This window comes from Candidatus Pantoea formicae (genome assembly GCF_011752625.1).
Lineage (GTDB): Bacteria > Pseudomonadota > Gammaproteobacteria > Enterobacterales > Enterobacteriaceae > Pantoea > Pantoea formicae.
The window spans coordinates 1-55,235 of the sequence record NZ_VWXD01000009.1 but is presented as its reverse complement, the minus strand read 5'-3'; the positions used below and the strand labels follow the sequence as shown (position 1 = coordinate 55,235).

The following is a 55,235-nucleotide window of genomic DNA, read 5'->3' as shown; positions in this document are numbered from 1 at the left end:
CTCCGTCAAATTTTATGCTGACAGGTTGAAAGAAATCTGAAATTTTTATGAGGTAAATATCATGCAGGATACAGAAAGGGAGAAGGCAACTCACAGAACAATCATTCATCTGTTTTTCATTAGCATTACAAATTCATCTTAAATCTTACTTTATATTGGGTGTTTCATGTTTTGATATAATCACTATATCACCTATTATGTACAACGTCTGGTGAGAAAAACCATTCCCTGATTGAGACACTTATTATCTTCGCCGGCGTGGATGCCGGCTTTTTTTTGGAAATAATATGAAGATACTGATTATAGGTGCCGATGACGTGGTCACCAATCTTTCGGCTACGCCTTTTCTCAGAAAACTGGCCTGTAACGATCTCATTAAAATCGATATGCTGATCAGAACAGAACAGCAACCCTTATTTATTACAAATCCTGATATCAGAAAAATATTCAGAGTCAACGCTATGTCCTGTCACTCACGATGGGGCCGGTTATTTTTCCGGATGATATTGTTGAAAACACTCATGGCCATGCGTCATGAACAGTTCGACTGTATTATCTCCCTCAATTCTGTCAGTACCCGTCAGTCCAGAATGTGGAAAATACTTAGTGGCGCAAAGTGGACCGGTTATTTCCGCGATGATGGCTTTATTGACTACTATCATAAACTGACTGGAACTGATACTTTTCCGGAGTCTGATAGAGTGCAAACCCGGGAAGCCTCTTTGAAGCTGTACCCTGATCTCCAGTCTGCCATGTTGATGGCCAGACGCTACTGCATCTCTCTGACGGCTGAAAATATCGGTATAGTCATTAACTCTGCATCTCGTGTCGGCTGGACCGCAGTGCAATGGGCAAAGCTCATGCGTGAACTCGCCGTGCGTGGACGCGTTTTCCTTATATCAGCCGGAGATAAATCTGTATCTGGCCACCAGGACAGGGTAATCATGGCCGAAGCTGAGTCGTTATGCAGCGACGTGGTCGTGACGATGGTGACCACGACAAAAACAGCTGATTTTATTGCCATGATATCTCTGTGCAGCAGGTTAGTCAGTGCAGATCGGGACGCGGCCTGGATGGCCGCATCGCTGCGAGTGCCGGTGATTTATCCCGGAACATATCCGGTGAGTGATATTCCGCCCGAATGTCAGCGAGTCATTAACGCTGAAGCAGATGGAATTTTCAGTACAAGTGTCAGCAGCAATGGATTTTACAGCTGATTCAAATCCGCCTTATACAGGTGGGTTCTGCCCGCCTGTCTATCCAGTACCCAACCCGGACTGACTCTGTAAGAAGCTTGAGCGTAAGGGGCTTTGCACGACTTTCCTGTCCATGCTGATACCTTATAAGATTGATGCAAAGGCTTGTCTCGCCGTCTGCCGGAAAATACAACGCGTGCTGGTAGCCGGAGGAATCTACGTTAAAGCGGGTGAAAAATTCGTCCATCAACATTTCTGCATAAACTTCATTTATTCCGGTCCACAGCAGGTGCATATCTCTTTTTCTGAAGACAGATTGCCCCATAACTTTTCCGGCGTAGTAGGTCAGCATTTTGAGGATTTCTTGCTCGGCAGTCGTATTACGAGTGTTCATATACTGCCTCTTCCACTGCGTTGATGAGCCCGCTTTTCAGCCTGCTAATAAAAATCTTTTTTTTATGACTTATCAATCTTGTGCCCTCATAATCAGCACCATCGCTTTGCGCATGGTGCAAGCCTGCGTCGGGTAAAATGACGGTCTTAATCCGCGCCGCGCCGGCAACAAGCACCAACATATTATCTTCCGTAAGAATCACGTGTTGGCGTCTTATCGCGGCAGTCAGCATTTTTACGCCGTCTGAGTATGTTGGTGTGAACAGATTATATTTCACATGCTTCTCCAGCAAGAGTATCAGTTCAGGGGTAAAGCGGTAATCAGCATTACAGTTGTAAAACGTCAATCGGAGGTCCGGAATTTTCACCCGAAATTCCGTCAGCAAAGGGAGCAGATTTACCAGCGTTTCGTCATCATAGCCTGAAATATTCAACATTAAATTTATGGCGCCACAACGTGTGTTATCACGGAGCTTAGTCATGCATTATCTTTCCACACAACGTATTCATTTTTAATATCTCCTTCTGGAATTTTTTCCATGATTCAGAGACAGTTTTATAACTGTTAAATTCACGGCGTTTGTTTTTTCTTTACAAAATTTACGCTATTTATTCATTCAATATTCACTTGCCTGGGGTTCATAATTACTTAATTTTTGCCACTGCACCCATCCCCGGCTGACACACTGGATGATTTTCAATTGAATTACGGATATCTTTCAACTGCCATACGGAAACGTTAACTGAGAATCATTCTCACCGGAATATAATAGGGTTCTTTTCCACTATATTCTCTGGATCCGGAAAGTGTGCAATAAACCGCTATTGAATAATTCATTGATTATGACTTCCGTCTGTATCGGCCTCTTTTCCCCTGTCAGGGCAGAGCTGCAGGTCAGTGATGCTACTGTAGTTTCTCAGACCACCCAGCAGACAACGCAAGATTCGTCATTGCAAATTTCAGCACGCAAAAACTCTGTAAAGGAAAATACACTCACGGTGACCGCCCGCGAGCAGACACTTCAGGCACCCGGCGTGTCCATTATTGAAAGTGATGCACTGAAAAAGCATCCCGTACAAAGAGACGTGTCAGAGATGATTCGCACCATGCCCGGCGTTAATCTGACCGGCAACTCTGCCAGCGGCCAGCGCGGTAACAACCGTCAGATCGATATCCGGGGTATGGGGCCGGAAAACACACTGATTCTAATAGACGGAATGCCGGTCAGCAGCCGCAACTCGGTGCGCTACGGATGGCGGGGCGAGCGGGATACCCGTGGCGACAGCAACTGGGTGCCGCCTGAAATGATTGAGCGTATCGAGGTTATACGTGGACCTGCCGCTGCACTCTACGGCAATGGAGCCATGGGAGGGGTGGTAAATATCATCACCAAACCAGCGACACGCGAGTGGCACGGTAACTTTAACACCTATTTCAATGCACCGGAGCACAAGTCAGAAGGTTCAACAAAGCGCTACAGCGCCAGCCTCAGTGGAGAAATCGCCGATAACCTGACGGCGCGGCTTTACGGGAACTGGGGTAAGACACAGGCTGACGCGCAGGATATTAACAGCGGTCATGAAGCAGCCAGAACCGGCAAGTATGCCGGGCAGTATCCTGCGGGGCGTGAAGGGGTTATTAATAAAAATATTGGTGCTGCCCTGCGCTGGGAATTTATGCCCCGGCAAGCCTTTGAGCTTGAAGCCGGATTTAGCCGGCAGGGCAATCTTTACGCAGGCGATACCCAGAACACCAACTCCAGTACGCTTACTAAATCCTACTACGGTAAAGAAACAAACGTTATTTATCGTCAGAGTCTGAGCCTGAAATATACCGGTTCCTGGGATAATGGCGTAACTACCAGCAACTATATTCAGTTTGAAAAGACCCGTAACCGCCGGCTTAATGAAGGATTATCGGGTGGCGTTGAAGGCATGTTCAGTACGTCTGACACAGGGTTTTCAACTATTTATCTGAATGACACTAATCTGCATTCAGACGTCAGCATACCGTTTGAGGCAGGAGTACCGCAGACACTTACGTTGGGTGCTGAAATGAACCACCAGTCCATGAAAGATCCAACCTCAAATACCCAGTCGACGAGTTCCGGCGGCAGCGTTTCCGGGGTTTCCAGCTCGGGACGTAGCGCCTACAGCTCAGCCGATATTTACAGTCTTTATACAGAGGATAATATTGAGCTTACAGACTCGACCAAACTGACCCCGGGACTGCGTTTTAACTATCAGACCATCACCGGCAGTAACTTCAGTCCGGCCCTCAATCTCTCCCAGGATCTGGGCGACGACTTCACCCTGAAAATGGGCATCGCCCGCGCCTGGAAAGCGCCAAATCTCTACCAGACTAACCCGAACTATCTGCTCTACAGCAGCGGAAATGGTTGTTACGCTAGCTCAGGAAGCTGCTATCTGCAGGGAAACAGCGATCTGAAAGCAGAGACCAGCGTCAACAAGGAAATCGGTATTGAATACAAGCATGAAGGTGTACAGGCCGGGCTGACATGGTATCGCAACGACTACCATAATAAAATTGAGGCGGGCTACTCTGCCGCATACTCTAATGGCACATCCGATGTTTACAAGTGGGAGAACGTGCCTAAGGCTGTTGTCCAGGGAGTGGAGGGAACCTTCAACTTCCCGGTCAGTGAGACAGTTAATGTCAAAAACAATCTGACTTATATTATTGAGAATAAAAATAAGACCACAGGTGATTACCTGACCGTAATCCCTAAGTTTACCCTGAATTCTACGGCAGACTGGCAGGCGACTGAAAAGTTAGCCGTGCAGGGGACGATGACCTGGTACGGAAAGCAGAAGCCCAAAAAGTATAATTACAAAGGAGAAGCCACCTCCGGCAGCGAAACGTGGCAGGTATCCCCTTATGCCCTGTTTGGCGCCAGCGCCGTGTACAGTATTAATAAATATGTCGACCTGACAGCCGGGATTGACAATCTTCTCGATAAACGCCACTTCAGAGAAGGCAATTCAACCACGACCGGCAGCTCAGGCACTTACGCTTACGGCGCAGGTGCCCGGACGTATAATGAATCAGGACGCACCTACTATATGGAGCTCGGACTGCATTTCTGATGGACGGCTTCAGGGACCTGACGGGTCCCTGAACCTGTCAGGATGGCTGACGACACGTGTTGTGCTTATCCCATATAGCCAGTACACGGCGACTGATCATCATAGCAGCCTGCTGATACATCTCTTCTGTGTAAACTTCTTTCGCCGCATCCACCGCCAGCGCCCCACTGGTATAATTGATATATGACTTGTGGGGCCTGATGCTGACGCTCACGGTTGAGCAGCCAGGTGCGGTAATGCTGACGCGGGCATCCATAACCATTTCATATTCCGCCGTACTGCCGTTAATGAATACTGACGCAGTATCCGATCCTACCCGGGAAGAAATCAGATCCACCCTGACCGTTTCCGGCGTGGCATCACTGCCATTACGCATCACTTCTATGCCGTCCAGCCTGAGTTCACGCCTGACCGCTCGAGCGTAGGGCCCGTAAGGATCTGTTGTTGTCAGACTGACTGATATTGTCTTTCCCCCGCGGATGTGTCCATGCCGGTGAAAGCCGCAACCGCACAGGAGCAGTACCGCCCCCGGCATCACTAAACGGACAAAAAGAACGGCGCTGTGCCTGCTCAGCATTCTCAGGTTTTCTGTGAAAACAGCCAGCGCCACCCGCAGGCTGGCCGGATTTTCCATGGCCGACTTCAGGCACTGGTACGCGAGGCACAACTTCATACGCTGGCTCCTTGCTCACCTGCCGGGCTGATAAGCGGAACGATCGCATTCATAACGTTTTCCGGGCTGATATCATTGACGTGTTCACGGCTGCCCCGCAGAGCCTGATGAGGCACATGCCATGGATGCCAGTGTGCCGGATCGCTGTTGCCATATAATGCCACGACCGGTAATCCGAGCGCGGCTGCAACATGTACAGCCCCCCCGTCGCTGCTCACCACTGCTGAACACAGGGAGAGCGCAGCTTTGAGTTCTTCCAGCGTGCGGGTAGGCACGGCCTCAAGTCCGTAACGTGCCGCCAGTCCGGTGATGTATTCCGCCTTAATGTCGTCGCCCGGGTGCATGGGGTTCGAGCTGTCGCCGGGTGACCAGAATAGAAACATGCGGCATCTGTAGCGCTCAGCGATAAGGCGGGCAAGCGTGATAAAGTTACTCGCAGACCACTGTTGGGCCGGTTTTCGTGCGCTTATCTGCAGGGCAATGATACGCTCGCCCGGCGCAACGTCACAGGTCATCCTGAACTTCGTTACCAGCTCAGGGGCCGGGTAGACGCTGCTCTTCCCGGGGTTAAACCGGCGCAGCGGCGGTACGTCCGTTACGGCTGCAGCCAGCCTGAAAAGCCTTTCAGCAACGTGCAGGGTGCCTTCAGCCCGGGACACAAGCCTGTCAATCAGCGGATGGGCTTCATCCCCGAATGCGATAACGCGCTTTGCGCCTATGCCGGCAGCCCACTTGACCGAATGCGGATCCCAGGACGATTTAGCGATAATCACCGCGTCATATTTTTCCTTTCTCAGCCTGAATATGGTTTTTAATCGTACGGCAGCAGCCACGATAACGCTGATCAGGTTTTTACAGTGTTTGGATTTGCTGTACTCATGCACTTTACGGATATGCGGATTATGGCTGAACACCGGCGAGGCATAGCTGTTTGTCAGCACATCTGTGGTCGCTCCGTGGATAGTGGACAGGTGTACTATGAGGGGCGTGGCAAGTATGCTGTCGCCGATGTTATCTCTGCAGATGACCAGTATCTTCACCTTAAATTACCTCTCTGAAATGATTAACGGATGGTCAGATTCCGCGTAATCATTTACGTTCAGCGAGGCATCCCGGCTTTTCACTGAATTTCATATTCAGTGCAAAAGGCTTACAGTTCGTACATTGTCAGTGGCCCATAGATACTTTTCACTCAAAGCATAACCAAATATGTTCAATCTGCTGGAATCATGACCTCAGACATCTGCACTGAAGCGCTGGGCAATCGCGGTAAGGCAAAATACGGTTAATACAGGTGAGATAGAAAAGTTACACTCCTGCCAAAACAGTATTTGTACACGTCATTTTTCTTTCGGCACTGCGCTGATAAAGGGACTGACAATACGCAGAAATAAGGTCACCGGAACACTGTAAGTCCGGCAATAGTCTTCTGCCATTATCCAGAATTCTTTTTCGCTTGGGTTAAGCCGGCTGAGCGGATAGTGGCCACCGCCGACGCGGGTGTAGAGTCCCAGCTTTCCCGGACAATTATGATATTCAAGGAATTGCCTTACGTCGTTTTCGGTGACCTTATGGCCCGTGAGAGAAGGGGGCCTGGCGGTGACCCGGAAGGCAGGTAAACGTTCTTCATCATTTACGCCACTGAAGTGGATCTGTTCTCCGCGAGCGACATGACTGCTTCATGCCGCTTGTGCTTTCATAAGCAGGCAGAATGCTGACTCTGCCTGCTGTCTGTATTTCGCAGATAATGACCGTCAGCCTGGACCGCCTCCGCCAGGTCCACCTCCACCCGGACCGCCCCCTCCGGGCCCCTGCGCGGGCCCCTGCGCGGGCCCGCCGCCCGGGCCCCACCACGGCCATACGCAGCCTGAAAGTGATGCTGTGCAGCTTAACGCCAGTAACAGCAGAACTATTTTTCTCATTTACCTCTCCTCAGAAGGTCTCAGCGTATCAGACCGGAGGTCTGCTGAGTGTGTGATGTGATAAGTGGCCATCAGGGCAACGAAAGTGGTTGCCCTGATGGCGGACTGAAAGATCCCTGTGTCAGGGAATGTTATATACAATGGAAACCTGCGTTTTTGTGTCGGTTTTGTCCGGCGCGGTGGAAGGCGGCTTTGAATTATGCGTGTAGTTATATGTCACTTTCAGGGCGAACCTTTTATTCAGATCAATTCTTATGCCGGTTTCGGAATTAAGCGTGGAATCTCTCGAAGCAAGCACAGAAACGCCTTGGATGAAATAAGCGGCGTCAGTGAGCTTGTAAGAATAGCTCAGCGCAGTATAGGCAAGCGCATTGGTCGTTCCGCTTCCGTCAGTGAACTCATCATGCCTGACGCCAGGGCCGACCTCAGCGCGCAGAGTATGAAGCGGCCCGCTGAATATCTGCCTGCCGTATCCGGCTACCGTGGTGTAGCGGCCACGGTAGCCGTTGAATCTGTCGCCTGACCACCCGCTCTGTCCGAAAAGGAAATTTTTGCCGTCCAGGTTATGCCGTAGGCGCAGGCCCGCTTGATATTTCTCAGAGGAACGGGTGTCATCAGAGCTGTAGTTGTAAGCTTCTCCCCAGAGGCTGTAAGCGTTCGCCTTATCAAACCAGGTCAGCGTTGAATCAGCCGAAATAGTAGATGTCCGGGAATTACCTCCCTGATGGGCGTAGCTGCCCTGAACGTTACCTGCAAAATCACTTTTAGCCGTGGAAGGATCATCAGGAACGGTAAAAATGTCGACGCTGGCCATGGCCCCGGCCGAAAAAAAGCTCAGGGAAAACAATGGAAGGCCGCGCAATAAGGTCAGTACTTTCAATTCATCAGCTCACATGTAAAAAATAAAGCTTATACGGACTGAAAATCTTTTCCTGCGGTAACCTGCTAAGGCATCGTAAAATTATTGAAGTTTTTCATAAATATGGGTGAACCTGATCACGTCATGGCGTGACCAGGACCCGCAGCCCCCTGACTTAACAGAAGAGTGATATTCTCTTTACGCCCTCAGTCAGCCTTACAACCCTGTCACCGGGAGACCAGCCTGCCATTAACTACGCTGTACGCGCGCTGGTTATCAGACCCCAGCAGGCTGCTTACAGGAGAGACCGTCCTCAGGCTACCGTAGTCCGCTCGCACCGGGACATAATTAGCGGCGTTGCGTGGGTCTCCCTTTCCGCGATAACGTGCCACATATGGGTAATGAAATATCGGCCGCGTCATGGTGAAGGCCGCAGGGGCTTCTGCATAAGGCAGCCCCTGCTTCTGTTCCCCGTGAAAATGCGCGGATGCGTCCTGAGTGCCTGCCTTGTCCGGAGGGGTTCCCGCAGGCGGTCCAGAAGGTTGCTGCTCCATGGATGCTGTTTTACCTGCGATCAGACTGTCCGGCGCCACGCCTTTCTCCGTCCAGTCCATTAGCGCCGAAAGCAGGTCGACCTGGTCCGGCCCCTCACCGTTACCGCAGTGCGCCACACCCGGCAGCAGGAAAAGACGCATAAATGAATCCGTCTTCTTTATCCCTAACTTTTCCTGGACTCCCCGGAAATAGTCAACGGTGCCGGCGGGGGTGATCGAATCATCCGCCAGTCCATGCCAGAGGATCAGTCGGCCGCCTGTGGCTCTGAAAGGTTCCAGATTGGTATTTGTGGCGTTATAAAGCGGCGCCAGCTCCGCAACCCTTCTGAAGTTTTCGCGATTGAAAGCAAAGTCGGAGATCTGATTCAGCGACTGCTTTCCACCGGGCAGTAAAATGTACTGCAGAGCAGGCAGCGCCATCATTTCCGACATTGAACGTTCCCCTGCTTTAGCAGGAACCGGCCATCGCAACTCGGAGCCGGCTGGCAGCCCCGCCGGAACAAACTGATTTCCCATGTCATCATGTGCGCCGCGGTAAAGGTTATCAGCAACCTTAAGCTCTTCTGAAGTCATGCAGGCGCTTTTATCCTGCTCACCAGGCGCGCACTGGCTTATCCAGGTCCGTGAAAAATGGCAGGCGAAAGGATTTTCCAGCAAGCCGTCACTGACGCCGGAAACCGAAGGGCAGTGTGTTATTACTGCTTCATGGAGCAGCGCAAGGCGACTCTGAAGCAGGACAGGCGTACCGTCTGCACGCAGATTCGCCGTGACGTTCCAGCCGTGGAAAAATGAGTTCTGCGTTGAAAACCACGCAGCGGGTGCGCCCGCGCTTATTCCGTTAAAATCTTCAGGGTAGCGCTGGGCCTCCATCAGCGCCTCACGCCCTCCGTCTGAGCACCCCATGAAATAGGCATATTGTTGCGGTTGTCCGTAGAAAGTCCGGATAACCGCTTTTGTAAATTGTGCCGTAACATGCTGCGCGCGGTAGGCAAAATCAATACGTTTCTGGGGGTCAAGCGCCCAGGCGGCGTCCATCATACTGCCCGAGTGGCCCATGTCGGTTGAGGATACGGCAAATTCACCGTTCATCGCCGGTATGCAGCCTTTTGCATCGGACAACCCGAGGTTAATCTGGCCACACAGGCCTCCGCAGCCCACCTGAAGCAGGCGCTGCGTCCACTTATCTTCAGGTAAAGCGACCTGAACCCCGACTGACGGTGAAAGTGTTGCGCTGACCAGACAGAAAGTGCCCTGTGAGGTTTTCAGCTCCCGCGCCGAGTTGATGCTGACTCCTGCATCTACGCCCTCATTAATACGGGTTGCTCCTAAAGTGCTGCAGGACATTACCGGCCTCACGGGCGTTAAGGACTGCAGGGCCGCTTCGGCCTGCGTCAGGCCGGCGAAAAAAATTAAAAACACCGCCAGCACGTTACGCACATACGGAAAGGTAAGTCTGTCATTCATTTGCGGCTCCATAAGATTTGAGTCAGCACGGGCATCTGGCGGCATGCCGACCTGTGTGAGTCATCGGTGTAAATATGTATAGGCAGTCAGATATTCATAAGTTGATATGGCACAGGCATTTATCACTGAGACTTCTTCCAGGAATTTCAGAGAGGAGTTCAAAGATTTGTGCAGGTAAAGAGCCCCTGCATTGATTTTCTGACGTCAGGAAGTCATTAACAGTTAATTAGCTACGTGTGAAGATTATCAGGTCACAGGTGTCCTCTCCGGAGAGGATGTCACTCATCATTGCTGTCTCGCTTATCTCTGTAGTTTTCCCATTCCGTATGCCCCCACATCGAAAGCATGATGCAGTCCAGCGCGGTAAGGCAGGGTGAGGAGTAATGACCGAATGGGATTGAAATTAGAGAGGTTAATGAAATGCTTCCGGCGACTCTCACGCCCCACTTGATGATTTTATGCATTGCATCACCTCAACTAAATATTTTTATAAGCATGCTTCAGCCGTACTGGGCTTGCAACGACTCAGTAGGTAAATGTTGTTTTTTTTAATGCTTCATAACAAAACATTGACAGTAACGTCATGGGGAATATTGCAACATTTTTTTGAAATTCATCACCTGCCCATGAATTTTTTTAGATAATGAATAAGCAACCAAGTTATTTGAATGCTAAGTCAATATTCTTTTAAATATTTTAAGAAATAGCTTAATCATTTCCTTATGCAGTATTTATCCTAAAGGTTAAATGTTTTTTTACTCCAACTCAGTTAATAACATTCGCTTTAATCAGGTGACCAAAACCCATGGATGCCTGTGAACCTGGTCGGGTTTTACCGTAATAACTGAGGCTCCGACCGTTATGATGATTCCCAGTGACGCGGCGCCAGCTTACAACCCCCCCGTTGACCATTTCTGTCTTTCCTTATTGAAAATGTCACCATGATTTCCCGATTTAAAATGTCACCTTTTGCTGATTTCTGAGGTAGAGAAAAGGGCAGTGGCTTATTTTTTCAGGCTGGATTTGAAGAGTGATGGTTCAGCCAGAACCGGATTGATGGCCCTGAGCTGAGCCTGAATCTGCGCCCGCCTTCTAGGCATACTCTGGCTGCGCTTTCATTTTCCTGCAGCTTTAAGCTCTTCCTGTTTTTCCTGCGCCAGCCTCAGCACCGCACCCAGCCTTTTGTTATCAACGATGCGTCCCTGACTGATGCAGTCAAGCTTATCGAACATCTGATATTTCAGCGTTTTGTTTCCATGGCGGAATGCAAGCGTGCTGTTCGGAAAATCAAATGCGAAGATTTTTTCTCCGGCTATACGTGAGTTTTCCTCAGTAGGCTCAACCAGATAAAGAATTTTATCATACTAAAAAGTCAGGGCTTTTGAGAGCGTCCGCAGTGTCTGCCAGGCGAAAATGTCGTCCAGCTCCAGGTGGCTCTCTGAGACCGTACGATGAAGGTTTTTCGGGTATTTTGGCGGTCTGGCAAAGCGGCGGTTGAAGTCGTTGATGAACGTTTCGATCCAGGCGTTGGTGCCATCAATGCCGGTGATATTCTCCAGGCGCATCTCCTTAACCAGCCGATCCTGCAGTGTCAGATTGGCGCGCTCAACGCGACCCTTGGCCTGAGAGCTGTTGGCACAGATAAGATCGATGTTCAAGTCATGCAGTGCGCGTCCGAACTGCGTTATGCCGGTACGTCGTGTTTCGGCCTGACTGACGCGAAACACCGCATGTTTGTCACTGTAAAACGCCACCGGCTTGCCGTGTTTTTCAATGTAGTCGCGGGTAGCCACCATGTAATCAAAGGCTGACTCACTCTGACAGAAGCTCAAGTGCATCAGACGGCCGGTCGCATCATCAATATAAACCAGAAGGCAGCATTTTTGCGCGCGGCCTTCGAGCCAGTCATGGTGAGAGCCGTCGTTCTGGATAAGCTCGCCCAGGCAATCCCACCGCAGGCGCGGCTGATAAATGCGGGGCTGACGACGAGCGTGTGGGATCCAAAGTCGGCGTAGTTATCGCGGATGAAGCCCAGAGCAAATTCAGCAAGGCCGGGCACAAGCTGGCGATTACCACGCAATCCACGGCGGCGGTTCGCCAGTACCAGCGGCCCGGACTCGCGATAACGCGCAAGCAGACGCCGGCAGTGGCGGTCCGTGAGGCCAAGTCGTTGTGATGCAAGCGAAGTGGTGAGCCTGCCATCAATGACATCCTGCAGGATCTTGAGGCGGTTAACTTCATTCATCGTAAAGCACTCCGAACCGTAAGCCGTCATCAGTTGCGTCCTCAGCCGGGAAACCCTGGAAAAAGGACGGATAGCCCAAAACTCCCTGACAACAACGGTCAGCCTTTTGCCATACCTGAAGTAAAGCTCGACAGCACGGATACGATCCTCATATGAGTGCATGAATTATCTCCTGAAGGTCCAGGAAATCGTCCGCACCCCGTACGACATTAGAGTTTTGGAGTAACAAATTAAAGTGCGCACAATGCTAATTATGTTAAATGTAGTGTTGGGTAATGAAAATGTCATTAAAGCTGTATTGATAACTCTCTTCCTCAATGCTTAAAACATTCAAACTCCCCTCCATGGCACCGGTACGCCGATAAATGTATGCGTGCAACAACGGCTCAGCGGATTGACCTATTGCACGAATTCCTGCTCATCAATAAACAGGCCCGGATAAAAGCTGAAATCACCACAGCATACGATATCCCGCTGCTGATGTTCATGCTGAGCAACCATCCATAAAATAGGATCCGATCGAAATAGAAAGTAATTCTGATATTAAGTCTTTCATAGTACGTCTAAAATTTAAGTTGACCATATTCAGAATATTATGTACTAATTCATGGTCTTGTTAATTGCATTGATTTCTTCATTAATCCATTTTTTGTTTTTAAACATTACTTCTTTAAAATTATCCATGCTGTAAAATTCTGATGGGTTCATGTTGTTGCCCACTCCTTGAACAATATCTGGTGTATCGTTTCCTTCCCATTTATTCCAGAAATCATTCAAATCTAATAGTGCATAAATATAGTCATCATTCAGATTTTCCAAAAGGATTATAAATGCAACTAGTCTCCACTTTCTTGCCGACAGATGTATGTCTATATTTTCCCACTCTGCAAGTCGCTCAAGATGTTTTATGGTTTCATCAGAGATCTCATCACAATAGGCAAGTTCGGCTACAGAAATAAAAACGTCATTTTCTTCCTCAACTTCGTTGATTTTATTGCATGCATAATCGCTAATGTCTGTAGGGTCAATTGAGACGCCTGGAAGGCCTTTTACGCCTATGAAAAGTGTTCCCCAATCAAGCCATTGGAGTTTTTTCAATAAATTCAATTTGCTATTGTTCATGGTTTGGTTGGAACTCCATTAACTTTACCGCCTGACACAAACATACGATGGCTAACTCCACCTAGTTACTCACGAAGGTCCAATTTTATTCAATTGCTCAACTGACAAGTTTTAACTTCATAAGAATGTTTTTTGTTATTCACATTATCAGTTAAAATTAAATCATATCTATCATTTAAGAAAATAACGCCCACATTGTTTTTAACATTTGTACAAATTGACTTTGAATTAAAATCAACTATAGAAGCTACACTTTTAATGATATTTTTACCATTGTTTATTAAAGGAGTGCTAAATAAAAATGTCGTTAAAGCCGCAAATGCAGCGCAAAGTAGGAAGAAAGTGTTTTTTTTATTGCTATTGCTTTTCATGAATAACATTATAAAAATGATAATTAAGGTAATAAAGCTGATCAAGAAAAGAAGTGGGGATGCCACTATGAATGCGGACACTATACGCGTAAAAGGGAAGTGTTTAGGGTCTACAGAAAACACTTCATTAATCAGTATGTTGCTCTGGTAGTTTAAGTAGTACAATATGAAGAAAGCAAGAGTGGCCGATATTGTACCTTTCTCCCAACTGTTCATTCGTTTGTTGATTTCATTAATAATTGGTGCAAGTGCAGCATATAAACATAATATGCCAGAGATAAGCAGTGCCCATGAAAAGGAAGGAAATAAAATCATGACACTTAGAGATGTGCACCCAGATATTATACCTATTATTCCACAGATTTATGATGTTTTATATTTTAGTATTCCATCTGAGTGAAATGCAGTACCGAGGTATAAGCTGAAAGCGCCAAATAAAACTAATTCCAAAAATCCAATTGTCTTTTCTTCACTTATGTTCACATATTGCCATGTGACGGTAAAATCTAGATAATTAGATAATCCGTACAAAGTAAGTGCTAATGAGATAATTGTTAAAATTAAAAAGACAAAGTAATAAGTAGCTTTATACATAAAAATCCTTTTTTAATAAAAATACTGTTTATAAATATTATAATTCTTTAGTTTTTCGAAGGGTATAACTTATCCTAGTACAATAAGGTAGCATAAGTCGGTAGTAAAACCTTACAAAAACTGACAAACCTACTGAGCGTCAACAATGATTGATATGTTTACATGCCGACAAAGGGAAATTGAATAGTCAACATCACCTGACCTTCCCCCCAGTTAGATACAATGATCAGTTATTAATGTTGTAAACGGACGGATACCCTAATTCACATTTGTAGATTAAATAAGGTATTAAAAGCGAATCAACTATAACTTCAGATACTTGAACGATCCAACCAGAGAGAAACTAACATTTTTCCTGAAATCCTAACCTCATATAATTATACTTATATAAGGCCAGACAGGAGCTCGGAAACCCTGTATCATGCGGATCCAGGTCGGATCCTGACCTTTCGGGCCATTTATACGCAACGGCGAGAAACTAAGGCTGTCCTGCCAATAGCGGGAGCGAACGCAGGCGGCTAAAACTCCGGCAGCGCTACGTAAAATCTGACGGGCATCTCCCCTGCTCTTTCCTCAGAATTTACGTAGCGTTGTTTTCTGATAAGCGGACGAATACTGAGTAAACATGAACGATATATCCGGTTTTAGCGGTCTGGCCCTAAGCGGCGGCGCCGGTGACGATCTCACTGCGAAGCTGGCGGCGTTCGTCCGGCATCGCGAGGCTTTTTCACCCAACACGTGGCGCCAGTTGCTCAGTGTGATGCGGATCTGCTGGCGCTGGACTCAGGAAAACCGGCGATCGTTCCTGCCTATGTCACCGGAGGACATGCAGGACTACCTGTTTTATCTCGAGTCTCTTGGCCGGTCAACTTCGACCATATCGGTACACGCGGCGCTGATGTCAATGTTACACCGTAACGCCGGGCTGGTCCCGCCGACCGTTTCTCCCGACGTTGTGCGTGCAAAAAAGAAAATAAACCGTACGGCCGTCATCTCCGGCGAGCGTACCGGCCAGGCGGTACCGTTCTGCCGGCCGGATCTGAACCGTCTCGATGCAGCCTGGAAGAGCTCTCCCCGGCTCCAGCACCTGCGGGATCTGGCTTTCGTGCACGTGGCGTACAGCACATTGCTGCGTATGAGCGAGTTATCGCGACTTCGCGTACGTGACATCTCGCGCGCGGCTGATGGGCGCATTATCCTTGACGTGGGCTGGACCAAAACTATCCTTCAGTCGGGCGGCATCGTGAAGGCGCTCAGCGCGCGCTCTTCTGAGCGGCTGATGGACTGGATTAATGCGGCGGGTCTGGCTGGCGAACCCGACGCGGTTCTGTTTTGCCCCATACACCGGTCTAACAAAATTACGTCAGTCACTGAAGTGCCCATGAGTGCGCCCTGCTTGGAAGATATCTGGCGCCGCGCCAGACGCTTGGCAGGCGAGATGCACCGAGTAAAAACTAACAAAGGACGCTACTCCAGCTGGAGTGGTCACAGCGCACGCGTCGGTGCCGCGCAGGATATGGCGAGAAAGGGCATTTCGATCGCGCAAATTATGCAGGAGGGCACCTGGACGCAGACTCAGACGTTGATGCGTTATATCCGTATGGTGGAAGCACATAAAGGCGCAATGGTCGGACTAATGGAAATGGATAACTGGCCTGATTAGAAGGCATCCATCCTAATAATCAGTCTTGCAGTACCACACCACAACGCCCTGAATGTGCGGATATTCAGATTAGCGCGGCCAGAGGTCGTAACCGGGATACCGTCTCCGGAAGTTGCTGCCGTAGCAGGCAATCAAGATATTCATCCGGGGTGAAAGGCGGAGACAAGAGGCTGGCGCGCTGCCGACGGGCTGCGTCTATCACAACAGTGATGTCCAGTTCGGTGAGGTCCGTGATAAAGCTGTCAGGGTGAATGGCTCGCAGATTCCATACCGACAGCACCTCCTCAGGAAAATCCCTGAGGTTAAACGTCACAATCCCTTCCGCCTGAGCCACAATTGCAGCTGCGACAACATGTCTGTCGTCCTCATCAGGCAATCCCCTGATGGATTCAATCAGAGACTGATATCCGGTTACCAGCGCATCGGGCACGTGACGGTCCATTAAGGCACGGACACGCTCCAGCTGGGCCCGGTTAAGTTCGGTACGATTGAGCAATACGTTTCGGATCCACTCTTCATGGATATCTTCACTCCATCTAGCGCGAAACTGCCCTCCGGCAGCAAGGTACATCAGGAAGCTGCGCAGCGGTGCGGGGTAGAGAACGCAGGCATCAAATACTACGGTATAACCTGAGCTCATTCGTAACCCAGCCCAAGTTCCTGATCGAGGGCACCCAACTCATCAAGCGCTTCATGCCTTTGATTTACCAGTTTGTTGCGGTATGCAAGCGCATCCACGTAGCGGATTTTACGGCGGTTTCCCGTACGGTGGTAAGGCAGTTCCCCATTGTCCAGAAGACGGATCAATGTAGGACGCGAAATGTTCAGGAGATCGGCTACTTCCTGCGTTGTCATTTCTGCCCCTACCGGAACAAGACGCACGGCGTTTCCTTCACCCAGCTCAGTGAGCACATCAACCAGCATGCGCAGCGCGCTGACCGGAATGCTGACATTATGGATCTGGCCACGTTTGTCAGTGAGTGAAACCTGCTGAGACTCTGCACGTGTTTCAAGTACGGCGGAGAGTTCCCGGCTACACAGGCGCGCAAGTTCCGCTTCCTGCAGAGAAGGAAGCTTATTCTGAAGTTGTGTCATATGAACACCTCCTGTATCTATTATTCGAAATTTTCGCAAATGATGGCGTCTTATGCAACAGCATTATGAAGTGATGGTGTGGCTTTACGCTCGGGGCTATAAAGCCAGGCAGCGCAGAGACAGTGGGATTTGTTTTCCCTTTTAAGCAGTTCTCACCCTACCAGTTACAGTCAGCTATTGGTCGTAAAGATGTCTTCCCTGATGTCTGCAGGACAAAAGATCTCATCTCAGCGGATTATTGTATGAAGTCTACAGCCACGTCAGCCGATAATCGCTGATATCGCAACTGCCCTGGTGTAAGACGGGTTCATTATTCCAGAAGTCGTTCGCAGTTTGATTTCTGCAGGTTTATCTACAACGCTAAGCATGGTTGCCATACCTAAAATGAAACTCTTTATCCTGGAAATAATGGACACCAGTAACGGCGGTGACTGATAAAGGGTTTCTCTCACAATACGTATTGAGGTTAGTCAGTATCGACAGTCTAAAGCGGAGTTCAAAAGAATGAGCCTTGTGATCAAACCTACGCTTTCTGCCGTTTGGTCCACTGACGCCCGTGGCATCTGTATTGCCAGTCAGGAAAGCCCTGAGGGCCTGCTCCCCGCACTGAAAGGCGTTACGCTGAGTGCCTGGCTTGAGTTCGCACAAGCTGATGATGATGAAACGATTGCCCAGCAACTTACTGCAGCGCTGGAAATGTTAACCCCTTTCCATATAGAAGTGCCTGTAAACTGCCTTGACGGGACAACCCGTCGGGTGCTCCTGTCTGGTCTGCCGGAATGCCACACCAGCAGTTCTCTCAACCATTTCAATGGATTTATCCTTGATATAACCGGTCAGCGTAAAGCACTCGAGGATGCTCTGCGTACGGCGACCGAGTACCGGCTTTTAATTGAAAACAGCACCGACTTAATCGCGCATTGTGACAAGGACGGCAGATACGTTTCGATTTCGCCCTCTTACAGCGAAATGATTGGTTGGTCAGTGGATGAGATAGTCGGCAAGCGCGTGGTGGATTTCCTCCATCCTGACGATCGCGTACCCGCCGGAAATGCACTGGTGCACATCTTTGACGGTGGTGTACTGCCGGACGTCGTAGAGGTACGTAAACGACACCGGGACGGCCACTACATTACGCTTGGTACTAAAGCCTGTGGTGTCAGTGATCCCTCTACGGGCGACAATATCGGCGCCGTGCTGGTGTCACGCGACATCACGCGTGATATGGAGAAGATCAGGAAACTTGAGAAACTGGCTACCCGGGATACGTTAACCGGATTGCCTAACCGGGCCTGGATTTACGATAAAGTCAGAAGGATGCTTTCTCAGGAAGAAGATCCTTCTTTCACCACAGTGCTTTTTATCGATCTTAACGGGTTCAAGCCGGTTAACGATACCCTGGGGCACGCAGCGGGTGACTTATTGCTGCAGCAGGTGAGTGAGCGATTAAAACATAGTATGCGCCCGGGGGACTCAGTGGCGCGCCTCGGGGGAGATGAATTTGTCGTAGCCGCGAAATGCCGCAATCGCAAGGCGGCTTCAGCGGTTGCGCAGCGTCTTATTGACTGCCTTCAGAAGCCATTCGTTATCAACAAAATGGAGGTGAAAATCGGGGCATCCATAGGAATCAGTCTTGCGGGAGTCGGTTCTGCATCCGTTGATCAGTTATTTGATAGCGCTGACAGGGCGATGTATAAGGCGAAAGCGAAACGTTCGAGTTCTTATCAGTTCTTTGATGACTGGACCGCATTCAATTTTGAATAATTCAGCAGGGGTTGCGTGAAGCATATATCTTCAGGATTTGCGTTATGGCACGTGTGTTATGGTTCAGTCCGGTGCAAACCGGCTTGAATTAATAAATAGCAATCCCTGCTGATAACGTCATGGGCTTTTGATTCCTAAAAGCTGTCAGGAGGTCCGCCTGGTAGCATAGTTCGCTTAAACAAGGAAAATCATTAACGCCTCCTCACCCTGATATGAGAGCCGGACCCTATCACGAAAAAACCGGCACGTGGCCGGTTTACGGGGGAGACTTAATGGCTACCACTCATAGTGGTTGGAATCTTCCCAGTCCTTTAACTCTTTTTCAGCCTGATCCTTGCCGTAACCGTAACGTTCCTGGATGCGGCCGACCAGCTGGTCGCGCTTTCCTTCCGCGACGTCCATATCGTCATCGGTGAGTTTGCCCCACTGTTCTTTAACTTTGCCTTTGAACTGCTTCCAGTTACCGCTGATGCGATCTTCGTTCATATCGGTCTCCTTCGTTAATTCCCGGGTTGCCGCCTGGCAATCCCTGTGCAGAACTTAATGCTAATCAGTATGGTTCATGCAGGGCATTTTTCCTGTCATACATCACACTCTCGGAATTTTCCTGAGATAAGACCAGCATAGACGTGCACTGTCTGAAAACGGTAACGCTCCCACTGATAGCTGCTTTTTAAGGACGGCCCCCGCTCCCTAACCGCACTCTACACTGCCCTGAGAATGAGTTATGTAACGCACACAGTTTATTCAGATAATGATCCCCTTAAGTGCTGTATGGGAATCTATAGACGGACCAAGGCCCGTGCGTTGCATCGTTACCCTTATTGTTATCTGCCAGATGCTCAATCTGGGGAGCAGGCACGTAGATCCATCCATCAGTAATGACAAGCGCGTCGGGTGTTATCAGCCTCTCATCCTGTATCAGCGTCTTTAGTGTGCCGTCAGGCTGCAGTAAGTCGACAGAGCGTTTCTCCACATTGGAGAGGTAAATGTTTCCGGCAGCGTCGATGGCAGATCCCCCTATCGACGGTATATCCGCAACTTTCTCTATATGTCCTTCCAGCTCCTCATCGCTTAAACGGTTATCTTTTAATGATGCCGTGGGGAAGCGGTAGAGTGGCCCCGTAGGCGTCGCATAGTAGAACCACTGGCCGTCAGGGCTGACCTCAATAACGTCACTGTGGACAGTGGGTCGTTTTCCGGCTTTATCCTCAAGAATTCGTCCGTTATAGCCTTTCTGAGCGAGTCCTTCTGGTTTACGCAGCAAGGCACTTCCGGACAGTCTTCTTATGGTTTCACCGGTATTCAGGTCATGGATGATGACGCCGCCGAGCCCGGAATCGGTGACATACACTAAGTTATCCTGTATACGCAGGTCGTTAGGTGCGCCACCCTGCGGTAACGCTTTCTCATCAAACCGTATAACTTTTACCGCTTTGCCTGTTGCGACGTCGAATGCGACGAGTTTTGCCGCACCCTTTGACGGACTTTTACCCTGAGGAGCCCCCTGATCGACAACCCACAGTAAGCCGTCGCCGAAGTTGTGACAGGCGTTTACTTTGACAAGGCTGTCCAGTCCTTCTTCACCCGGTTTCCATTCATTCCAGTGATTCCCCGGGAAAGGCGTCGGGCCAGATGGTGTCACGCGCGTAAGCGCCGGCGACTTCTCATGTCCTCTGAAGCGCGGGAAATTGAGGAACAAATCGCCCCCGGGTGTGACTGCGATACCATTGGCAAGCCAGGGAGAAGTTGCCGCAACCTGCAGTCGCGGGCTAACCATGGACTCAACCACGGCAAAGGCTGTGCGCGACAGGCATAGTGTAGCGATCCCGCCTGCAATAAATTCACGTCTCTGCATCGTCTGGTCCCCGGTAAGTGGTATCAGGCTTCTGGTATCCAGCGCTGCTGAGTGGCTTCTGAATCGTACCGTATGCCTGAAGGCAGAGTGATGAGCTCAATGAGGACACCAAAGGGTGTTATGCCAAACCACGTCTGATTGCCTTTTCCCTCCTCCTGAGCGAAACAGTCGGAAGGGCCTTCAAGCATCTCTGCGCCATGTGCCCGCATTCTTTCTGCGGTCTGATAAATGTCATCCACATATACGGAGAAGTGGTTGATCCCCGGCAAGCCCGGATGAGCGGAACGATCTTTTGCGGTAGGCTCTGTCTGAAATAACTCAACATTGCACCCATTATTCAGCCGCAGCATGGATAGCCCGGTCAGCCTGAGTTCTGCAGGGAATCCATTGAGAGGAGACATTTTTTTACCAGGAACAAATTTATCTTCTTCAGCGGGCGGAACGATACGATAGAGCACAGATGCATCCAGTGCGCCGATGAAAAAATGCTCTGCCTGCTTTAAATCAGAAACGGTAATGCCAATGTGTTCAATTCCGCGAATCATCTGTTGCATCCATTTTAAAGTGATTTATGAGGGCCAGCCGGGCTGTATCTTTAACGCTGGCACTCTGCGCTCAGAAAAAACCGGTTAAGGTTTAAGCGTGGTCGGTCAGCGCCTGCGCCGCACAGATGAGAGCCAGGTGGCTTAATCCCTGCGGCATGTTGCCGCGCCACTCGTCGCTGCGGACATCAAACATTTCATTAAAAGTTTCAACATTGCCGCGCTGGCACAGCTTATCCAGAATTTCTTCCATTGCGGTTTCGGCTTGCCGGATATCACCCATGGCCGCCAGCGCCTCGACCAGCCAAAAAGAGCAGGCAATAAACGTACTTTCTTCCTGCTCAACGCCGCTGTAACGGTATAGCATCGCACTGCCATGGCCTAAATCCTGCCGGATGGCACGATAAGTGGCACGCATGCGTTCCGGGTTAACCGTGTTGCCATAGTGGTGTACCAGCGCCAGAGCAGCATCGAGCTTACCATCAGCGTGGGGGTAGAAGAGGTATGCCTTCTTTTCCTCTGACCAGCAATGCTCCTCAATCCATTCACTGATGCGATCCCGCTCCCGCTCCCAGCGCTGAACCCATGTGGGTTCAATGTGTTTAGCTTTTGCCAGTGAAACTGCGCTGTCGAGCGCCAGCCAGCAGGCCATTTTGGAGTGGGTATAATGCTGTTCTTCTGGCAACTCCCAGATCCCGCTGTCTTTCTGACGCCACTGATCGGCACAGTAGTTCGCCAGTTCTCCCAGCATGCGCGAAGTTTCAAGATCCAGAATGTGGCCAGCACGGATGAAGAGTTCTGCCGTGGCCAGCATGTCGCCGTACATGCTCAGCTGAACCTGGTCGCGAGCGTTATTACCGATACGCACGGGAAGAGAGTTCTGATAACCGCGTAAGGGGGGGTAACTTTCTGCAGGCACTATGCCGCCTTCCAGGGTGTAACAGGCGCGAAGCTGGGTGCCGTGGCGTATGATGGTTTTTGATAACCATGAAAAAGCGGCTTTACAGTCTTCAAGCGCGCCGAGGAAAACGAACGATTTTATAATCAGGCAGGCGTCGCGCACCCATGCGTAGCGATAGTCATAATTCTTCTCCCCACCAATGCCCTCAGGCAGTGAGGTGGTCGCTGCCGCGGCAAGTGCACCGGTTGGCGAATACCAGAGGAATTTGAGAGACAGCGCCGAACGTCTCACGTGATCTGAATAGCGGCCTGCGTAACTCAGGCTGTGCGTCCAGTCGCGCCACGCCGTATGGCTGGTTTCAATACGGGCATCGATGGATTCTAAATCAGGCACAGCCAGCGGCTCACGCTCCGTCACCAGAAGGGCGACCAGAGAGTGGCTTTCAGGTCGGGTACGAAGCGTTGCGCGTATTATCCCATCGCCGCGCTCAGTGATCAGCCAGTCTTCAGACGTGCGCAGCATCGCCATCAGGTCGGCAAGATGATAAACGTCTCCCTGTTCGGTGTTATCCCACCACGGTGAGCGTGTTTCGGCTGCGGTGCCAAAGCGTAACGTCAGGCACAACTCAACTTCGCCCTTAATCCCTTCAATACGCCTTGCCAGTTCGCTCCAGGGAAGACGGCCGGCCAGCGTACTGTTAATCGACTCAGTTATGAGTACGCTGCCATCCTGCGTAATAAACCGTGTTTCCAGGACGTTGCTGTCAGGGCGGTATGCCCGTTCCGTACGATAATCCCCGATGGGTTCAATCTGAAAAAAACCGCCGATTTCGGGGTCCAGCAGGCGGTCAAATAAGGGTGGCGAATCAAGGTTTGGCGCACACCACCAGTCAATAGCCCCATCCGGGGCAATAAGTGCCACGGAACGACCTTCACCAATGGCCGCATAGTCCCCAAGACGGGCAAACCCCTCCTCGCGCATCGGCGATCGTAATATCTGATTATTCATTGCTTTTCCCTGCATGTTGAGACAACAACGTGGCCGCATGCGGCCACGTTCTTCAAAAATCCTGCTGACACTTAGACCGTGCCGGTGCCGCCGTCGGAGCACCAGACCTGACCGGAGGTAAAGCTGTTGGTGGTTTCTGCGAAGGTGACATAGAGAGGCGCAATTTCTGCCGGCTGACCAGGACGGCCCAGCGGGGCGGTGGCACCAAACTGCTCAACTTTTTCCTGTGGCTGGCCGCCGCAGACCTGCAAAGGCGTCCAGTAAGGTCCTGGTGCGACAGCGTTAACGCGGATTTGCTGTTCACCTAGTTGTTTCGCGAGGGCTTTGGTGAAAGCCGCTATCGAAGCCTTTGTCTGAGCGTAGTCCAGTAAAATGGCGCTCGGTTCGTAGGCCTGTACTGATGTGGTATTAATGATTGATGAACCTGCCGGCAGGTATTCCAGAGCCGCTTTGGTTATCCAGAACATTGCATAAACATTGGTCTTAAATGTGGCGTCAAAATCTTCCGTAGAGAGCGTACGAATGGATTCGTTAAACTGCTGGCGCCCGGCATTATTAACCAGAATATCCAGACCATCTAATTTGCTGGCAGCTTCGTTAACAAGTTTCTGACAAAACTCTTCCGAACGAATATCACCGGGAATGGCAATAGCTTTCCGCCCTTCCGCTTTGATTAATTTCACGACTTCTGCGGCATCCTGCTCTTCGTCTGGTAGATAATTAATAGCAACATCGGCGCCTTCACGCGCATAAGCGATAGCAACGGCACGACCAATTCCGGAATCGCCGCCTGTAATCAGCGCCTTACGTCCAGTAAGGCGTCCTGTCCCCCGGTAACTGGTTTCACCGTGGTCGGGGCGTGGTTCCATTTTACCCGCCAGGCCAGGAACAGGCTGATGCTGTTTTTTAAACGGCGGCTTCGGATATTCCTGTGTGATGAGCGTTTTATTAGTAAATGAGTTCATCTGTATCTCCTTTTTGGTGAGTTAATTAAGCCTGGCAAAAATGTGATATTTGTCACGCAGGGCATGGAAAATAATTTTCATATTTAAGCGGAGCGATTAAATAGGTGGGTAAATATCAATCAATATTAGTGAGGTATTAAAAGCATTTAAGAGAAAAAAAAGATTCGGTATTAACCCGGGGTTTTACTTACCAAACCGATGCGCGGTTTTATAAAAAAAAGCATGCCGCTGAGCGTGGTAAGTGCACCGAAGATACTGTGAGTAAGATCCCATTTTGCAATATCTGACTATACTCATAGCTTTCTTTACACAGCGTTCCGCTGTGTTTCTGGCAACCATGGATGCTCAAATGCAAAACCCTTCTCAACCTCCATCGGATGATGGTGGCTCTCTCAACTTTACTGTGCAGCAGCGTCTGTTCTTCGTGGTGCTGGTAGCCACTATGGGCGCGCTGGCGTTTGGTTATGATACCGGTATCATTTCCGGAGCTCTACCCTATATGACGTTGCCCACCTCCCAGGGCGGCCTCAATCTCACTCCTTTTACAGAGGGACTGGTAACTTCAGCACTTACCTTCGGCTCAGCTATCGGGGCATTTGTCAGCGGTTATGTCTCAGATCGCTTTGGTCGACGGATCACGCTTCGCAGCCTCGCTGTGCTGTTTGTTGCCGGTGCATTAGGAACAACCATTGCACCTAATCTGGAAATCATGGTGGTGATGCGATTTGTTCTGGGATTTGCGGTCGGTGGAGGTTCTTCCACGGTCCCGGTATTCATCGCCGAAATCGCCGGGCCAAAACGGCGTGCGCCACTTGTCAGCCGAAATGAACTGATGATCGTTTCCGGACAGTTACTGGCCTACATTGTCAGTGCGGCCATGAGCCTGTTGCTGAAAGATCCGGGCATGTGGCGCTATATGCTTTCGTTGGCGATGCTCCCGGGTGTCCTGCTGTTTATTGGTACCTTCTTTGTACCGGCCTCGCCACACTGGATGGTGGCCGAAGGGCGCTTTAACGAGGCGCTGCGTATCATGCGGAAATTGCGTGAGAACCCGCGTGAAATCAAAAAAGAAATGGCGGAAATGCGCCAGAACGCGCTTGAAGCCCGCCAGGGACCGCCTGCGCGAGAGCTGTTAAAAGAAAAGTGGATAGTGCGTTTACTGCTGCTGGGCTGCGGTATGGGGATCGTGGCCCAGTTCACGGGCGTGAATGCCTTCATGTATTACACGCCAATCATTCTTAAGAGTACGGGGCTTGGCACCAGCGCATCGATTGCAGCAACGATAGGAAACGGTGTGGTATCCGTGATGGCGACGTTCGCAGGCATCAAAGCCATCAGCCACTTCGGCCGCCGTCCGATGCTGATGACAGGCCTGTCAGTCGTGATTGGAATGCAACTGGCGCTAGGGGCTGTTCTGGTGCTGATGCCGCATAGCCTTGTTCAAAGCCTGCTGGCGCTGGGCTGTATCCTGGTCTTCCTTTTCTTTATGCAGATGTGCATTTCACCGGTGTACTGGCTACTCATGTCTGAACTTTTCCCGATGAAAGTTCGTGGCGTGCTGACGGGTTCTGCGGTGGCGTTTCAGTGGATATGCAACGCTACTGTAGCGCTGGCGTTTCCGCCATTACTTTCGCTGGTGGGTAATAATGCGTTCTTCATCTTTGCTGCAATCAATGTGGCATCGCTGGTGTTTGTCGCGGTTATGTTGCCTGAGACGCGTGGAAAGACGCTGGAAGAGATCGAAACACACATGCGTGAACATTTTGGTGAGAACACAGCTCAAGCTGCGACAACGACCTGACGGTTAAGGTCGGCGTTGCATTCACTGTTCATTCCCGTGCGGCTAAGCCGCACGGTGCAGTAATATTCCGCAATAGCCGGGTTTATGATTTGGTTAGCTCTTCGTCGCTATAACCATTGAGGAGAAAATAATGCATTTGAAAGCAGGTGGTGAAACGGACCTGAGTTATCTTTCCCGCATCGCTCTGATAGCCTAAAACGGTTTCCTGATGTTCGCTCTCACCCTGCCCTCACCAACCGCAACAGTTCTGGCTGTGATGCGCGGCGCATTGGGTATCCAGCCGCTTCGCATGCTTTTCCGCAGGGTTAACCTATCATCATAAATACAGGATACCTGCCTGTAAAAGTTACCAATCTCCGAATGGCTTCATTTTGCAATCGTTTTTGCAAACCGGGCACTCGTAAGGCCCGGTTTTTTTATGCCATATTGCAAAGGTATTATTCAGAAGATAAGCGAGGGTGATCGCAATAGCTTATCCGAAGGATAATAAGTTGCATCTTCTTTCCCGCCTGACTGCAGGTAACCGTTATCCGCCATCCATCGCACCATGTCGGTAATGTCCGCAAACAGGGCTTCCCTGTTCTGATCCCCGATTATAAACCTGTCGAAATCAGAGATAACGTCGTCAGTGCGATGGCTGAAGTTCAGACCGAGAGCCGGGGCATGCAGCGAAGAACCCGCTGATTTCAGGTAAGCATTAACAGTTATCTGGGGATGGCAGTCAGCCTGCTGCGGGAATCTCAGCAGACAGTGCTGGCGCACCATCCTGAACACATCGTCATAGCTGAGCAGTTGGTTTTTCATAAGCCCTCCGGCTGCTGGTTAACTGCGAAAGGTGGCGGCCAACGCCCCTTCGCATGGAATAACATGCGGCCAATTGTTTTACTGCTGACCTTTTCACGCCTTGCCTGAAACATTTCAGTTGGGAAAATATAGCATTAGATTCAGTCTGTTGCCTTGCGGTATAATGTATTTCAGCCCTGCGGACGAGAATTAAGGAATTTTATGAATGTAAGTAGGGGAAGAATTCAGCAAACCGGATACGAGTGGAAGATTAACCGTGGCTAAAAATATTCCTCTATTCTCTTAGGCCATTTTGAATGGCCTAAGAGAATAGAGGAATACAGAATTGTTAATTTTAGCGCGGCTATTCGTTCAGTTCTGGGTAAGCGTTGAGATACCAGATCATGCGTTTTCAGGTGTATGGCCAACGACAATTTCGAGCGTTCTTCGCAGTAAGTCGGCCTGCTGAGCGTCGTGCGTTGATTCCAGCGCGCCAACAAGGCTGAGAATAATTGCCTTATTGCTGACCTTGCCTTCAGTGGCCATCAGGCTGCGGATGACGAGTCCCAGCACGGCTGGCCTCTTCATTCTGATCGACTCTCACGTTGAGTATATAATCGGCCAGTTCACGGTCAGAAATAGGGTAAAAATTTTCTTCAGGCATCTGCATGTCGTATTTCCATATGTCTGAGTCAGAGTGATTATAATCCATACAGCAAAATGCTGTAATTAGTGCTTCCGTTTAGTGGGCGAAGTCCGTAATTCGGAAAAATGTGAAAACGCGTTATCCGTACTTTCATTTCGAACTTTTGGAAGAGCACCACCCTCTTCCCGGCTTTGTCTTATTTCAGCAAGAGCGAGCAAGATGAGAGTCTGCCTTTGCACATCATCAGCAGATCTTTGCATCTCATTTAACTGAACAATCAGAGCGCGCAGGTTAATGGCGCCGCCATCCTGAAGCAAAGCGAAAGCGGCTTCACCAATTATTTCATCAATAGCTTGTTGCTGGTTACTACGATTCATGAATTTCTCTGATTACTACCTGATACTTACATCACAAGCTAAAAATTAGTGAGCGATGCTTAAGAGCTTTAAAAGGTGCCATTATCTTTACGCGTGCGCAGCTTAATATTGGCACCCAACAATCCTGTTTTAACTGATGATTCAGCTTTGGCGTTCAAAAAGCAGGCCGATCAGATGATGATAAAGCTGCTCTTCTTCAGGATCTGATGAGTGTTAAAGGCGGCGAAGTAGTTTTGTGCAGAGTGACTTACGGTTCAGGCTACGGCCTTCCCTGAGGATTTCTACCGTCTTCGGCCGCCATGCGAAGGCACACCGTGCCGCTGTTTCTGGAGGCGGTCAGCGTCACTGACGATACGGAAATTTGGATGGAGGCGATACGGCTGACGGGACAGGGTTTTCGGGTCGAAGTCGCGGAGCAATGTACGGGCTTGCCAGCGGTCGCGCGGAAGCGTCACGTTCACCATCTTATATGGTGTGGAAATGGTATCAGCGCCACGATGCGGGCGTACTTCCAGCAGTGTCTTTCCGGCGGCAAGGCGGTGATGCTGACCGGCACGGATCAGCGGCTGGTGAGCGCTGCAGGCGAACTGGCAACTGTGGCGTAACGTAACCAGCAGACCGTATGACTGAAAAGTAATCATAAATACCTCTGCCTGCCGGAATCAGCAGATTAAAAGTTCGGGTGATGACTCTGCGGCCGGGATTCCGGTTTCTGGTGCAAAACGGGATTTGAAGGCAGAAAGCACTGCTGTGCCAATTGTTCGCACAACCTCTGGGTGGATAACACAGCGTTGAAAACAGAAAACCGGCATATGAGCCGGTTTTCCATGAACTGTCAGCGGTTACCAGCGGTACTGGTTTGAATCTTCCCACTCTTTGAGTTCTTTTTCGGCCTGATCTTTTTCATAGCCGTAGCGTTCCTGAATGCGGCCTACAAGCTGTTCGCGTTTGCCTTCAGCAACGTCCATATCGTCATCGGTAAGTTTTCCCCACTTCTCTTTCACTTTACCTTTGAACTGTTTCCAGTTGCCACTGATGCGATCGTCATTCATGGTGCTCTCCTCGGGGGATGCTCTGCCGTCGGGCAGATGTATCCATATGTATGTGCACAGGAAGTATGGCCGATAAGAGACTGTCTGACGTGCTCAGCACCGCATTTCTGGACTTTTCCTGGCAGTTCACCCCTTTTTCTTATTGGTAACGGGTTCCGTTCAACGCAATTTGACCGTGGATGAGACAAGGCATCCGGGTCGGCATACACGGGGAGTCAGTAAACTGTCACGGTAAAATGCCGGATACAGATGTCCGGAAGATGCTCAGCCTGTGCTGCAGGTATCATTCTTCCGTGAAACCGACCGCCAGCAGATAATGCAGCAACGGGTCATCTCCTGCAGCCTTCGTGCGACGCCAGCCCGAGCGGTTCAGCAGGGCATCCAGTGCGTGAAGCTCTCCTGTGATGCGGGCAGGCAGGGCAATGAGCTGCCGCCCTTCATCGCAGAATCCGTTGTCCATGGCGGTACGGCTGAGGTAAATCCCTGACACCCCAGGACTCAGCTTTTGCTGCCGGCGGCCGCTCCACTCGGCGTCGGTAAGTACCATGCATGCCCAGTCAGCTAATTTAACTGCGTGAAATGCATGTAACAGGCGGAACAGGTCATTCTGATCGCTGAGGTTGCCACTCTCCGCCTGCCAGAGGTAATCGAGCTTACCGGGCAGATCAGCCCGTAATCCTTTAGCCCGACCTTCGCGCAGCAGCCAGCTGATATCGCTGGCGAGTGCTTTTGGAAAGCGCCGCTGCTTTTCAGCCGAGGCCAGCCAGCGGGTCAGAAACAGATTGTCCTGCGCGGGAGACTTGATCTGCCCGTCAAGGCGGGCCGTATGAAGCGCAACAAGTCCGCACCAGGCAAGGTGACTGACGTTGAGGTTACCTTTATCCATGAAGATCCCGTTAATGCGGTGCCTCCGGAAAGCGAAGGCACTTTGTTGAGCATTGTAAGGTATCGGTAAGCTTAAGTTAAATAGAGCATAATTGTGAGGACGGCATGCCTCTTGAAATTCAGTTGCAGAGGTCAATCAGAAAGAGCAGTGTAGGCTTAAGCTTCATAATTCGTCATCACCGGCTCTGCTGTCAGCTTCTCAATGGCAAAAAGCAGGTGCGGAGGTCACTGTCCCTCCTGATCAATGCAGGTACCGGGCAGGCGCATCAGCTCCACTGTCAGCTGAGTCCGGTTAATTTCTTCCCCGTCTCTGGCCATCAGCAGACAACACATTTCGGTCAGCCTACAGGCTTCATCGGAAAGGTTGTCATTAGGATCAACATCGATTTCCTCACAAGTTGCAGGGGGACTGAAGCGAAGAAAAAAATGAGCCGGACTCTACCCCCTTACGGGTTGAAGGATACGGGCACAAAGCCGTCCGGCGACCTCATCGAGCTCTCTGTCAAAACTGGCGCGTTCAGCAGCGCTGAGGAAGCCCTGTTCATGCGCGTAGCGCGTGGCATCCGCACGGATACGGTCAGCATGATGCCAGATCATTTCCGTCTGCGATTCTGACAGTTTTCCAGCTTTACGCGCGGTACCGGCATCAGCCTGAATCACATTGACGCGCAGCGAAATATGCGACAGAAGCGGGTCACTGTCGCTGCCGCTATTATCAGCCCTGATACCCTGCTGCTCGCTGATGTTGCAGGTTGGCCAGAACTGAGAGGGTGGAACGGCTGCAGCTGTGTGATTCAACGCCATCAATATAACGCCTGATGCCAAGTATTTCATATGTGCTCATATATGCTGATAATGTACAGACAGTGTAGTGAGGATTTACCTGTACACCAGGAACACCGCCGCCATGCTCACAATGAACCAATTCTCAGGGCCAAACATACCTGGATAAAAAAAGGCTCCCGGAGGGAGCCATAAGCACAATCAGTCGCAGTATCGGTTATATGTACCCTTGTGAGGCACATAATGATTATCGGCCACACCTGCACGAACATAAGCGCAGCCGGGAAAAGTCTTCACGCCAGCGCGAGGCCGGAACTGAAAAAACCGCCTGATGTGATTCCGTTAGAACGGGAAAGCCGCTGATACAGGTCCTTACGGCTGCTGACAGTCAGACGTGCGCTGTCAGCCCAGTTTGAGCGGTATACACAGAAAAGCACCGCCAGTGCCAGCATGATCACAACGGGCGCCTGAATTCCGAGAAAGCTCCACGTCATAAATTCAACATGCCAGTGGGCATGAAGTTCGTGACTTAGCGCGAACGCATTATTCGCGGCGGAAGCGGCGAGCAACATCAGCCAGACTAAAGCTGTAGCCAGCACACCCTGTAGAACAAAGATGCAGCCATATAGCGCGATGAGAAAGTAAACATCCCAGCCTATGGAACGCTTTATTTTTAAACTACTGGACATGTCACGGCTGGTATACCAGTAGCCACATACAATCATCACCATGAATATGGCCGTTCCCATTTAAATATCCTTCAGAGTCTTAACGTGTTGAAAAAAATCTCGCTGAACATCGGGGCTTAGAGGATTAACCGAAGCGTTACCATCTTTATCAATGATTATTCTGTCTCCTTCCTGAATTGATTCTTTCATATCCTGCTGGCTCATGACCTGCACCAGAGATTCAGGACTGCTGAAAAGGAAGGTGAAAAAGCGAAGCATTCTGGCCTGTTCTCCATTAAGAAAACGTGAGTATGGCATAAAGGAAATAATCATTTTTTTAGCTGATACATTTGCTTTCAGAATAACTGTCTTCAGGATTAATCCGTAGCTGTCTTTAAGCGAAGCGAATTTATCTACTGCAAGCCAATAAAGCTAGCTATCCAGGATGAACTGATGACTTGCAGTGTATTTGCATTTGTCAGGTGATGTCGGGGGCCCGGAATGCAGCGCCGTTATAGCATGACTCTCTTTACATTAACTCTGTCGCCTCTGGTTCAGCGGAGATGGCACTGAAACCTGCCACTTCAGGTACAAATAATTTTCTATTGTGTAAAAGCTTTTTAAAAAAATCATCTATTATCCTTGATGCATGGAATAATTTTCGATTGTCTTATTAATCTTCTAATTTTATCTGATTTGTTAATATCACCCTTTTTAATGGCATCTTCAGGCTCGTTAATAGACTTGTAGTTAATAGTGATTACGCTTCCTGTTTCTTCAAATGGTACTTGGTAAAGAATGCAAGGATTAATTAAAGGAAAACAGCTATGACTCACATTCATGAACAATCTACCGTTAACAACGCGTATCCCGATACCCGTTTACCTCTACCCGCCCCCGGCAACAGCGCAGTGTCATGGGGTGCCATCTTAGCCGGCGCGGTTGCAGCGGCATCTCTCTCTTTAATTTTGCTCATGCTGGGTGCGGGTTTAGGTCTTACGTCCGTTTCGCCATGGGGAAATCGCGGGCTTGACGCGGGTACGGTGGGCATTGCTGCCATAGCCTGGTTAACCTTTACACAAATTGTTGCGTCAGGTATGGGGGGCTATTTGTCCGGCCGACTACGCACAAAATGGGTCGATACACACAGCGATGAAATTTACTTCCGCGATACTGCACATGGGTTTCTGACGTGGGCTGTAGCGGCGCTGATCTCCGCCGTACTGTTTACGAGTACGGTAGGTTCCATTATTGGAGGTGGATCTAAAATCGTGGGTACTGTTGCCGGAGGGGCCGCAGCGGCCTCAGCAACAGGAGTCGCGAGTGTGGCTAAAGGCCCTTCTTCAGAACAGGGCTTGTCGATGAATTATTTCGTCAATTCCTTGTTCAGGCCGGATAATCCCGGCACTCCCGCTAATGACGCTTCTGGTCCTGCTTCGCCATCTGCTTCTGCAACCCCGCCAGCATCCAATCAGCCAGTTTCTCCTGCACAGCTAGGCGAAGTGACCGGTATATTGGTTAACAGCATCAGCACAGGAGCCTTACCTGATGAAGATCGTCAGTACGTCGCAGGATTAATTGCGCAGCATACGGGTATCAGCCAGCAGGAGGCTGAACAGCGGGTGCAGGGCACTTATGACAAAGCTCAGGCTAAATTAAAAGACATGAAGCAGAAAGCCCAAGAGGCTGCTGACACCACACGTAAAGCAACGAGCTATCTGATGCTCTGGACTTTCATTTCTCTGCTGGCAGGTGCTTTCGTAGCGAGCCTGAGCGCTACCTTTGGTGGCCGTCAACGTGATTTATAATTCTTAATTATTCTGGAGTTCAAAATGCGTTCATTATTATTGTTCTTTTTAGGTGTACCAATTCCAATCATTATTCTGATTGCGCTTTTTATGCATTAATGGCTGTATCGATAACCGGCATTTAGCCTGGTGTATTGGCTCAGTCTGGAATGAAGCATAAATGCCCTACGGGGCATTTATCTTTTCTGTTTTATCGCAAAGTCAAGTGAAGTTATAGTATCAAGTTGATATTAATAGCCTCTGCACCTTGCACATTTTTAACTTAGATTTTTTTGGAATATCTCTCATGAAAATGTTTATAGCGGAATTCCTCTAAAGCTTTATATGTATAAAATTCATGTATTTAAAGCAATAAGGTATTGTGTGGGGCTCTCAGCCCTGAATCCGGCCGATTCAGACATCGCAGCTGAACCAGAAAGAAGAATTATGACCTGTCAGATCATTTCTGATGAATGAAGCAGGAGCTGACTGTATGGCTGATAGACCGCGCTGCAGAGCATACTGCAGCACGGTCCTTTTATTGTTTCATTACGGATAACTGACCATCTTTTACTGTGTAATTTTTCTGGTTATCCGGACCTGATAATTCACGGATGGGACTGTTCAGATGAATGTGGTCGTAAGCTTCTGACTTAACCGCATGATAGCTGCCAGGGTCTCGCTGGTCCCCTTTACCGTTATATTCTGCAATGTATGGATAAGGAAAAACGGGACGGGCGTACAATATCTTAGCCGCAGGAGCTGCGACAGGTATGCTGGGTTTCTGAATACCGTGAAACTGCACAGAGGCATTCTCCGCTGAAGACGTATTACCCTTTTGTTCCGGCGAAGTCTGCAAACCCGCGGGTTGTGTTTTACCGGTCAGGAGCATCGCCGGAGCCTTACCCTGTTCGGTCCAGCTCATCAGGGCCGACAGCAGGTCAACCTGATCGGGTCCCTCTCCGTTACCGCAGTGTGCTACGCCCGGCAGCATAAACAGACGCATGAAGCTGTCAACGTTACCCGCCCCCATGAATTTCTGAACGCCTTTAAAATAAGCGATAGTACCGGCCGGGGAGATTGAGTCATCGGCCAGGCCGTGCCAGACAATCAGCTTGCCGCCCGCCGCTCTGAAGGGTTTAAGGTCAGTGTTAGTCGCATTATAAAGCGAAGCGAGTTCAGCGACCCGGGCAAAGCTCTGGTCGTTTAACGTAAACTCTGAGACCTTACTGAGATTCTGTTTTTTTCCGGGCAGCAGAACATACTGCAATGCCGGCAGGGCCATCATTTCAGACATTGAGCTGCCTTTAGCGGTAGCGGGAACCGGCCAGCGAAGCTCAGACCCAACCGGGAGCCCGCCGGGTACGTACTGCTGGCCGTTTTTGCCGGCCGCCCCCTGATAAAGCTTCCCGACTACGTTCAGCTCCTCGGCTGTCAGGCAGTCACTTTTATCGTTCTGGTCAGGCGTACACTGCCTGAACCAGCTTCGGGAGAAGGGGCAGGCATACGGGTTATGCAGAATGCCATCTTTAACACCTGAAAGGGTCGGACAATGAGCTAAGACAGCGTCATGAAGAAGAGCAAGCCGGTTCTGAAGAAGGACAGGAGTGCCATCCGCGCGTAGGTTAGCGACCACATTCCAGCCGTGAAAGAATGAGTTCTGCTGAGAAAACCAGGCGGCAGGGGCGCCTGCGCTGATACCGTTAAAATCGTGTGGATAGCGTTGCGCCTCGATCAGGGCCTCGCGTCCGCCATCTGAACAGCCCATAAAATATGCATATTTCTGCTGCTGGCCGTAATAAGCCTTAATAAGCGCTTTGGTGAACTGAGCGGTCACGTGATTTGCCCGGTAAGCAAAGTCAATGCGTTTCTGAGGATCTTCGGCCCAGGAGGCATCCATCATGCCACCGGAGTGACCCATGTTGGTGGCGGCGACGACGAATTCGCCGTTCATTGCCGGGGTACAGCCGCTGGCATTGGAAAGACTGAGGTTTATATCGCCGCACAGGCCACCGCAGCCTACCTGAAGCATCCGTTGTGTCCACCTTGACTGGGGCAGTGCGACTTCAACGCCAATCTCTGGAGACAAGGTGGCACTGATTTTACAGAAAGTGCCCTGCTCAGTTTTCAGTTCCTGTGCGCCTGTGATACGAACAGGCACGTCAATGCCCGTTTTGAAACTTGCAGCTCCAAGCTGGGCACAGGTCTGAACGGGCTGAACCACGGGTAAGGACTGAGCAGCTGAAGCCGCCGAGAAAAGGAATAAAAACACATTCAGGACAAGTGTCCCCAGAATGAATTTTACAAACCCTGACTTAATGTTCATGAAAAGCTCCACAGGAATTAGCACATGATTTTAAACTGCCGTATTTGTTTATGCCGCAGGTCTGTGTAAGGAAACTGACTGAAGCACGAAAAACTTTTAACATTTAAATTTTCTCTGCTTCGTAATCTCATGAGTGAATGTCGCGTCAGTCAGGGTAAATCTGCACATCCAGGGCGGTATGAGTAAAAGGGATATTCTGAATCTTTTACTTCAGGGAGCGGCACCTCAATTATATTAGGCAGGCGAGCAGTGCGCAGTCTGTCCTGTGAATGCCGCGTCAGCGGCATGGAGGCGCCAGAAGCTGTTAAGGACGGCTCTTTGACCACCGGGCGCCGTTAACCCGGCAGAGCCGGTTACAGAGCGTTATGTTCGTGCAAGCCCAACCCCTTCCTGCCTGACGCCGTTTAAGCAGCGGCCTTTCAGGCGCGCATAAGCCTGATGGTCGCAGACGAAAGATATGTACCGCGGGCCTCGGTCTTACCGACACTCAACACTTTAAGTACAACATCCATTTCTAAAGCGACTCTGTTCCGGCCCTCCGGGCCGGGGCGGCGGCGCTTTTCAGGTGGGTTTGGCTCGATGCTGTGTGGATTTCGGTCCTGATGGCTGCACGGTATGTGAAAAGTGCTGAAGAGTATATGTAACTGCGGTTTTCTGCCCGCCGCTTCTGGCGGGAGCTACCTCTGACGCGAAGCGGCTGAACCGAACCGGCGCGGACGCAGTCCGCTGCAAGGGCGGTCGTTATTTACCTGTCCACAGGACGGGTTGCGAATAGGTTTTATTTTTAAAGGTAAGTAATACCGGTCTTTTAAAAGAATAAAGATCGGGTGTTTAAAAGGAACAGCGCGGTTTAGAAAAAGCCCGGACAGCAGTTAACTGACTCTTCGATCTGGGGTTTAAAAGTCAGGTCTCTCGTAGTTAATGTGGATAAGTCATTCATGCGGCTGCGGAATGGCATTTTCCTGTGATTCTGATGCGGGTGATGGCAAGCCTTGTGTATGATGTAACTACTATTGTCGTGTTTTTAATCACTCTCGTGTTTCCTGCAGGCGAGCGAGGGCCTCCGGCGATAACCGGATAGTTGGCTTCAGTCGGTGGAAAAAACAGCGCCGGCGATTAAGGCCGGGTTGGTGAGAGAATCTGTAATGAAGCTCAGGGCGATCAGGCAATGAATGACCAGGGTCCTTCAGGTTGTGACCAGCAGATCGTCGTCCAGTCGGGCATAGCGGCCGCGTGAAAGCTTCATGCGCTCGGTGACGCGGCGCTCTATTTCGGCTTTCACCGCGTCCAGACCGCCGAAGAAGCGCTCGTGACGGATTTCTTTCTGAAGCTGCAGGCGGACCAGCTGCTCGATGTCCTTACGGGTGCGCGGCGCGTCTTTACGCGCGCGGTGGCGCTTCATGCCGTGCTCGCGACGGGACTTTTGGTACTCGCGGAAGCGCTCACGCACGAACGACCAGGCAGCGTTGATGAGCTCGCCGGCATCGGCGCGCGGCAGGCCCTTCTTCTCGCGCTGGCTGTTTTCCCACTCGATGCGGCTGCGGCGCGCGGCCGCGACTGCTTCTTCCGACACGTCGAGCACCTGCCACATCAGCGGCGCGAAGGTGATGTCCGTAGGAATGTTACAGCCGATGTCATTGTCGTATTCGGTGGTGTAGGTGAGGAGCTTCAGCTGCGCCAGGAACTGCACGGCGCCGGTGAAACGGGTGATCGAGAGGCGTTTTTTCTCCGTAGCAAGGCCGCAGCGGATGCTCATGGTCGTGAGAGAGGCCCCCACGCGGTTGGCCAGCGGATTGTAATAGTGGCAGAGCGCCTGTAGCGCGGCTTCAAGCGCGCGGATACGGAGCTCTGGCGGACGGCGCTTGCGGGCTCCGTGGGCGATTTCCATGGCCACCAGTGCCTGGAACTCGATGCGCTGCGTAAAGCCCGACGCTTTTTCACGGATTTTTTCGCAGAACGGCAGGTTTTTTTTGCCTTTTTCCGGAATGAACTCCGGATTCGGATTTTTCACCTGACGATAAAATGATGATTTATCAGTAACCTGCTTATTCACACCTTCCTGCGCTTATGTTGCACAGAAGGAGCAGGCACCGAAGGTATTGCAGTTTTTCGGGCATGAATTTATACTCCCCGCTTAGAGCAACAGCTTCTATGCAGATTCAGTGAGCCCCTTTAGTCTTCTCTAGGTCGCCAAACTTCAGGAAGATTATCGGGGTTTTCTTTTTTCTGGCCTTCAGTAATCTGTCAGCACCAGTCTCATGCCACCTTATGGCGCGGCATACCAAAATCCTAAACGATCGGTAATCTATCACCCATTGCTACAGCTAGCAATAACGTGAACCCATTATAATTTTCCTTTCAACTCAGCTTCATGCTTGATGAGGCGCTGTAAAATATCGGCTTGGGTAGCACCTTCATCCTGACACATACGCATTAAAGCTTCCTTGAGCTCAGGCTCAACAAAGATCTTTATTTCTTTAAGTGCCTCACGTTTGCGAGCTACATAAGATAACTGGCGTTCAGAGTCACTCATTGGGTGTTTGCGATTTCTAGTCTGTTTTTGTTTCGACTGAGCTGTAGCAGACTTTATATGTGGCATAACCGCATCCTCAGAAAAGCATTACTTTTTCGCAGGATAGCATAGCTGATATAGGTTGAGAGTAAATTATATTCAACGACAACTACTGGCGAACTTATTGTCGAAGACTTGAGGGTTACTTACTACCTTTCTAACTAATAAGTAGATTGCTTATCTTTCCCGCCGTCCCAGCGCGACTGCCAGTGCGCCAGATAGGTTTGCGCCAGCGACGGGACGCCGCGAACAACTACCGCGTTTTCCGAGTTGGACTCCGCCGCGCTGCGCGAGTAGTTAAATGAGCCCAGCTCCACGTTCTGCCCGTCCGTGATGATCACTTTGTCGTGCATGATTTTGTACTGGTCGTTAGTACGCAGCGGTATGCCGGCATTCACCACGACGTTCATCGCCGCCTGGCTGGCTTTGCTGCGGTTGCCCTTTTCGTCCACAACCACCCTGACGTCTACGCCGCGGCGCTTTGCCGCGACCAGCGATTTGACGACCTCGGGTGAGGTAAAGCTGTAGCCCATCAGGCGGATGCTCTCCCGGGCATCGTCCAGCGACCTGATCACCAGCTGTTGCGCTGTGCCCTCGGGCGAAAATCCGACGTCGATCGAAGGCGCGGCCACTGCCGCACCGATAGAGAAGGTCAGCCACAGTGCTATGGCCACGATTCGCGCGTTCACTTTCATTTCAGTTCCTTGTTAATCCGGGCAGGCCGGACAATCAGTTCAAAAAAACCAGGATTCAAAGTCGTTGTGCGTGATTGCCGCTTCACATCGGTCAATACAGACGTCCCCTTAGCCGCCGTCGTGAGAGGCCGCGTACCGCGTAATTGCCCGCGCGTCCTGAAGTCCCGCGACGGTCGCAATCATGCGGTCACTCTGCATCTCCGTGATCCGGTAGTGCCCGGCAGCGGGCATAACGGCGGCCTCATACACGATGCTGGCCATCGAATCGCCCCGCCATGGCCAGCTTTTATACCGCTGACCTTCATACTCCACTTCGCTGACGTGCAGCGCCTGCAGCTCCGCACGTTCGGCGGCCTGACGGGCATCCTCGCGGATCTGTGCATGGTGTTCGCGGGACCAGTGCAGCGCACTCAGCCAGGCAGATTCGCTGATGTCACGAGCGATAAGGTGAATCTCAGCAAGCACCTCCGCGCTGTAAACGCTCAGCTGTACGCCCTCCACGTCATCGTCAGTCACCACGAGTGCTGCCATAAGCAGGGCATGCTCCGTGTCATCGCCCAGCAGCCCTTTCAGCCGCATTTGTGCCCGCATAAAAAGCAGATTGCCCTCGTGCCAGGCAAGCAGACGCAGCGTTTCCCGGTGAACTGCCGGCGCAGGTGAGCGCCGGCGGTTGTCAGTCCCGGTCGTCATAGTCAGTTCCTTATGTGATGGCGCTCAGTGCATGGCGGCCGCGGGTAACCGCTGCGCGGTGCCCGAAAAGCCCTTCTCTGACGCGGGTTTCTTCTTTCCGGTCTGGCCTTTCGCGGCAAAGGGCAAAGAAGCAACGACGAAGTGAGGGCATAAAGGGGCGACGACAAAAAGTTTTTGCGGCCCCTGGCGAAAAGTTTTTGGCGGCGTGCACTTCACCCCTTTTTGCCTGAACCGGCGGTGCTACGACCAGCCCTCCGCGCAAGGGCTGGCCGGAATGCAGAGGAGCGTCAGAAGGGAAGTTTCAGCCCGCCACGCGGGCTGGCCTTAAAGGCCCGGCGGGCGTTTTGCCGGGACGGTGAAAGCGTCGGCGAAGCCGGCAGCAGCCGTTGACCTCAGCCATCAGACCCTAGCCGTCAGGCACGGAGCGCGGCCCTTCGCGTTCCGGCGGAGCTTACCGGCTTTGCCGGTTAGCGGAGTGGGGCTCGACGACCCGGCTTGCCGGGGAGCCGAAGGGGGCCATGCTGTTGCAGTTGCTGTTGCTGTTGCTGTTGCTGTTGCTGTTGCTGTTGCTGTTAAAGCGTATTTTTATGCGGCGGACAGTAAAAGCTGGCAGGGAAAAAGCAGAACCGGAAACGGATCTGAAGATGATGGCCATACGCATCCGGGCGGAGAGGACCGGTGCGCCAGCACCGGTTTTCCCGGCCCGCAGGGCGGCGGTGTTGCCCTTCCGGGGCTGGCAGAAAGCACAAAGCAAAACCGCGCCAGACGACGCGGTGTAAGGTTCTCTTTTGCAGGGTTACTTGCCGGGCCGCTCCTGTGCGGAGGCGGGCAGCCCGCCCGGGTGCAGGTGCACGCCGGAAGCGTCCGTGGTTTCCCGCGCCTTGTGCAGGTCGCAGGCGGCCTGCATGGATAACCAGAGGCGCGCCGAAATGCCCAGCCCCGCCTCAAGCCGCACCGCCATTTCCGCACTGACCGGTGCTTTTCCGCTGGCGACTTTACCCAGCGCCGAAGCGGATACACCCAGCGCCTTCGCCAGCGCACGCAGCCCCATGTGATTATCTTCGATGTATTCAGTGATCAGGCCGCCCGGATGCGGGGGAGTAAACATCATCAGACATATCCTCGCGGTAAAGTGCAGCGGAATACTTCTTAAAGCTGCGCCAGCGTCTGCAGGGTTTCCGGGTTCTGCTGCACCATGCGGATCAGCAGTACGGCCTGAGCGTTAGGCTTAGCCCTGCCCTGCTCCCAGTTCTGATAGGTGGTCTCTCCCGTGTGCAGGTAGTGCGCGAAAACGGCCTGTGACAGGTTAAGTTTTTCGCGCACGTCGCGCAGCTCCTGCGGCGCGATGGTGACGGGCTCGCGCTTGCTGACCTTGTAAGTCTTGAGCGTAATTTTTCCGTCCTGGTGATCTTTCAGCTCCTGCATGCCTGTCATCAGCTCACTGAAAATGTCGCGTTCAGTCATGTCTCAGCCCCTTTTTAATTACGTTCAGCGCCGCCGCCAGGGCGTCGCGCTGCTGTTTGGTCAGATCGTCACGCTGATCTTTATCGTAGATGGTAAACAGGATGAACTGGCCCTTTTCGTTGGTCCAGTAATAGATAACCTTGATCCCGCCACGGGTGCCCTTGTTTCGTCGCTCGTCCCGGAACCGGACCTTACGCAGCCCGCCCGTGTCCGGGATCAGATCACCTTTTTCCGGGTCGGTCAGCAGCATGCTCTGAAACAGCCTGAACTGGTCATCATTCAGATAGTCGGCCCGGTATTTCTCAAAGGTAGAAAGCTCAATAAATAACGCGTGCATGGTTAGTCCCTGTCCCCAACTAGAGGATAGTGTATCCCCATATTGGGGATAGCTCAATATTTATCTGTCACCTGTTCCTGACAGGGCTGCGCCGTCAGCTTGTTAGGCACCAGCCAGTCATTCATACCCTTCTGTGCGCTGTCCATGTGCAGCGATCACAGGTGAATTTCTCCCGTCACTTCACAGGCAACGTCTCCGGCATACGGCTGCAGCGTTTCCAGGCCGCTCAGCGACGGAAAGCGACGCGCCCACGCGGCGATCATGTTCTTCAGGTCGTTTTCCGGCACGCTGTCACACCAGACGGCGAACCAGCCGCGCAGCGTCTCCGGCGTGCGGAATGCCAGCTCGGTTTCAGCCTGGCGGATACGGTTCTCCAGCTGGCGCTCACGGTAGTCCGCCGCCTGCCGTTCCCGCCGCGTATCGTGGCTGACGGACTTATCTGCAGCGTGTTTTGCACGCTCTGCCCGGCGAAAAACGGCCTCCGGAAACAGCGTGGTGGCCAGTTCGCCCGGCAGCGGCAGAGGGCAAACCTCCCCCGCCGTGCTGAGGAACATATCCAGTGCGCCTTCCCACTCCGGCAGCGGCGCGCGCTTTTCGCGCGGGCGCAGGTAAATGCCCCGGATGCGGTTCAGTGCCTGGACGCTGACGCGGCTCCTGCCGCTCAGCTGCTTCATAAACGCGGCGGCGTAAGGATGGCGGGCCAGCCTCGCGCCCCGCTGCTGCGCATGCTCAACCGCCGCGATAGCCTGCAGGGCGGCCTGACGTTCCGGCAGCAGGGTGACCAGAGAGAGTGATTTCGGGATCATGCGGCGTGCCCTCCCATCCGAAGCGCGGCGACCAGCTCACCGGCACCGGTGAAACCCGCCCGCGTGTACTCTGCGATTTTTTCAAACGTGGTGCGAAGCGTTGCAGGTTCAAAGCGATAGCCAACACTCAGCGGGACACGCGACCGGGTGCGCTCATCCGTCAGCACCGTGCACCAAAGCGGCGAATTGGCCGACGGGCTGACCAGCTCGACGGCAAGCCCGGCGGCATCGGCGCGGGTCAGCCGCAGGTGTACGGGATAGGCTCCGCCCCACTCGCCGCGCATCTCGCAGTCTGTGCGCCAGCTGGCCGGTGCGGTCGTAGTTGCACGTGCCCCACTGATCGAACATATATTCCAGAATCATGCGCTTGCTGAAGCCTTCCGGGCGGTTAGTCACGTGGCTGCGCGACAGGCTGCGGAAAATACCGTCAACGCGCTCGGAGAAAAATTTCTGACGTGAGAAAAGCAGCTCGGTGAGCGTGGCACGCACCGCGTTCTCTTCAAAATCCGGCGCTTTCATCTCCTGGATCTGATTGTTCCAGTCATTGCGGCGATCGTTGGGCATGTACTCGTAAACGTCGGTCAGGCTCAGCGCCTGCTGCCAGAAATCGGCATTCAGGGACGCCAGCGCGCCGGGCAGATCGAACAGCTTAGACACAGGCGGCACGTGGTAGCCCCGGCTGCCATGAAGGTTGCCTCTCAGAAAGTGCCCCACGGCCTCATGATTTTCACCGCCGCGGATAGAGGCGGACAGGTCATTCAGCTTCGTGCGCAGGAAGTTATAACGACCCAGCAGGCTATCGATCAGATCGGTTTCGACGGGCGCAAAAAAGGTCTCTGAAATAACTTCCCCGGCGGCGTTGATCGGGGCGCGGTCGGTGGTCGCATCAGGGATGACATTTACGAGTGTGTTTTGCATGGCATAGCTCCTTAAATCCGGCTGAGTGGGTGCAGCACGCGCTGCGGACCCGAAAAAGACCTTCTCTGACGCGGGTTTCTTCTTTCCGGTCTGGCCTTTCGCGGCAAAGGGCAAAGGAGCAACGACGAAGTGAGGGCATAAAGGGGCGACGACAAAAGTTTTTGCGGCCCCTGGCGAAAAGTTTTGGCGGCGTGCACTTCACCCCTTTATGCCTGAACCGGCGGTGCTACGACCAGCCCTCCGCGCAAGGGCTGGCCGGAATGCAGGGAAGCGTCAGAAGGGACGTTGCAGACCGCTCCGCGGGCTGGCCTTGAAGGCCCGGCGGGGTTTTGCCGGGACGGTGAACGCGACGGCGAAGCCGGCAGCAGCCGTTGACCTCAGCCATCAGACCCTAGCCGTCAGGCACGGAGCGCGGCCTTTCGCGTTCCGGCGGAGCTTACCGGCTTTGCCGGTTAGCGGAGTGGGGCTCGACGACCCGGCTTGCCGGGAAGCCGGAGGGGGCCATGTCCCGGAAGTTTGTTCATATTTTGAGTGCATGTTTTGTGGTTCTGCCCGCGACAGCGCCGGTTTGACTCCAGAAACACTCGCCTGTCACGTCTGAAAAGACGGGATGGTGACGGATTAATAAAAGCCTGAAAGAGTTATATGAAATTGAATTTAATGATAAATAACGCTTCGACACTCTCTGCTAAATTTCTTTAATACGCAGACTGGCCAGAAATTCTAAAAAAGCCACCGCGACCGGCGCCGCAGGCGCGGTACAAGTGGCCGCCGCGAAGGCGGCCGAAGGTTTTCGCCTTTGCCGGGCGCCATACGGAACGAAATAAAGCGCTATAATTCAGAAGGACATAGAGCACTGCCTTTCTTCTTTATGGTTAAGGATTAACCCGTAGCCGTTGCCGACGTTCCGGTTCCGTTATGAAGCGCCCCTGTCTCTGGGGGCTTTTTTTCCGGTTATCCGGGCTTCCGTGCCCGCCCCGGTTAACTCTTCAGCGCGTCCATCACTTTTCTGATGGCTTCAAGCTCCTGCGGGAAAAACCGCGTTGCGCTCCCCTCGCCGTTCTGCGCATCTTCAAGCCGCATAAAATCACCCGCAACCCGCAAAATCTGAGTCAGCGCAACTACGGGCACGCTGACCTCCCGCGACAGTTCCTCCTCATCGCGCAGGTTGTTCAGCATTTCGCGGACACGGTCTTGGCCTATAACGTATTCAAAGTGATACCCCTCATCACCAATGGCGCTGAGCACCCTGTCCGCCTCGTCCCCCGTCATATCCATACATTCGCCACAGTTCATCACATCGGCTTTTGTCCAGACCAGAACGGCGACTGACTGCTCATTGCCGTAATCATCGGCCAGATTTTTACAAATATCGATAACGCTGCCGTGCATCATTTATTCTTCCAGTGGGGCGGCCACGCCGCCCCGTCAGTTTATTAATCAGTCCAGTGCGGCAAAAATCGCGGCGGCTTCGGGGTGGGCAAAGGTGTAGTCGGTCAGCTGTAGGTGGCGTCGGCAGTAAAGCGCACACAGCTCCGTGTCATCGTGGCGGTCATACATCCAGCTGCGGTGGTTCAGCACCAGTGAGGTGATCACGATGCCCGCCGCCTCGCTGCTCAGGCGCACATCGCTGTGGTTTTCCGGGTTAACGAAACGCCAGGTTTCCTCCGATGCGGGCTTCATGAAGCCACCGCCGGAAGGCAGCTGCGCGAAGTCCCACACGCCGCCGTCGTAGTCCGTAAGGTAACGACTGGCGTACAGGCACACGTTGTTTTCGGCGCGCATGAAATCGTCGCCAAACAGCGCGGGCAGGAAACGCAGGCGCACGTAGCCGTCAAGGACGCGCGCGGACTCAAAAGCAGGGGTGGCAATATTCATCAGAAATCTCCGCAGTCAGGGTGGTTAACAGTTCCGGCCTGTGCCGTGACTGAATGACAGCCCGGCGAAAAGCGGAGTGTTCATGAGCGGTGACGAGGCCGCAGCGCAAGCGAACGGAGGCGGGATTACGGACGGCGGAGGCGCGACGGGAGTAAGCGCGCCGGAGAGAGTGCGAACGGGGGAGGAGACGAGCTTGCGCCTCTTGAACACGCAGCAGCCGGGCTAAAGTGAAGTCACGGCACAGGCCGCAGACCGCACGGTTTTTATTCCCCCACCGCAGGCGGCATCAATGAGGCGCGCAGCAACGTCCTTTTCGTCTTGTCCACATCCGGGGGGCATATCCGCCCCGGAACCCTGTGGATAAAACTGGCCCTGCCGTGCGCCGGCAGGGGTGCAGAGCGCTGTTTGATTTTTAATCAGTCACGCCCTAAGGTGTTTCTGTATCACGGCCGCGCGGCGGTACAGTTCAACCAGGTCATTATCGACCCCCTCAATCAGCAGGCCCGTCATGCGCTGTTCCCGGCTGGCGCCCTGCCAGAGGTGGCGCGCAATCATGTCGCGCAGAGGCAGATCAAATTCGTACAGCGATTCTTCCACGTCGGCGACGTCGGCCGCCAGGGCATCGTTATCAGTGTGCATAGTGTGATCGTTCATCGGGTTATCTCCTTTCATCAGGCCGCGCGGGCGTCGCGATGGGCATACGGGCGGCGCAGGCCGGCGGCGTGGTACTGCTCCATGAGCTCAATACCGATCCAGCGGCGCCCGCATTCCTGGGCGGCCACGCAGGTGGGACCGCTGCCGGCAAACGAATCGAGCAAAATGGCGCCGGGCTGCGTGGAGGTCTCAATCAGCGGTCGCAGGGCGCTGACCGGTTTTCGGTAGGATGATGGCGGTTGACGGTGTACTCCAAGCCATCACGTCGGGCTGCGGTATCGCCAGCGCCATCAACACCAGTACATTGTTATGGGGTACCTTAGCCTTACGATGGGCATACGGATAATCGTTAAAGTTGGTGAAGCTTTCGCCCTGCTTTTCCCCTTACCGGTGACAATGACGCCATAGCCGTTGACACGCGTAGGGGATGAATCTGGTGTCTTCAGAGAAGGGCTGCATATCACCGAACGTTTTGCGGTTAGTGTTTGGTAGGCCGTTCATACATAAAGCTCTCTACTAAAGTCGGGAGCGGAAAATGTTTGGACTTTGTGATTTAATTAGTATTCAGTTATAAATTCTTAAAAATTTGACATAGGGATGAGAAATGAAAGAGAAGATCGACCAGGCCATTAAAAATGCTGAAATATTTTTCTTGGGTAATAAATTACCTGATGATTTTTATAGTGCCTTTATCGAATGGAGTCGTATAACTGAAGAAACAGACGAACCAAAGGCCTTTTATAACTTAGACTACTGCTATAAAAATGGTTAGGGCATTAATAAAAATCTGCAGAAAGCAATAGATAACTATATCATTGCTTTAGATAAGGGCATCAAAGAAGCGGCTGATCAGCTATATCTAATTTTCGGAAAAGAAACACTAGAAAGAAAAATCATTCTATTCAACAAAACAACTTCACTCGTAGAATCTGAGAAATACCAAAAAGACACTCAAGTGCTTTTAAATATTGTATCCAAATTCATAAAAAGAGGACTTAATAAATTTGAGGCAGTAAAAATAGCCTTAAATGATATGCTAAGTGTATTAGACTTGCATATTGCATTTCTTAGAAATGATGAAGAGTTCAAATCAACGTGCGAATATCAAAAGAAAAACAACGGTATCCACTGGGCAACAGATCTTTATAAAATATCTCATTGCAGGATGCAAAAAGTTTTTCTCTATCAAGAATCAAGAGAGTCTCGTGAAGTCATAGTTAATGGAAGCACTGCATATGCGAAAGGAGCAAAGTTTTATAAGGTTTTAGAAACACTTTACTTTATAAATTCAACGCAAGAAACAGTAAAGCTATATTACCCATCACCTAAAGAGTTTGCACCCGGCGATAGAGAAAGAGAATATAATTGGATTTCTAATGACTTTATATCCAAGGAAATTAAACCACCCGCTCAATATACCTCCTTCCACACAGTAAATTTCATTCAACTTCATCAAATTAATAGCGCCCTGGGGTTTAAGTCTGCTGTAGACATCATCAAGCCATGGTTGCCTGTTGATGTAATAAATGAAACCAAAGAACTTCCAGTTAGCACATTAAATAAAGTAGGGTTATTTATCTTAGCCATGATTGCACTCGTCGTTTTATTTTTAGTGACTCGCTAATTAAAAGGCCGCAATTAGCGGCCCAGTTATCCCGCACCTTCCATAATTTCAAATATTACGCCATCAATTCAATATGGCTAATTCTTTTATATTCCCTTCACCAAATTATTTTCCAATCTCAAATGAAACCAAAGATAGAACGTGACAATTTACCACAGCCAACATATTGTTTAGAGCCCGCTGCTGGTTTAATAGTATAGCGTTGATATTTTGCGCCATCTTATTTAATGCCGCCCCGATACGATTGGCGCTACGATTGTTAGACACAATGAAAAGTGCCAACCCCTCTGCTTCCTCGCTGGCTTCTTCAAAGAAGCCTTACTGTGACAGCACCTCTTTAATCTTCTGTCCACTGTCTTTGGGCTGGCGCACCATTGATAGCTTCCTGCAGAGAAATGAACGCTATCTTGTCAAGTCCATAAACCGACTGCACGCCGTCCACAAGACAGTGCACCGCCTGTCTCTGAACATCCCCGGATAGTCTCTGCATCTGCGCAAAATCATTGTTGGCAGTATTAGCGCCGTCAGGATATTGCGCATAGCGCCGGGCGCCCTTTGGCCAGCACGTAGGCGCTTTCGTGCCTGGCAGAAAAGCTCCGTGAAATTGCGGACATGCTGGAAGTCCGCAGCCCGTTTATCCGCGCGGCAGAACGGCACTGCGCCACGGGAAGCCGCGGCGAGCCTTTAACGATTATCCGCATCGAGATTCAGGAGCAACCTGAGTAAGTCAGATATTTATGGTTAATGTAAGGCGGATGACTGGCTCAGGCAACTCTATATGCAGAGCCATATCAGCGTGGCCCGTCCTGAACTGCACCCCAAAAGTTGGACACCCGACTGATTAAGGTGCAGCTCAGTGAGCAATCCAAAGTTTTCCCTCGAATTACGGCTCGCCGTAGTCACGCATTATCTTAACAGCAGCGATGGCTATCGTGAGACAGCCACACGTTTTGGTGTAGGTCGGACTGCGGTTCGCCGCTGGATTTCCGCGTGGCAACAGCACGGTATTGACGGGTTGACTTGGAAAACTGCTGATTACACGCCTGAATTCCGGCTGAAGGTTGTCCGCGCCGTCATCGATGATAAACTTTCGCTCCGCGATGCCACCGCTAAATTTAACCTTTCCGGTGAGAGTACCGTTTACCAGTGGGTTAAGCGTTTTCAGGCATCCGGGGTCGGTGCGCTCTCCGGCATAAAAAACGGAAGACCGAAAAAGCCGGAACCCATGCATAAGGACCTCAACTCCCCGTCAGCACCATGCGATAATTCCCCTTATGCTCAGGCCGAACTGCGCTATCTTCGCGCCGAAGTCGCCTGGCTTAAAAGAGCCGAAGGGCTCGATGGCACTAAGTTTCAGCGCCGGAAAGTCCTTATTATTCAGGAACTGCGCAGAGAGCACGGGCTGAATGACCTGCTGAGGGCGGCTGGTATGGCGAGAAGCACCTTCTACCATAATCTCAGCGCTCTCAGGAAAACTGATAAGCACCAGACGCTGAAAGAACGAATCCTGGATATTTATCACCACCATAAGGGGCGGTACGGTTATCGCCGGATAACGCTGGCGATCCGGCGCGGTGGTTGCCCCATTAATCACAAGACGGTTCAGCGCCTGATGGGCGAACTGTCCCTCCGCGCAGTTATCCGCGTCAGAAAATACCGCTCATGGAAAGGTCAGGTTGGGAAAATAGCCCCCAACCGCCTGCAACGCGACTTCACGGCCAGCAGCGCCAACGAAAAATGGGTGAGTGACGTGACGGAGTTCGCGGTTAACGGCGAAAAGCTATACCTCTCCCCGGTGATTGACGCCTTCAACAGCGAAGTTATCGCATACAGCCTGTCGGAAAGGCCCGTGATGGCGCTGGTTGATACGATGCTGGATAAAGCATTTACGCGGCTGATGCCGGGGGATACGCCTGTGCTACATACTGACCAGGGCTGGCAGTACCAGATGACAGCTTATCAGGAGAGGCTCCGGGCAGCAGCCGTGGTGCAAAGTATGTCGAGAAAGGGCAACTGCCTTGATAACGCAATGGCTGAAAGTTTTTTCGGCACGCTCAAATCTGAATGCTTCTATCTGGAGGAATTTAACAGCATTCCTGCGCTGAGAGAGGCCATTAACGCCTATATTCACTACTACAATCATGAGCGAATCAGCCTGCGGCTGAACGGCCTCAGCCCTGTTGAGTTCAGGCTACTGCACCTGACAGCAGCATGACAAAGGAGCGCGTTACCCCCCATAAAAGCTTATCGGATGTCTCAGGGCGTGAAGCGGACATAAGATCCCCGGAATAGTTTGGTAACAGTACTGTCCATTCACCCGTTCTGTGCTGATGCTTTCCCTAGCAGCATACTTTATGCTGGTCACACTCATTTTGCAGGATATGAACATGATAACCGTAGAGAAGTCAGATCCATTTTCTTCAGAATCTCATCGCTTAATCGAAATGCTGTCAGAAGAACTTGCCGCTATTACGGGTGATAATGGCAAAAGCAATTTCACCATTGAAGGAATGTATGATGATAAAGCCTTATGGGTATTGGCAAAGAATATTCATGGCAAAGCAATAGGATGCGGAGCTATTAGACCGTTAACGCAAAATACAGCAGAGCTTAAGAGAATCTTCTCAGACCGAAGTATGCCGGGGATTGGGAGAGCGTTACTCTCTTTTCTGGAAAGATCTGCAAAAGATATGGGATATAGCGAAATCAGACTGGAAACCCGGCACATCAACCATCGGGCAATAAATTTCTACGAGAAAAACGGATATATCCGCATTGAGAATTACGGCCCCTACATAGGTAGAACAGAAGCCGTCTGTTTCTCAAAAGCATTGCACTTGTATTAATCGGGCATGCCGATTTCTGGAACTGAGCTGACTGTCAGATTAGGTATAGCTCTAAGCAGTAGCTGTGTTAGTTCAACTTGCGACTAATACATGTAAGAACAACAGCCAATAAGGTTCTGTTTAAGCCCTCCGACCAATCTATATCAAGTTGGCCAGAGGGCACTAAAACTCCGATGATCCAGTGTCCAACATTACGGGGTCAGTTCATCCCGGGGCTTAAATAATTTTATACATCGGCAGGTGGATATAAATTCCTGCGACTCACCTCTGCCGATTAACTGAATGTCAGGAGACTGCCGGCATCGGATATACAGGGTTTCAGTTACGACCTGTACCACTGAGAACAGGCAGATTTATATTTAAGCACAGCGCCACTGTTAAAGTGGCTGCATTTTTACGCTTCGGTCATTATCAAGCCTCTGCAGAAAATAAACGAAGGTATGGAGTGCATGTTGATATTATTTGCTGAAAACTCGCTGTGGAGAAAAACCATTCCGGCCATGCCATGGCCTTACTGAACCTGGAAAGGGGAACGCAGTCTGCTGGCGGGGGCGCCCTTTCGGAATTGGATGCGCAGCGCATGCACCATGCTTCTGCCAGTACGAGTTATTTACTCTGACTTAGGTGCAGTTCAGAGTGAGGGATATTTCATCAGGATGGAAGGCACAACATCAATATATCAGAAAAATTTCAGCCACTTATAATAAAAGGAAAAGATTCAATTTATTTACCCTTATTAATCCATAGCCGATAACTATGTATCTCATTTAAATTCCGCTTCGCCATTTGCTATAATTATGACGTGGTTAAATTTATTCTCATTCATTTCTTAAGCGAGGTGTAAACGTGTTGTACAGCGAAGACATGACCGGTCACGCAGTTATTGGTGAAGCAGCAGTCAATCTTGCCGTGCGTGAAGAGGAAATATCCGTTGATGCTCTCCTGACGGAGCTGAACATTATGCTTAAAGCAGAGGAAACCAGCAGCCGCAGCCGGCGCATCAGCGATGCCATCAGCTGGCTGCGCGACTTCCGGACCGTCGGTGCACGCGGGGGCGCCGATAAGTCATGGATGCTGTCTGATGCAGACAGCCACAGTGCCGGCGGTGAGGCCACCATTCGCCTGCAGGCTGATGATGACGATGAAATGAGATAACCACAACCTTCAGGAGCGGGCGCTCAGCGTCCGCCTTTAGCTGACCTCGTAAGATGACTGCCTGCGCGCGCCATCATTAACGAAGCGCACCCCAGCGCCTTTTAACCTATAATTTCTCTGTCATCGGGTACGTTCTGCAGATGCAGCGCTGCCGGCCACACAATAACAATCCGCCACACCACTTTTACCGCCGTCATCCGCTCAGGATGCTCCGGCAGGGACCTTCACAGCATGAAAAATACCAACTCAGTGACCACAATCCGCGCCCGCCTGCAGAACATCGGCGACGCGCTGGCGGCTGAAAGTCAGGAGCTTGAAGAGGCAATACAGGCGATTCTGGCCTCAGGCGTAAGGCTGACCAACAAAACGCTCATCATCCACGTCATTCACGACCTTGAGCAGGAGCGTGACGCGCAGAGACAGGCGGTGCTGCGCAGCGTGCTGGAGCTTATCGTCAGTCACACGCCGGACGATGCCGGCGGGCAGGCCTCATAACGCCTGCGCGACAGGGCTGTTTCAGTTAAGTTTGGCGGCAAAAATCCGGATGGCCCGGCTGCAGGCCTCGCGCATGGCCATATCGGTACCGGACTCCTTCAGGCGCCACAGCGTGCCGATAAGTTCGTGCGGGCTGACTGTACCGCCCCTGTGCAGTACCTGCCTGATGGCCAGCCCGATGGCTTCATGCATCAGTTCCTGTATTTCATTTTCGGTTTTCAGATGCGCTCCGCTTATTGGGGATATACACAGTGTATCGCGATAAGCGGCGCGCAGATATAAGCACCAAAAAAAACCGCCCGGAGGCGGTTAAATCAGCGGGGTGGCGCCCCGGTCGGGCGGAATGTCTCTGTCGCCGCCCGGCACCTCGTCTTCATGACCGGGCGCCGGCTCGTGGTCCGGCAGCGGGGTCGCATCGTCAGGCATCGGCTGGTCAGACATGCTATTTTCCGCCCTTCTGCTTCATGGTATCGCTGTCCCTGGTGTCTTTTTTGTTGCCCGCGGGCAGCTTGCTGTGGTCGGCGTCTTTGCCATCCTTCACATTTTTATCGTTACGGTCAGCCATGTTTACCTCCGTCACCCGGTATCGGGTAACATTAAGTTTAGTCGCGTGACGGTACCGGAAGGTGAATAAATATCCGGTCTGTGACTTAAGCGTAAAAACCGCTCATTACGCGGGCGGTGAAAGCGAGGCGTCCCGCGATTCTGTCATGCTGTCGTCCACGCACAGGCGGCAGATGCAGGCCCGTGTCTTCATCTGCTGTGACGCAATCTGATACGCGTGACGGTAGTTAATTGCCGAGCCCAGGAACTGACGCTCCGGGTGGTCCTCCAGGCACACGCAGCCCTTCACGTGCAGCCGGTCCTGCTGATCCATTCTGAGCAGATAGTAAAACTGCCACATATGCGGCCTCCTTCCATGATAAAAGGAGCAATGTATGCCTGAATATATAACGAAGGAATTAATTTCTGATGCGATTTAAGCGCGGGATAAGCGGAGAGTGTCGTCCCTGACAGGTTCTCCGGCCGGTACACGCCTGAGCGCGACCGCTGAGGTCATCTTCATCGTCGTCTTCCGGCCAGAGCCGGACTACGTCCTTTGGCGTCAGTTCTTCTCGTCGTTCAGGCCCGCAAGGGTCTGCAGGTACGGCACGTGCCGGACGGCCTGCTCCGGCTCGTGGAAGCTCTTCAGCCAGCTTCTGGCTTCGGATATTTCAGTGAGCCGGTTATCGCTGCCGCCGGCCTCCGCCATGTGTCCGAGCTCGGCAATAAGCGATTGCACGCTTATTTCCTTTTCGCCCAGCGCCAGGCTCAGTGCCGCCTCGCCAATAATGACGTGCCCTTTCCCGTCGTGTTGAATAGACAAATTTACTACCTCCGTTTTACGTTGATGACAGCCTCACGTCACACTGTAGACACAGTTAAAGAAAGTGCCCGGAGGATGTTCTGAAAACCCCTGTTCCGTAATAATTTATTTCATCAAATGTGATTACAGGGTTCCGCGCGCGGCGAAGATTCTTGTTGCAGGCAACCCCTGATATTCATTCCGCATCTCACTGTACCCGTTACCGGTCCGGTTTGAGAAAGCGCGGCGGGCTGCTAAGGTGCCCGTGACAATCTGCGGCAATACGGAGCCTGTAATGCTTACAACCATAATTTACCGGAGCCACCTCGCCGATGACGTGCCCGTCAGCATCCTGCCGGGCATGGTGGAGAAGGCAACGCTGCTCAACGCCCGCCATCAGGTGACGGGCATCCTGCTGTTTAACGGCACGCACTTCTTCCAGATCCTGGAAGGCCCGGAGGACGGCGTGCTGGAAATTTACTGCCGCATCTGCGCCGACCGGCGCCATCACAACGTGGTTGAGCTGATGCGCGACTACTCGCCGTCGCGGCGCTTCGGCAACCACGGCATGGAGCTGTTCGATCTGCGCCATCACCCCCGCGGCAGCGTGCTGCAGGCGGTGCTTGACCGCGGCACCTCTAAGTACCGCCTGACCTATGACGATCGCGGCCTGCAGTTTCTGCGAACCTTCGTGGAGGCCCGGGAGAAAGAAAACTACTTTGAGGTTCTGCCCGCCGACTACTGGGACTTTGTGCCGGATGAGAACGGGTCACCGGCCCCCGCCGCGGGCGTGACCTTCCGCCCGGTGGTCGACCCGCTCGGCCGTGAGGTCACGGCCCTTGAGGCCATACCCGATGATGCGCCGGAGGGGCTCTCCGGCGATGCGATGTACGTACATAATCTCGCTGCGGTCACCGGGGCGCTGCACAGAGCCGGCAGGTCATGCCCTGACGACATGATGCTCTACCTCAGCATTCTGCCCGGGACGCTGATATCCGTTCCGGATGCCGTTGGCCGGATTGTCCGCGCCATCGACAGCGCTGAACTGGTGCCGCAGCAAATCATACTGGGCGTCAGCGAGACGGAGGTGATTTCTCAGCTGGGAGCATTTTCCGCAGCGGTGCGGCAGCTGAAGCAGGCCGGCATCAGCCTCTCCATTGATAACTTCGGTGACGGATCCGCCGGGCTGTCTCTGCTGGCGCACGTTCAGCCGGACCGCGTGCGCATCGGGGCCGCGATCGTGCGCAATATTCACCGCAGCGGACCCCGCCAGGCGGTGGTGCACGCGGTGCTGCGCTGCTGTTCTGCCCTGGAGATTAACGTCATCGCGGCGGGCATCGAGCAGCCGGAAGAGTGGATGTGGCTGGAGGCGGCGGGGGTCACTGATTTCCAGGGCGCGCTGTTCACCGCAGAGGGCGCGGCCGTGGCCTGGCCGGAGACCCGCGAGGCCGTCTGACGCACAGGAACAGAAAAAAGGGCCCGCGGGCCCCTGTGATTAACAGGACGCGGCACGGTGAGGCGGAAGCTGCGTGGCCATAACGGCCGCGGGCACATCAGCCTTTTCCTGCCGCAGGGTCCTGCCGCGGTTGGCCTTTTCAAGCCAGGTGTGGAAATGCGTCATCATGGCCGCCGCATGCTGTGCATCCGGCGTGCGGTAAATCAGCAGCCGGCTTTTGGTCTGGTTTGAGTAATCGATGGCATAAATCTCGATGCCGGCCTCGCGCTGCTCGCTTTCAATTGCTGTGAAATGCATGTCAGGCCAGCGGTTCACCTTCAGCATAAACTCACTTAGAATCATTTTTTTCGCCTTTTATTGTTTTTAAACCGGTACTTTTTTCACTGGTCTGTCCAGCGTAGAACTGGTTGCGGACTCTGCAAGCCGTCAGCACGGCTTCAGGCGTAAAAATTTCGTAAAGGCAATCGCTCAGCGCTCCTTTCAGCGCTGCAGGTTGCTGCAGCATGCGTCAGCAGGGCATGCCCGGCAATACGCCGGCGGACTATCAGTGCAACAGGTAATTACGTACAGGGGAAAGCAGCGATGATCAGCAAAAAGCGGCTCAGCCAGATCGCGGAGAATCCGGACGGTTATGACGCGGAGGTCGTGGCGATGGCGCAGGAACTCCTGCAGCTGCGCCGCACGCTGGGCGCGCCCTGGGCCGTGGTACAGCCGCTGGGCGAGCTGTATGTGGAGGACGGAAACGCGGCCATGATCTGGCCGGCGAGTCTGGCGGAGCGCGGCGACGTCTGCCTGTACCGCCTGGAGAAGCCTTCACCGGGGGTGGATGCCGCGCCGCCCGCAGCAAAGCAGCGCGGCCGCAGAAAGAAATTACCGGCGCCGGAGTAAGGTATTT

At 51.8% G+C, this 55,235-nt stretch carries 60 protein-coding genes and 5 pseudogenes; 17 read left to right on the top strand and 48 right to left on the bottom strand.

The window, feature by feature from the left end; translation table 11 throughout:
• Positions 1-287: 287 nt before the first annotated feature.
• Entirely contained in the window at positions 288-1,217 is a 930-nt protein-coding gene (locus tag F3J38_RS21585) for a glycosyltransferase family 9 protein (RefSeq protein ID WP_167141821.1), read from the top strand.
• Position 1,218: 1 nt separating this feature from the next.
• Here the strand turns inward: F3J38_RS21585 and F3J38_RS21580 are convergent, their stop codons facing one another.
• Positions 1,219-1,590: a DUF1493 family protein gene (locus F3J38_RS21580; RefSeq protein ID WP_167141818.1), complete on the bottom strand. Its 372-nt coding sequence runs from the start codon at positions 1,588-1,590 to the stop codon at positions 1,219-1,221.
• The gene (locus F3J38_RS21575; RefSeq protein ID WP_167141815.1) at positions 1,577-2,071 is read right to left on the bottom strand and encodes a hypothetical protein; all 495 of its coding nucleotides are present in this window, start codon (positions 2,069-2,071) and stop codon (positions 1,577-1,579) included. Before F3J38_RS21575 ends, F3J38_RS21580 begins: the two co-directional genes overlap by 14 nt.
• A 325-nt stretch (positions 2,072-2,396) precedes the next feature.
• Between F3J38_RS21575 and F3J38_RS21570 the strand changes: the two genes are divergently transcribed.
• Positions 2,397-4,697: a FepA family TonB-dependent siderophore receptor gene (locus tag F3J38_RS21570; RefSeq protein ID WP_369411033.1), complete on the top strand. Its 2,301-nt coding sequence runs from the start codon at positions 2,397-2,399 to the stop codon at positions 4,695-4,697.
• Between the two features lie 37 nt (positions 4,698-4,734).
• Here F3J38_RS21570 and lptE read toward each other — a convergent pair whose 3' ends face one another.
• From lptE to F3J38_RS21535, 7 genes and pseudogenes are all read right to left on the bottom strand, one after another.
• Entirely contained in the window at positions 4,735-5,370 is a 636-nt protein-coding gene (gene lptE, locus F3J38_RS21565) for an LPS assembly lipoprotein LptE (RefSeq protein ID WP_240156054.1), read from the bottom strand.
• Positions 5,367-6,410, bottom strand: coding sequence for a glycosyltransferase family 9 protein (locus F3J38_RS21560; protein WP_167141812.1), 1,044 nt, complete (start codon positions 6,408-6,410; stop codon positions 5,367-5,369). Before F3J38_RS21560 ends, lptE begins: the two co-directional genes overlap by 4 nt.
• A 1,003-nt stretch (positions 6,411-7,413) precedes the next feature.
• Positions 7,414-8,172: a DUF481 domain-containing protein gene (locus F3J38_RS21555; protein WP_167141808.1), complete on the bottom strand. Its 759-nt coding sequence runs from the start codon at positions 8,170-8,172 to the stop codon at positions 7,414-7,416.
• Between the two features lie 206 nt (positions 8,173-8,378).
• Positions 8,379-10,169 carry a tannase/feruloyl esterase family alpha/beta hydrolase gene (locus tag F3J38_RS21550; protein WP_167141805.1) on the bottom strand — a complete coding sequence of 597 codons (1,791 nt, stop codon included), beginning with the start codon at positions 10,167-10,169 and terminating at the stop codon, positions 8,379-8,381.
• A gap of 1,004 nt (positions 10,170-11,173) precedes the next feature.
• Positions 11,174-12,414 (bottom strand): annotated as a pseudogene (locus F3J38_RS21545) (ISNCY family transposase).
• Positions 12,415-13,014: 600 nt separating this feature from the next.
• The gene (locus F3J38_RS21540; RefSeq protein WP_167141802.1) at positions 13,015-13,536 is read right to left on the bottom strand and encodes a DUF2247 family protein; all 522 of its coding nucleotides are present in this window, start codon (positions 13,534-13,536) and stop codon (positions 13,015-13,017) included.
• A gap of 89 nt (positions 13,537-13,625) precedes the next feature.
• Positions 13,626-13,907, bottom strand: coding sequence for a hypothetical protein (locus F3J38_RS21535; RefSeq protein ID WP_167141799.1), 282 nt, complete (start codon positions 13,905-13,907; stop codon positions 13,626-13,628).
• Between the two features lie 166 nt (positions 13,908-14,073).
• Between F3J38_RS21535 and F3J38_RS21530 the strand changes: the two genes are divergently transcribed.
• Positions 14,074-14,307, top strand: coding sequence for a hypothetical protein (locus F3J38_RS21530; RefSeq protein WP_167141797.1), 234 nt, complete (start codon positions 14,074-14,076; stop codon positions 14,305-14,307).
• A gap of 819 nt (positions 14,308-15,126) precedes the next feature.
• Positions 15,127-16,164 (top strand): tyrosine-type recombinase/integrase, encoded by a 1,038-nt coding sequence (locus F3J38_RS21525; protein WP_167141794.1) that lies wholly within the window; start codon positions 15,127-15,129, stop codon positions 16,162-16,164.
• Between the two features lie 64 nt (positions 16,165-16,228).
• Here the strand turns inward: F3J38_RS21525 and F3J38_RS21520 are convergent, their stop codons facing one another.
• A complete protein-coding gene (locus F3J38_RS21520) occupies positions 16,229-16,804 on the bottom strand; it encodes a PIN domain-containing protein (protein WP_167141791.1) in 576 nt (191 codons plus the stop codon).
• The gene (locus F3J38_RS21515) at positions 16,801-17,259 is read right to left on the bottom strand and encodes a helix-turn-helix domain-containing protein (protein WP_045814489.1); all 459 of its coding nucleotides are present in this window, start codon (positions 17,257-17,259) and stop codon (positions 16,801-16,803) included. The genes F3J38_RS21520 and F3J38_RS21515 overlap by 4 nt, the downstream gene beginning before the upstream one ends.
• Positions 17,260-17,763: 504 nt before the next feature.
• On the opposite strand from F3J38_RS21515, the gene F3J38_RS21510 reads away from it, so the two are divergent.
• Complete coding sequence (locus F3J38_RS21510) at positions 17,764-19,023, top strand: sensor domain-containing diguanylate cyclase (RefSeq protein WP_167141788.1); 1,260 nt, start codon at positions 17,764-17,766, stop codon at positions 19,021-19,023.
• Between the two features lie 276 nt (positions 19,024-19,299).
• Here F3J38_RS21510 and F3J38_RS21505 read toward each other — a convergent pair whose 3' ends face one another.
• The 5 genes from F3J38_RS21505 to F3J38_RS21485 form a co-directional block, all read right to left on the bottom strand.
• Positions 19,300-19,509 carry a CsbD family protein gene (locus F3J38_RS21505; protein WP_167141786.1) on the bottom strand — a complete coding sequence of 70 codons (210 nt, stop codon included), beginning with the start codon at positions 19,507-19,509 and terminating at the stop codon, positions 19,300-19,302.
• Positions 19,510-19,786: 277 nt separating this feature from the next.
• Positions 19,787-20,881, bottom strand: coding sequence for an SMP-30/gluconolactonase/LRE family protein (locus F3J38_RS21500; RefSeq protein WP_167141784.1), 1,095 nt, complete (start codon positions 20,879-20,881; stop codon positions 19,787-19,789).
• Positions 20,882-20,904: 23 nt separating this feature from the next.
• Positions 20,905-21,426 carry a VOC family protein gene (locus tag F3J38_RS21495; RefSeq protein ID WP_167141782.1) on the bottom strand — a complete coding sequence of 174 codons (522 nt, stop codon included), beginning with the start codon at positions 21,424-21,426 and terminating at the stop codon, positions 20,905-20,907.
• 91 nt (positions 21,427-21,517) lie between these two features.
• Positions 21,518-23,332: a glycoside hydrolase family 15 protein gene (locus tag F3J38_RS21490; RefSeq protein WP_167141779.1), complete on the bottom strand. Its 1,815-nt coding sequence runs from the start codon at positions 23,330-23,332 to the stop codon at positions 21,518-21,520.
• Between the two features lie 71 nt (positions 23,333-23,403).
• Positions 23,404-24,297 (bottom strand): SDR family oxidoreductase, encoded by an 894-nt coding sequence (locus F3J38_RS21485; protein WP_167141776.1) that lies wholly within the window; start codon positions 24,295-24,297, stop codon positions 23,404-23,406.
• Positions 24,298-24,646: 349 nt separating this feature from the next.
• On the opposite strand from F3J38_RS21485, the gene F3J38_RS21480 reads away from it, so the two are divergent.
• Positions 24,647-26,098 carry a sugar porter family MFS transporter gene (locus F3J38_RS21480; protein WP_167141773.1) on the top strand — a complete coding sequence of 484 codons (1,452 nt, stop codon included), beginning with the start codon at positions 24,647-24,649 and terminating at the stop codon, positions 26,096-26,098.
• Positions 26,099-26,539: 441 nt separating this feature from the next.
• Here F3J38_RS21480 and F3J38_RS21475 read toward each other — a convergent pair whose 3' ends face one another.
• The 4 genes and pseudogenes from F3J38_RS21475 to F3J38_RS28160 all read right to left on the bottom strand — a co-directional run.
• On the bottom strand, positions 26,540-26,902 hold the full coding sequence (locus F3J38_RS21475; RefSeq protein WP_167141770.1) for a hypothetical protein: 363 nt from the start codon (positions 26,900-26,902) through the stop codon (positions 26,540-26,542).
• Between the two features lie 381 nt (positions 26,903-27,283).
• Positions 27,284-27,454, bottom strand: coding sequence for a biofilm development regulator YmgB/AriR family protein (locus tag F3J38_RS28165; RefSeq protein ID WP_369411032.1), 171 nt, complete (start codon positions 27,452-27,454; stop codon positions 27,284-27,286).
• A gap of 156 nt (positions 27,455-27,610) precedes the next feature.
• On the bottom strand, positions 27,611-27,904 hold the full coding sequence (locus tag F3J38_RS21465) for a hypothetical protein (RefSeq protein ID WP_167141768.1): 294 nt from the start codon (positions 27,902-27,904) through the stop codon (positions 27,611-27,613).
• Between the two features lie 141 nt (positions 27,905-28,045).
• Positions 28,046-28,189, bottom strand: a pseudogene (locus tag F3J38_RS28160) (biofilm development regulator YmgB/AriR family protein); the annotation flags it as partial.
• A gap of 14 nt (positions 28,190-28,203) precedes the next feature.
• Here F3J38_RS28160 and F3J38_RS28470 point away from each other — a divergent pair.
• Positions 28,204-28,509: a hypothetical protein gene (locus F3J38_RS28470; RefSeq protein WP_373276605.1), complete on the top strand. Its 306-nt coding sequence runs from the start codon at positions 28,204-28,206 to the stop codon at positions 28,507-28,509.
• A gap of 237 nt (positions 28,510-28,746) precedes the next feature.
• Here the strand turns inward: F3J38_RS28470 and F3J38_RS21450 are convergent, their stop codons facing one another.
• From F3J38_RS21450 to F3J38_RS21430, 5 genes and pseudogenes are all read right to left on the bottom strand, one after another.
• Positions 28,747-28,956 carry a CsbD family protein gene (locus tag F3J38_RS21450; protein ID WP_167141757.1) on the bottom strand — a complete coding sequence of 70 codons (210 nt, stop codon included), beginning with the start codon at positions 28,954-28,956 and terminating at the stop codon, positions 28,747-28,749.
• Positions 28,957-29,239: 283 nt separating this feature from the next.
• Positions 29,240-29,842 carry a DUF2913 family protein gene (locus F3J38_RS21445; RefSeq protein ID WP_167141754.1) on the bottom strand — a complete coding sequence of 201 codons (603 nt, stop codon included), beginning with the start codon at positions 29,840-29,842 and terminating at the stop codon, positions 29,240-29,242.
• Between the two features lie 437 nt (positions 29,843-30,279).
• On the bottom strand, positions 30,280-30,645 hold the full coding sequence (locus F3J38_RS21440) for a hypothetical protein (protein ID WP_167141751.1): 366 nt from the start codon (positions 30,643-30,645) through the stop codon (positions 30,280-30,282).
• 314 nt (positions 30,646-30,959) lie between these two features.
• Positions 30,960-31,373 (bottom strand): annotated as a pseudogene (locus F3J38_RS21435) (hypothetical protein); the annotation flags it as partial.
• On the bottom strand, positions 31,374-31,571 hold the full coding sequence (locus F3J38_RS21430) for a hypothetical protein (protein WP_167141990.1): 198 nt from the start codon (positions 31,569-31,571) through the stop codon (positions 31,374-31,376).
• A gap of 548 nt (positions 31,572-32,119) precedes the next feature.
• Between F3J38_RS21430 and F3J38_RS21425 the strand changes: the two genes are divergently transcribed.
• Positions 32,120-33,100: a hypothetical protein gene (locus F3J38_RS21425; protein WP_167141748.1), complete on the top strand. Its 981-nt coding sequence runs from the start codon at positions 32,120-32,122 to the stop codon at positions 33,098-33,100.
• Between the two features lie 517 nt (positions 33,101-33,617).
• On the opposite strand, the gene F3J38_RS21420 is transcribed toward F3J38_RS21425, so the two are convergent.
• The 6 genes from F3J38_RS21420 to F3J38_RS21395 all read right to left on the bottom strand — a co-directional run bounded on the left by F3J38_RS21420 (position 33,618) and on the right by F3J38_RS21395 (position 39,362).
• Positions 33,618-35,405 carry a tannase/feruloyl esterase family alpha/beta hydrolase gene (locus F3J38_RS21420; protein ID WP_167141745.1) on the bottom strand — a complete coding sequence of 596 codons (1,788 nt, stop codon included), beginning with the start codon at positions 35,403-35,405 and terminating at the stop codon, positions 33,618-33,620.
• 1,186 nt (positions 35,406-36,591) lie between these two features.
• A complete protein-coding gene (gene repA / locus F3J38_RS21415) occupies positions 36,592-37,458 on the bottom strand; it encodes a plasmid replication initiator RepA (protein ID WP_167141742.1) in 867 nt (288 codons plus the stop codon).
• The gene (gene tap, locus F3J38_RS28410) at positions 37,451-37,522 is read right to left on the bottom strand and encodes a RepA leader peptide Tap (RefSeq protein WP_167141987.1); all 72 of its coding nucleotides are present in this window, start codon (positions 37,520-37,522) and stop codon (positions 37,451-37,453) included. Before tap ends, repA begins: the two co-directional genes overlap by 8 nt.
• Positions 37,523-37,749: 227 nt before the next feature.
• Positions 37,750-38,004: a RepB family protein gene (locus tag F3J38_RS21405; RefSeq protein ID WP_167141739.1), complete on the bottom strand. Its 255-nt coding sequence runs from the start codon at positions 38,002-38,004 to the stop codon at positions 37,750-37,752.
• 134 nt (positions 38,005-38,138) lie between these two features.
• The gene (locus tag F3J38_RS21400; protein ID WP_167141736.1) at positions 38,139-38,672 is read right to left on the bottom strand and encodes a phospholipase D family nuclease; all 534 of its coding nucleotides are present in this window, start codon (positions 38,670-38,672) and stop codon (positions 38,139-38,141) included.
• Positions 38,673-38,780: 108 nt separating this feature from the next.
• Positions 38,781-39,362: a hypothetical protein gene (locus F3J38_RS21395; protein WP_167141733.1), complete on the bottom strand. Its 582-nt coding sequence runs from the start codon at positions 39,360-39,362 to the stop codon at positions 38,781-38,783.
• Between the two features lie 524 nt (positions 39,363-39,886).
• Here F3J38_RS21395 and F3J38_RS21390 point away from each other — a divergent pair.
• Positions 39,887-40,141 (top strand): hypothetical protein, encoded by a 255-nt coding sequence (locus F3J38_RS21390; RefSeq protein WP_167141730.1) that lies wholly within the window; start codon positions 39,887-39,889, stop codon positions 40,139-40,141.
• A 17-nt stretch (positions 40,142-40,158) separates the two neighbouring features.
• Here F3J38_RS21390 and F3J38_RS21385 read toward each other — a convergent pair whose 3' ends face one another.
• The 10 genes and pseudogenes from F3J38_RS21385 to F3J38_RS21345 form a co-directional block, all read right to left on the bottom strand.
• Positions 40,159-40,476, bottom strand: coding sequence for a HigA family addiction module antitoxin (locus F3J38_RS21385; protein ID WP_167141985.1), 318 nt, complete (start codon positions 40,474-40,476; stop codon positions 40,159-40,161).
• A gap of 35 nt (positions 40,477-40,511) precedes the next feature.
• Positions 40,512-40,826, bottom strand: coding sequence for a helix-turn-helix domain-containing protein (locus tag F3J38_RS21380; protein ID WP_045834423.1), 315 nt, complete (start codon positions 40,824-40,826; stop codon positions 40,512-40,514).
• The gene (locus tag F3J38_RS21375; RefSeq protein WP_167141727.1) at positions 40,819-41,163 is read right to left on the bottom strand and encodes a toxin; all 345 of its coding nucleotides are present in this window, start codon (positions 41,161-41,163) and stop codon (positions 40,819-40,821) included. The genes F3J38_RS21380 and F3J38_RS21375 overlap by 8 nt, the downstream gene beginning before the upstream one ends.
• Positions 41,164-41,318: 155 nt before the next feature.
• Positions 41,319-41,969 (bottom strand): plasmid SOS inhibition protein A, encoded by a 651-nt coding sequence (locus F3J38_RS21370; RefSeq protein ID WP_167141725.1) that lies wholly within the window; start codon positions 41,967-41,969, stop codon positions 41,319-41,321.
• Positions 41,966-42,253, bottom strand: coding sequence for a conjugation system SOS inhibitor PsiB family protein (locus F3J38_RS28405; protein WP_369411031.1), 288 nt, complete (start codon positions 42,251-42,253; stop codon positions 41,966-41,968). The genes F3J38_RS21370 and F3J38_RS28405 overlap by 4 nt, the downstream gene beginning before the upstream one ends.
• Positions 42,240-42,887, bottom strand: a pseudogene (locus F3J38_RS21365) (DUF4942 domain-containing protein); the annotation flags it as partial. The pseudogene F3J38_RS21365 and the gene F3J38_RS28405, both read right to left, overlap by 14 nt.
• Positions 42,888-43,868: 981 nt before the next feature.
• Entirely contained in the window at positions 43,869-44,282 is a 414-nt protein-coding gene (locus F3J38_RS21360; protein ID WP_167141723.1) for a DUF1380 family protein, read from the bottom strand.
• A 45-nt stretch (positions 44,283-44,327) separates the two neighbouring features.
• The gene (locus F3J38_RS21355) at positions 44,328-44,765 is read right to left on the bottom strand and encodes an antirestriction protein (protein ID WP_167141721.1); all 438 of its coding nucleotides are present in this window, start codon (positions 44,763-44,765) and stop codon (positions 44,328-44,330) included.
• A 420-nt stretch (positions 44,766-45,185) separates the two neighbouring features.
• Positions 45,186-45,419, bottom strand: coding sequence for a YubE family protein (locus tag F3J38_RS21350; protein WP_167141719.1), 234 nt, complete (start codon positions 45,417-45,419; stop codon positions 45,186-45,188).
• A 17-nt stretch (positions 45,420-45,436) separates the two neighbouring features.
• Positions 45,437-45,695, bottom strand: a pseudogene (locus tag F3J38_RS21345) (DNA methyltransferase); the annotation flags it as partial.
• A 328-nt stretch (positions 45,696-46,023) separates the two neighbouring features.
• On the opposite strand from F3J38_RS21345, the gene F3J38_RS21340 reads away from it, so the two are divergent.
• The 6 genes from F3J38_RS21340 to F3J38_RS21315 all read left to right on the top strand — a co-directional run bounded on the left by F3J38_RS21340 (position 46,024) and on the right by F3J38_RS21315 (position 51,539).
• Entirely contained in the window at positions 46,024-46,191 is a 168-nt protein-coding gene (locus F3J38_RS21340; protein WP_167141718.1) for a hypothetical protein, read from the top strand.
• Between the two features lie 183 nt (positions 46,192-46,374).
• Positions 46,375-47,043 (top strand): hypothetical protein, encoded by a 669-nt coding sequence (locus F3J38_RS21335; protein ID WP_167141716.1) that lies wholly within the window; start codon positions 46,375-46,377, stop codon positions 47,041-47,043.
• Between the two features lie 856 nt (positions 47,044-47,899).
• Entirely contained in the window at positions 47,900-49,258 is a 1,359-nt protein-coding gene (locus F3J38_RS21330; RefSeq protein ID WP_167141714.1) for an IS3 family transposase, read from the top strand.
• Positions 49,259-49,430: 172 nt separating this feature from the next.
• Positions 49,431-49,889: a GNAT family N-acetyltransferase gene (locus tag F3J38_RS21325; protein ID WP_240156053.1), complete on the top strand. Its 459-nt coding sequence runs from the start codon at positions 49,431-49,433 to the stop codon at positions 49,887-49,889.
• A gap of 846 nt (positions 49,890-50,735) precedes the next feature.
• Positions 50,736-51,044: a hypothetical protein gene (locus F3J38_RS21320; RefSeq protein WP_167141710.1), complete on the top strand. Its 309-nt coding sequence runs from the start codon at positions 50,736-50,738 to the stop codon at positions 51,042-51,044.
• Positions 51,045-51,275: 231 nt separating this feature from the next.
• Positions 51,276-51,539 carry a biofilm development regulator YmgB/AriR family protein gene (locus tag F3J38_RS21315; RefSeq protein ID WP_167141708.1) on the top strand — a complete coding sequence of 88 codons (264 nt, stop codon included), beginning with the start codon at positions 51,276-51,278 and terminating at the stop codon, positions 51,537-51,539.
• Positions 51,540-51,560: 21 nt separating this feature from the next.
• Here F3J38_RS21315 and F3J38_RS21310 read toward each other — a convergent pair whose 3' ends face one another.
• The 5 genes from F3J38_RS21310 to F3J38_RS21300 form a co-directional block, all read right to left on the bottom strand.
• Positions 51,561-51,731, bottom strand: a complete 171-nt coding sequence (locus F3J38_RS21310; RefSeq protein WP_231568837.1) for a hypothetical protein — start codon at positions 51,729-51,731, stop codon at positions 51,561-51,563.
• Positions 51,732-51,848: 117 nt separating this feature from the next.
• A complete protein-coding gene (locus F3J38_RS28285; RefSeq protein WP_255253270.1) occupies positions 51,849-51,980 on the bottom strand; it encodes a hypothetical protein in 132 nt (43 codons plus the stop codon).
• Position 51,981: 1 nt separating this feature from the next.
• Complete coding sequence (locus F3J38_RS28280; protein ID WP_254919502.1) at positions 51,982-52,104, bottom strand: hypothetical protein; 123 nt, start codon at positions 52,102-52,104, stop codon at positions 51,982-51,984.
• Between the two features lie 105 nt (positions 52,105-52,209).
• Entirely contained in the window at positions 52,210-52,443 is a 234-nt protein-coding gene (locus F3J38_RS21305; RefSeq protein ID WP_167141706.1) for a hypothetical protein, read from the bottom strand.
• Between the two features lie 201 nt (positions 52,444-52,644).
• Complete coding sequence (locus tag F3J38_RS21300) at positions 52,645-52,905, bottom strand: hypothetical protein (protein WP_045816976.1); 261 nt, start codon at positions 52,903-52,905, stop codon at positions 52,645-52,647.
• Between the two features lie 274 nt (positions 52,906-53,179).
• On the opposite strand from F3J38_RS21300, the gene F3J38_RS21295 reads away from it, so the two are divergent.
• Entirely contained in the window at positions 53,180-54,340 is a 1,161-nt protein-coding gene (locus F3J38_RS21295; RefSeq protein WP_167141704.1) for a diguanylate phosphodiesterase, read from the top strand.
• 39 nt (positions 54,341-54,379) lie between these two features.
• Here the strand turns inward: F3J38_RS21295 and F3J38_RS21290 are convergent, their stop codons facing one another.
• Positions 54,380-54,682, bottom strand: a complete 303-nt coding sequence (locus F3J38_RS21290) for a hypothetical protein (protein ID WP_167141702.1) — start codon at positions 54,680-54,682, stop codon at positions 54,380-54,382.
• Positions 54,669-54,845: a hypothetical protein gene (locus tag F3J38_RS21285; protein WP_167141700.1), complete on the bottom strand. Its 177-nt coding sequence runs from the start codon at positions 54,843-54,845 to the stop codon at positions 54,669-54,671. The genes F3J38_RS21290 and F3J38_RS21285 overlap by 14 nt, the downstream gene beginning before the upstream one ends.
• 77 nt (positions 54,846-54,922) lie before the next feature.
• On the opposite strand from F3J38_RS21285, the gene F3J38_RS21280 reads away from it, so the two are divergent.
• The gene (locus tag F3J38_RS21280; protein ID WP_205298364.1) at positions 54,923-55,228 is read left to right on the top strand and encodes a hypothetical protein; all 306 of its coding nucleotides are present in this window, start codon (positions 54,923-54,925) and stop codon (positions 55,226-55,228) included.
• Positions 55,229-55,235: the final 7 nt, after the last annotated feature.

What these genes read in the sequence shown, in the direction of transcription:
- F3J38_RS21585 (WP_167141821.1), top strand. Translation starts at nt 288, where the DNA reads ATGAAGATACTGATTATAGGTGCCGATGACGTGGTCACCAATCTTTCG.
- F3J38_RS21580 (WP_167141818.1), bottom strand. Translation starts at nt 1,590, where the DNA reads ATGAACACTCGTAATACGACTGCCGAGCAAGAAATCCTCAAAATGCTG.
- F3J38_RS21575 (WP_167141815.1), bottom strand. Translation starts at nt 2,071, where the DNA reads ATGACTAAGCTCCGTGATAACACACGTTGTGGCGCCATAAATTTAATG.
- lptE (WP_240156054.1), bottom strand. Translation starts at nt 5,370, where the DNA reads ATGAAGTTGTGCCTCGCGTACCAGTGCCTGAAGTCGGCCATGGAAAAT.
- F3J38_RS21550 (WP_167141805.1), bottom strand. Translation starts at nt 10,169, where the DNA reads ATGAATGACAGACTTACCTTTCCGTATGTGCGTAACGTGCTGGCGGTG.
- F3J38_RS21540 (WP_167141802.1), bottom strand. Translation starts at nt 13,536, where the DNA reads ATGAACAATAGCAAATTGAATTTATTGAAAAAACTCCAATGGCTTGAT.
- F3J38_RS21535 (WP_167141799.1), bottom strand. Translation starts at nt 13,907, where the DNA reads ATGAAAAGCAATAGCAATAAAAAAAACACTTTCTTCCTACTTTGCGCT.
- F3J38_RS21530 (WP_167141797.1), top strand. Translation starts at nt 14,074, where the DNA reads ATGAAGAAAGCAAGAGTGGCCGATATTGTACCTTTCTCCCAACTGTTC.
- F3J38_RS21525 (WP_167141794.1), top strand. Translation starts at nt 15,127, where the DNA reads ATGAACGATATATCCGGTTTTAGCGGTCTGGCCCTAAGCGGCGGCGCC.
- F3J38_RS21520 (WP_167141791.1), bottom strand. Translation starts at nt 16,804, where the DNA reads ATGAGCTCAGGTTATACCGTAGTATTTGATGCCTGCGTTCTCTACCCC.
- F3J38_RS21515 (WP_045814489.1), bottom strand. Translation starts at nt 17,259, where the DNA reads ATGACACAACTTCAGAATAAGCTTCCTTCTCTGCAGGAAGCGGAACTT.
- F3J38_RS21510 (WP_167141788.1), top strand. Translation starts at nt 17,764, where the DNA reads ATGAGCCTTGTGATCAAACCTACGCTTTCTGCCGTTTGGTCCACTGAC.
- F3J38_RS21505 (WP_167141786.1), bottom strand. Translation starts at nt 19,509, where the DNA reads ATGAACGAAGATCGCATCAGCGGTAACTGGAAGCAGTTCAAAGGCAAA.
- F3J38_RS21500 (WP_167141784.1), bottom strand. Translation starts at nt 20,881, where the DNA reads ATGCAGAGACGTGAATTTATTGCAGGCGGGATCGCTACACTATGCCTG.
- F3J38_RS21495 (WP_167141782.1), bottom strand. Translation starts at nt 21,426, where the DNA reads ATGATTCGCGGAATTGAACACATTGGCATTACCGTTTCTGATTTAAAG.
- F3J38_RS21490 (WP_167141779.1), bottom strand. Translation starts at nt 23,332, where the DNA reads ATGAATAATCAGATATTACGATCGCCGATGCGCGAGGAGGGGTTTGCC.
- F3J38_RS21485 (WP_167141776.1), bottom strand. Translation starts at nt 24,297, where the DNA reads ATGAACTCATTTACTAATAAAACGCTCATCACACAGGAATATCCGAAG.
- F3J38_RS21480 (WP_167141773.1), top strand. Translation starts at nt 24,647, where the DNA reads ATGCAAAACCCTTCTCAACCTCCATCGGATGATGGTGGCTCTCTCAAC.
- F3J38_RS21475 (WP_167141770.1), bottom strand. Translation starts at nt 26,902, where the DNA reads ATGAAAAACCAACTGCTCAGCTATGACGATGTGTTCAGGATGGTGCGC.
- F3J38_RS21465 (WP_167141768.1), bottom strand. Translation starts at nt 27,904, where the DNA reads ATGAATCGTAGTAACCAGCAACAAGCTATTGATGAAATAATTGGTGAA.
- F3J38_RS28470 (WP_373276605.1), top strand. Translation starts at nt 28,204, where the DNA reads ATGCGAAGGCACACCGTGCCGCTGTTTCTGGAGGCGGTCAGCGTCACT.
- F3J38_RS21450 (WP_167141757.1), bottom strand. Translation starts at nt 28,956, where the DNA reads ATGAATGACGATCGCATCAGTGGCAACTGGAAACAGTTCAAAGGTAAA.
- F3J38_RS21445 (WP_167141754.1), bottom strand. Translation starts at nt 29,842, where the DNA reads ATGGATAAAGGTAACCTCAACGTCAGTCACCTTGCCTGGTGCGGACTT.
- F3J38_RS21440 (WP_167141751.1), bottom strand. Translation starts at nt 30,645, where the DNA reads ATGGCGTTGAATCACACAGCTGCAGCCGTTCCACCCTCTCAGTTCTGG.
- F3J38_RS21430 (WP_167141990.1), bottom strand. Translation starts at nt 31,571, where the DNA reads ATGCTTCGCTTTTTCACCTTCCTTTTCAGCAGTCCTGAATCTCTGGTG.
- F3J38_RS21425 (WP_167141748.1), top strand. Translation starts at nt 32,120, where the DNA reads ATGACTCACATTCATGAACAATCTACCGTTAACAACGCGTATCCCGAT.
- F3J38_RS21420 (WP_167141745.1), bottom strand. Translation starts at nt 35,405, where the DNA reads ATGAACATTAAGTCAGGGTTTGTAAAATTCATTCTGGGGACACTTGTC.
- F3J38_RS21405 (WP_167141739.1), bottom strand. Translation starts at nt 38,004, where the DNA reads ATGCCACATATAAAGTCTGCTACAGCTCAGTCGAAACAAAAACAGACT.
- F3J38_RS21400 (WP_167141736.1), bottom strand. Translation starts at nt 38,672, where the DNA reads ATGAAAGTGAACGCGCGAATCGTGGCCATAGCACTGTGGCTGACCTTC.
- F3J38_RS21395 (WP_167141733.1), bottom strand. Translation starts at nt 39,362, where the DNA reads ATGACGACCGGGACTGACAACCGCCGGCGCTCACCTGCGCCGGCAGTT.
- F3J38_RS21380 (WP_045834423.1), bottom strand. Translation starts at nt 40,826, where the DNA reads ATGACTGAACGCGACATTTTCAGTGAGCTGATGACAGGCATGCAGGAG.
- F3J38_RS21375 (WP_167141727.1), bottom strand. Translation starts at nt 41,163, where the DNA reads ATGCACGCGTTATTTATTGAGCTTTCTACCTTTGAGAAATACCGGGCC.
- F3J38_RS21370 (WP_167141725.1), bottom strand. Translation starts at nt 41,969, where the DNA reads ATGATCCCGAAATCACTCTCTCTGGTCACCCTGCTGCCGGAACGTCAG.
- F3J38_RS28405 (WP_369411031.1), bottom strand. Translation starts at nt 42,253, where the DNA reads ATGCGCGGCGAGTGGGGCGGAGCCTATCCCGTACACCTGCGGCTGACC.
- F3J38_RS21360 (WP_167141723.1), bottom strand. Translation starts at nt 44,282, where the DNA reads ATGATGCACGGCAGCGTTATCGATATTTGTAAAAATCTGGCCGATGAT.
- F3J38_RS21355 (WP_167141721.1), bottom strand. Translation starts at nt 44,765, where the DNA reads ATGAATATTGCCACCCCTGCTTTTGAGTCCGCGCGCGTCCTTGACGGC.
- F3J38_RS21350 (WP_167141719.1), bottom strand. Translation starts at nt 45,419, where the DNA reads ATGAACGATCACACTATGCACACTGATAACGATGCCCTGGCGGCCGAC.
- F3J38_RS21340 (WP_167141718.1), top strand. Translation starts at nt 46,024, where the DNA reads ATGAAAGAGAAGATCGACCAGGCCATTAAAAATGCTGAAATATTTTTC.
- F3J38_RS21325 (WP_240156053.1), top strand. Translation starts at nt 49,431, where the DNA reads ATGATAACCGTAGAGAAGTCAGATCCATTTTCTTCAGAATCTCATCGC.
- F3J38_RS21315 (WP_167141708.1), top strand. Translation starts at nt 51,276, where the DNA reads ATGAAAAATACCAACTCAGTGACCACAATCCGCGCCCGCCTGCAGAAC.
- F3J38_RS21310 (WP_231568837.1), bottom strand. Translation starts at nt 51,731, where the DNA reads ATGCATGAAGCCATCGGGCTGGCCATCAGGCAGGTACTGCACAGGGGC.
- F3J38_RS28285 (WP_255253270.1), bottom strand. Translation starts at nt 51,980, where the DNA reads ATGTCTGACCAGCCGATGCCTGACGATGCGACCCCGCTGCCGGACCAC.
- F3J38_RS28280 (WP_254919502.1), bottom strand. Translation starts at nt 52,104, where the DNA reads ATGGCTGACCGTAACGATAAAAATGTGAAGGATGGCAAAGACGCCGAC.
- F3J38_RS21305 (WP_167141706.1), bottom strand. Translation starts at nt 52,443, where the DNA reads ATGTGGCAGTTTTACTATCTGCTCAGAATGGATCAGCAGGACCGGCTG.
- F3J38_RS21295 (WP_167141704.1), top strand. Translation starts at nt 53,180, where the DNA reads ATGCTTACAACCATAATTTACCGGAGCCACCTCGCCGATGACGTGCCC.
- F3J38_RS21290 (WP_167141702.1), bottom strand. Translation starts at nt 54,682, where the DNA reads ATGATTCTAAGTGAGTTTATGCTGAAGGTGAACCGCTGGCCTGACATG.
- F3J38_RS21285 (WP_167141700.1), bottom strand. Translation starts at nt 54,845, where the DNA reads ATGCTGCAGCAACCTGCAGCGCTGAAAGGAGCGCTGAGCGATTGCCTT.
- F3J38_RS21280 (WP_205298364.1), top strand. Translation starts at nt 54,923, where the DNA reads ATGATCAGCAAAAAGCGGCTCAGCCAGATCGCGGAGAATCCGGACGGT.